This is a genomic window from Streptomyces sp. NPDC026246, assembly GCF_055567995.1.
Window position 1 is genome coordinate 113,563 of sequence record NZ_JBVHPJ010000005.1, and the last position, 57,671, is coordinate 171,233.

At 74.6% G+C, this 57,671-nt stretch carries 21 protein-coding genes (2 of these 21 only partly in view); 6 read left to right on the forward strand and 15 right to left on the reverse strand.

The window, feature by feature from the left end; genetic code table 11:
* From ACZ4M5_RS15155 to ACZ4M5_RS15175, 5 genes are all read right to left on the reverse strand, one after another.
* On the reverse strand, positions 1-239 hold the start of the coding sequence (locus ACZ4M5_RS15155; RefSeq protein ID WP_467736787.1) for an Ldh family oxidoreductase. It extends 880 nt beyond the left edge of the window; 239 of the gene's 1,119 nt are visible here — the first part of the coding sequence; the start codon lies at positions 237-239; its stop codon lies off the left edge, out of view.
* Positions 236-1,696, reverse strand: a complete 1,461-nt coding sequence (locus ACZ4M5_RS15160; RefSeq protein ID WP_467736789.1) for a dipeptide epimerase — start codon at positions 1,694-1,696, stop codon at positions 236-238. The genes ACZ4M5_RS15155 and ACZ4M5_RS15160 overlap by 4 nt, the downstream gene beginning before the upstream one ends.
* The gene (locus ACZ4M5_RS15165; RefSeq protein WP_467736791.1) at positions 1,693-2,976 is read right to left on the reverse strand and encodes a KamA family radical SAM protein; all 1,284 of its coding nucleotides are present in this window, start codon (positions 2,974-2,976) and stop codon (positions 1,693-1,695) included. The genes ACZ4M5_RS15160 and ACZ4M5_RS15165 overlap by 4 nt, the downstream gene beginning before the upstream one ends.
* Positions 2,977-2,995: 19 nt before the next feature.
* The gene (locus ACZ4M5_RS15170) at positions 2,996-4,033 is read right to left on the reverse strand and encodes an AurF N-oxygenase family protein (protein WP_467736793.1); all 1,038 of its coding nucleotides are present in this window, start codon (positions 4,031-4,033) and stop codon (positions 2,996-2,998) included.
* A 79-nt stretch (positions 4,034-4,112) separates the two neighbouring features.
* Entirely contained in the window at positions 4,113-4,841 is a 729-nt protein-coding gene (locus ACZ4M5_RS15175; RefSeq protein WP_467736795.1) for a TauD/TfdA family dioxygenase, read from the reverse strand.
* A 581-nt stretch (positions 4,842-5,422) separates the two neighbouring features.
* Here ACZ4M5_RS15175 and ACZ4M5_RS15180 point away from each other — a divergent pair.
* Entirely contained in the window at positions 5,423-6,088 is a 666-nt protein-coding gene (locus ACZ4M5_RS15180) for a hypothetical protein (protein ID WP_467737358.1), read from the forward strand.
* Positions 6,089-6,153: 65 nt separating this feature from the next.
* Here the strand turns inward: ACZ4M5_RS15180 and ACZ4M5_RS15185 are convergent, their stop codons facing one another.
* From ACZ4M5_RS15185 to ACZ4M5_RS15225, 9 genes are all read right to left on the reverse strand, one after another.
* Positions 6,154-6,666, reverse strand: coding sequence for a GNAT family N-acetyltransferase (locus ACZ4M5_RS15185; RefSeq protein ID WP_467736797.1), 513 nt, complete (start codon positions 6,664-6,666; stop codon positions 6,154-6,156).
* 92 nt (positions 6,667-6,758) lie between these two features.
* Entirely contained in the window at positions 6,759-6,962 is a 204-nt protein-coding gene (locus ACZ4M5_RS15190) for an MbtH family protein (protein ID WP_467736799.1), read from the reverse strand.
* Between the two features lie 104 nt (positions 6,963-7,066).
* Positions 7,067-26,983: a non-ribosomal peptide synthase/polyketide synthase gene (locus ACZ4M5_RS15195; protein WP_467736801.1), complete on the reverse strand. Its 19,917-nt coding sequence runs from the start codon at positions 26,981-26,983 to the stop codon at positions 7,067-7,069.
* Positions 26,984-26,996: 13 nt separating this feature from the next.
* Positions 26,997-45,605 carry a non-ribosomal peptide synthetase gene (locus tag ACZ4M5_RS15200; protein ID WP_467736803.1) on the reverse strand — a complete coding sequence of 6,203 codons (18,609 nt, stop codon included), beginning with the start codon at positions 45,603-45,605 and terminating at the stop codon, positions 26,997-26,999.
* 275 nt (positions 45,606-45,880) lie between these two features.
* Complete coding sequence (locus tag ACZ4M5_RS15205; RefSeq protein WP_467736805.1) at positions 45,881-47,236, reverse strand: serine hydrolase domain-containing protein; 1,356 nt, start codon at positions 47,234-47,236, stop codon at positions 45,881-45,883.
* A 93-nt stretch (positions 47,237-47,329) separates the two neighbouring features.
* Positions 47,330-48,454 carry a cytochrome P450 gene (locus ACZ4M5_RS15210; RefSeq protein ID WP_467736807.1) on the reverse strand — a complete coding sequence of 375 codons (1,125 nt, stop codon included), beginning with the start codon at positions 48,452-48,454 and terminating at the stop codon, positions 47,330-47,332.
* Between the two features lie 989 nt (positions 48,455-49,443).
* Positions 49,444-49,803: a DUF805 domain-containing protein gene (locus tag ACZ4M5_RS15215; protein WP_467736809.1), complete on the reverse strand. Its 360-nt coding sequence runs from the start codon at positions 49,801-49,803 to the stop codon at positions 49,444-49,446.
* 638 nt (positions 49,804-50,441) lie between these two features.
* Entirely contained in the window at positions 50,442-51,500 is a 1,059-nt protein-coding gene (locus ACZ4M5_RS15220; RefSeq protein ID WP_467737360.1) for a DUF6745 domain-containing protein, read from the reverse strand.
* 74 nt (positions 51,501-51,574) lie between these two features.
* Positions 51,575-51,901, reverse strand: coding sequence for a hypothetical protein (locus tag ACZ4M5_RS15225; protein ID WP_398111663.1), 327 nt, complete (start codon positions 51,899-51,901; stop codon positions 51,575-51,577).
* A gap of 168 nt (positions 51,902-52,069) precedes the next feature.
* Between ACZ4M5_RS15225 and ACZ4M5_RS15230 the strand changes: the two genes are divergently transcribed.
* From ACZ4M5_RS15230 to ACZ4M5_RS15250, 5 genes are all read left to right on the forward strand, one after another.
* Entirely contained in the window at positions 52,070-53,029 is a 960-nt protein-coding gene (locus ACZ4M5_RS15230; protein WP_467736812.1) for an STM4015 family protein, read from the forward strand.
* Positions 53,026-54,198, forward strand: coding sequence for an STM4014 family protein (locus ACZ4M5_RS15235; RefSeq protein WP_467736814.1), 1,173 nt, complete (start codon positions 53,026-53,028; stop codon positions 54,196-54,198). The genes ACZ4M5_RS15230 and ACZ4M5_RS15235 overlap by 4 nt, the downstream gene beginning before the upstream one ends.
* A 64-nt stretch (positions 54,199-54,262) precedes the next feature.
* A complete protein-coding gene (locus tag ACZ4M5_RS15240; RefSeq protein WP_467737362.1) occupies positions 54,263-55,078 on the forward strand; it encodes an STM4013/SEN3800 family hydrolase in 816 nt (271 codons plus the stop codon).
* Complete coding sequence (locus ACZ4M5_RS15245; protein WP_467736816.1) at positions 55,075-56,412, forward strand: STM4012 family radical SAM protein; 1,338 nt, start codon at positions 55,075-55,077, stop codon at positions 56,410-56,412. The genes ACZ4M5_RS15240 and ACZ4M5_RS15245 overlap by 4 nt, the downstream gene beginning before the upstream one ends.
* A 9-nt stretch (positions 56,413-56,421) precedes the next feature.
* Positions 56,422-57,291 (forward strand): STM4011 family radical SAM protein, encoded by an 870-nt coding sequence (locus ACZ4M5_RS15250; protein WP_467736818.1) that lies wholly within the window; start codon positions 56,422-56,424, stop codon positions 57,289-57,291.
* Here ACZ4M5_RS15250 and ACZ4M5_RS15255 read toward each other — a convergent pair.
* On the reverse strand, positions 57,288-57,671 hold the 3' end of the coding sequence (locus ACZ4M5_RS15255; RefSeq protein WP_467736820.1) for a SpoIIE family protein phosphatase. The gene runs 2,289 nt beyond the window's last position; 384 of the gene's 2,673 nt are visible here — the last part of the coding sequence; its start codon lies beyond the right edge, outside the window; its stop codon occupies positions 57,288-57,290. The genes ACZ4M5_RS15250 and ACZ4M5_RS15255 overlap by 4 nt on opposite strands.

The following is a 57,671-nucleotide window of genomic DNA, read 5'->3' on the forward strand; positions in this document are numbered from 1 at the left end:
AGTTCGTCCAGGTACTGCGGCAGCAGTCGCAGACCGTGGGTGTCGATGCCGCGCAGCGAGGTCGCCGTGAGGGCCTGTGCCACGCTCCGGGCGTCGTCGGAGGTGAGACCGGCGCGGGTCAGGGCCGTCTCGGCGAGGGCTTCGGCGGTGGCGGCCGGGAGCAAGGGGCCGTGCCCGGCCCCGGCGACGGCTGCGTGGGCCGGGGCCGTCGTGTCCGGCATGTCGTGCACATCGGTCATGCGGATCGGTTCGCCTTCCAGACCAGGAGGGACGACGGGTCGCCGTCGCCCGCGGGGGTGTCGTCGCCGGGGATGTCGCCGTGACCGTCCCGGCCCGGGGTGCCGTCGAGGGGACGGAACCCGGCCGTGCGGCAGGCTCGCCGCACACCGGCGTGAGCGGTGCGCAGCCAGACCGTGTCCGCTCCTTCGGCGACCGCGCGGGTGATCGCGCAGCGGATCAGCGCGACCAGTTCCTCCGGGCCGGCCGCGTCGGCGGCGGGGCCGTCGGGCCCGTCGAGCTGCCGGAAGGTGTCCGACGGCGTCCGCCCGGGCAGGGGACGACGCCTGATCCGCACCGAGGCGAGGGCCGTGCCGTCGCGGTGGACGGACAACTCCTCGCCGTCCCAGCCGGCTTCCCCGGCCGTGGTCGGGCGCACGGTGAACGCCGGCCCCTTGAACGCCGGTTCGAAACCCGTACCGGGTGCCTCGGGCAGGGTGATGCCGCCCTTGTCGTCGAGGACGACGCCGGTGCCCGTGTCGACCGCGAGGAGCGCGATGCTGTCGGCGTCCAAGTGGTCGACGAACGGCCCCAGATGGGCCGTGGCCGACACTCCGGCGCTGGACTCCGGCATGCAGCCGAGCATCGTGCCGAGCCCGGCCTCCCGCGCGGCGCGCAGCATCCGCAGGGCGGGCGTGATGCCACCGGCCTTCATGAGCTTCAGGTTCACACCGTGGAACGCCTCGGCGCAGGCTTCGAGGTCCTGCGGTCCCGTGATGCTCTCGTCCGCGTACACCGGGATCGGGGAGAGGTCCTTGAGCGCTCTGGCCTCCGCCCACATGTCACGGGGAAAGGGCTGCTCCAGCAACGTCACGCCGAGGTCCGCCATCGCGCCCAGGGCGGCCCGCGTCGCGGCGGGTTCCCATCCGCAGTTGCCGTCGACGAAGAACGGCGCGTCGGTGTGCTCGCGCAGCGCCTCGAGGATGTGCAGGTCGCCGGGAGCGGCCAGCTTGACCTTGTAGGCGGGCCAGCCGGGCCGCTCCAGCAGCTTGCGCACCATCACTGCGGGCTCGTCCAGGCCGATGCTGTAACTGGAGTGCAGGGCGGCCGGTTTCCGGGCGCCCAGCCTCCGCCACAGCGGTACGCCCGCCACCCGGGCCGCCAGATCGTGCGCGGCCACGTCCAGCGCGGCCAGCGCGAACGGTGACCCGGACAGCTCCGGCGCCAGCACCGAGAACGCGCCCTCCGGGTCGTCGGGCGGCAGTTCCCGCAGGGTCGGCGCGACGCGGCGCAGCGCCGCGTGCAGGGCGTCGAGCGAGGAGTCGTAGCGGTCGGTCATGAAGGCCGAGGCCTCGCCGAACCCCGACCGCCCACCCGCCGTCAGCTCGACGAGGATGCCGGGCTGCACCGGGATCGCCTCGCGCGCGCTGCGCCACACGTCGTGGTCGGTGAGGCGGATCTCGTGGACCTGGAGCCTCATCCCTGCTCGCCCTCGTACGTCGGCAGGGTGGTGCCGAAGGACACCGGCTTCAGCTCGTCGTACCACTGCGCGTGCTCGTCGTACGCGGCGAAGAACGGCCGCCCCACCCAGTCGGGACGGCGTGCCTGCAGGAAGCTGAGGACGAACGCCTTCTCCCCGGCCACCTCCGTCGTGCCGTGGAGCATCACCTTGCCCGGCGCGGCGGACATCACGGGCCCGCGAGCGGTCCGGGCCAGGCCGGACACCTGCTGCACGGCCTCGCGGTAGATGTCGAGGGCACGGACGAGGGGAATGCCGAAGTAGCTGCTCGCCCCGGTGTCCCGCTCCACGAACATGTAGTAGGGGACGACGCCCAGTTCGACCTGCAGTTGCCACATCCGCGACCAGGCGTCGGGGTCGTCGTTGACGTGCGCGACGAGCGGGGCCTGGGCCCGCACCTCGGCGCCGGTGGCGCGGATGCGGGCGATCGCCTCGCGCACCTGGTCGGTCTCCAGCTCCCGCGGGTGCGAGAAGTGCGCCATGACGGCGACGTGCCGGCCCCGCGCGACGCATTCCTCGAACAGCCGCAGCAGGTCGTCCGCGTCCGGGCCCTCGGTGAAGCGGGCCGGCCAGTACGACAGGGCTTTGGTGCCGAACCGCAGGGTGCGCACCGTGGGGACGGACGTCAGCAGCGGCTCGACCCAGCGGCGCACCACCTCGGTCCGCATGATCATGGGGTCGCCACCGGTGAACAGGACGTCGGTGACCTCCGGGTGCCGGGCCAGGTAGCCCGTCAGGTCCGCCGGGTCGCGCAGGGCCTGGCGCAGTTCCTCCTGGCTGACGAACTGGGCCCAGCGGAAGCAGTAGCCGCAGTAGGAGTGGCAGGTCTGCCCCTGCGAGGGGAAGACCAGCACCGTCTCGGCGTACTTGTGCTGGAGGCCGTCGAGCCGGCGCCCGTCGAGGGTCGGCACGTTCGACTCGAGCTGGCCGCCCGGGTGCGGGTTCAGTTCCAGTTGCGCGGCGACGGCGGCCGCGCGCAGTTCCGCGCGCGGCGCCCCCGCGTCCGACAGCGCCGCCATCCGGTCGAAGACCTCCGCGGGCAGCATGTCCCGGTGCGGGAAGGTGAGCCGGAAGATCGGGTCGTCCGGTGCCGCCGACCAGTCGATCAGCTCGTCGGCCACGTACTCGTTGACCTTGAACGGCAGGACGCTGGAGACCACGCGCAGGTCACGGACGTATTCGTCCGGCATGCCGCGGTCGCGCGCGAGTTGGGCGAGGCGCTCGTTCGCATAGTGCTTCACGGGTTCGTCTCGATTCCGCTCAGCGCGCCACGTAGGACTTGGACCAGTCGAACTCGACGAGTTCCTGGACACCCATCCGCTCGATCAGGGTGTGCAGTCCCGTGTAGTCGCGGACCAGCCGGCTGCGGCTCTGTTCGGCCTGGCAGTCGTGCAGCATCTCGTGACCGCCCTCGACGCCGACCAGGTCCATGATGCGGTGCCAGGTCGTGTAGTCGGTGGCCACGAAGGCCTCCAGCCCTTCGAAGAGCATGTCGCGGAAGTAGCGCTGCTTCTTCTCGTCGAGCCGGTCGTGGACGACCTCGGCGAGCACGGCGGAGATCGAGGCGTGGCAGTACTCGTCGCGGTTGTGCAGCTTGGCGGTGCTGCTGTTGATCGGCTGGATGTCCGGGTCGTCCGCGAGCAGGTCCAGATAGGCGTTGATGGAGATCTCCGACACCGTCGCGAACGCGAGGGTGGTCAGGGACTGCTGCCAGCGCTCGTCCGCGCTGTCGCGCAGGCGCTGGTGCTCGCGTGCCGTGTGGGAGATCGGCAGGTGGTGATCGGGCATGGCCCAGCCGCGCTGGCGCCGGGTGACGGCGCTGGCGTTGAGGTGCATCAGCGTGTGGTACTGCTCGTCGACCATCGCCTGGGCCAGCGAGATGTTGAGCGCCTCGTCCTGCAGCTCGGGGTACTCACCCTCCATGACCAGGGCGAAGGCGGGGTTGGCCACCTTCTGCTCGGCCATGATCGTGTGCCGGTTGTAGGCGATCCAGGCCCAGCTCAGCAGCTGGGTCCGCTTCTCGGGGTCGAGCGCCCGGTAGGTGGGGTGGTCGTGGAACGGCAGGATCCGCTCGGGGTAGTCGGGGCGGTCGAGCTCGAACAGGTCATCGAGGTTCGGCTCGTCGCGCTTGACGGTGGCACGCCGGTGCCAGTTCCCGACCAGGCGGCGGATGACGGCGCTCTCGATCTGGTCGTCGGGGTCGTGGCGGGGTACGCCTTCGGGCAGTCCCCGGAGCTCTTCCGGCAGCCCGGTGGGGAACTGCTCGTCCTGAACCGGCGCGATCCGGTCGTCAGTCATGCGTGGGCCTCACGTGATCGGTTTCTGTCCCGGTGCGGGTGCCACCGGTGACGGGGTGACTGGTGACGGGTGCGCGGTCTCAGCGCTGGGCGGCGATCCAGTAGCGGGTCAGGTGGCGCCGCTTGTCCGTGTAGGCCGAACGGGCGTGCACCATGCGCTGGTTGTCCCACACCAGGACGTGGTTCTCGGGGATGAGCACCGACACGCGGTGCTCCCGGAAGAAGGCTTCGGCCTGCTCCGCGAGGTGGATGCCGAAGCTGCCGAGCGGCAGTCGCTCCGGGTCGACGGAGGCGTCGACCGGCGGGTCGTACTGGCCGGTGGTCAGCAGGTTGTAGCTGAAGCGCAGAATCTCCTGGCCGCTGTCGGTGACGTCGACGACGGGGCGGCGGACACCCTCGGTGCCGACTCCCCCGGTGTTGTGTCCGACCCACTCGACGTGTCGCTCATAGAGGGCGGCTCGGTCGCGGTCGGGCAGCGAGGCGACGAACTGCCGCATGTCGGCGAGTTCGGTGTGACCGCTGCCGCAGGTGGCCTGGACCCGGCAGTGCAGGGCCAGGTAGGTGGGCGGCGGGTTCCAGCCCGGTGCTTCCGTGTGCACCAGGATGGTGTTGACGCTCTTCGAGTAGCGGCGCTCCTCGAAGCCCGGAGCGGCCTTCACCTGGTAGCGCAGCGAGCCGTCGTACTGCGGAATCAGGTCACCGAAGACGCCGACGGCGGCGGCCGCCTCCTCGTCCGTGCCGATTCCCTCGAGCAGCGTGTACCCCTGCTCTGCAAGTTCCCGGGTGTGCACATCAAGCGCCGTAGACATGTAGGACTCCCCCATCCTTGAGTGAAACGGGCCGGCCGACAACCGGTCGAGACCAATCGGTCGGCGTACCCGGAGTGATCCTCCGTGAGCGGTGGGTGGAGTCGCAATGGATCACATTGTGAGATGACTCACGGAACCAAGTGGCCACTACACGCTTCCCGGCGCTGAAGGTTCTCGCAGGTGAACCGGAGTCAAACAGGCGTGTACGGACCCAAGTTGATATCTCCCCACCGGGGGATTCCGTCCGGTTAGCATGCGCCGCACGACGAATATCGGTATCCGTCCCGCAGCACGCCGGATGACGCGCGCGCCGCCCGGTACCGCGCCGTCGGGGCGCAGGGCCGCGATGTCCGGGATGACCTGACGTCCTGCCGGTCCGCACATGAGCGTCTGCAAAGACACCGGAGCCTGTTGCCGGTCGCCGCCGTCGCGGACGGTGAGCCGGTGGTCCGGACAGGGTCACCGATCTGCAACAGATGCCGTCCGGCGGCGTCGAACGGAGTGAGGGTGGCTGAATATGAGTCCTCAAGCTGACGCGGCTACGCAGTAGTCGCCGCCACCGCATCGGGGGACACATCGTGATGACCGCAGGCCGCTCCAGACCGATCGCTTTCCGGACGCTCACGCTGGCCGCCTGCGTGGCCGGCGTCGTGACGCTCGCCGGCTGCTCTCCCGACGCGCCGACGGCGGGCGGCACGGCGACACCGGCCGTCACGTCCTCGCCGGCTCAGAGCAAGCAGGCCACCGCCGGGGCGTCGCCCTCGCAGGCGGTGCCCGCCGGGAAGGCCTCGCCGTCCGCGGGCGGCAAGTCCACTCCCCCGGCGCCTGCGGGTACACCCGCGGCGCCGTCGGCCCCCGGCTCGAAGGCTTCCTCCGGCGCCGGGGGTGAGGACGACGGCTGCGACCACAAGATGCCGATCTCGCCGGACGAGATCGCCGTGTACCGCTACACACCGGAGGGCGGGTCCCTGAGCCTGATCTTCCGGCACGGCAACTGGGGTTGCGGCACACCGGACTCGGACGGCGCACCGTTCGAGACGGTCGGCAAGGAGACCTACCTGCCCATGGACCAGGCCGCGTACGTCACCGTCACCGACCCCATCGTGGCGAGCACGGAGAACCAGCCCATCGGGGTGCAGGAGTTCCTCGACTGGCTGGAGGCGCACCCCGACAGCGGCCTGGTCTTCCGATACCACCTCGGCAAGGACGGGGCCATCGACCGGTTGGAGCAGGTCTTCACGCCCTGAGCAGGTTCCTCGGGGCGCCTCGGCCGGCGTCCGCCGGGGCGACGGGGGCGGTCGGCCGGCGCCGGTCAGTCCCGTTCCGTCGTCGGGATCACCACCATCCTGGTGACCTTCCCGTCGTCGCCGGTCACGTCGCGCACGTGCCGGAAGCCCAGGCGCCGGCACATCGCCAGACTGGCCGTGTTGTCGGCGCCGACCATGCCGTAGGCCTCCTTCAGGCCGAGGTTGTCGGCGGCGTGACGCAGCAGTCCGCGGACCACCTCGGTGCCCAGGCCCCGGCCCCAGTAGGGGGGCGCCAGGGCGGCGATCAGTTCGTGTCCGTCGACGTTGCCGGTCTTCTTCACCTCCGCGTGCCCGATGAACGTCTCCGACTCCCAGATGCCCCACACGTCGAACATCCGCTTGGGGTAGACGTCGGTGAGGATGGCGCGGAACAGCGTGCGGATGTCCGCCTCGGGCACACGGTCCTGGCCCATCCAGCGGCAGACCTCCTCGTCGCGCAGCAGCTCCACGAAGTGGTCCTCGTCCTGGGGTCGGTAGGGGCGGAAGGTGAGTCGTTCGGTGTGCAGGACCGGCGTCATGAGGGCTCCTCGAGCAGTGCGGGCCGGGCGGGCGGGCCGGGCCGGGGCGTGTCGTCGCTGGGCGCGCCCCGGCCCGGTCCCGCGCAGGTGCGTCAGGCTTCGGCGTTCTTCATGCGCTCCCGCAGGCTGCGCGGGCGCATGTCGGTCCAGACCTCGTCGACGTAGGCGGAGCACTCGGCCTCGGTGCCCTCCTTGCCGACGGGCTGCCAGCCGGAGGGCACCTCGATGTCGACGGGCCACAGCGAGTACTGGTCCTCGTCGTTGCGCAGCACCTGGTAGCGGGTGTTCTCGTCCATGTCTGTCGGTCTCGCTCTCTCGTTGCGGTACGGGTGGGTGGTGCGGTCCGGAACGGATCGGTCCCGGGGTGCCGGTGGTGGGGCGCGGCCCACGGGGCGGGGGTTCACCGGCGCTCGCGGGCGTGGCGGGCGATGTGGCGCAGCGCGCGGGCGAAGTCCTCGGCGACCCGGCGCACGGTGTCGGTGGCGTGCAGGGCGGGCCGGTGGTGCCAGGTGAAGGACAGCCGGCCGCGCTGGACGGCGCCGACGATCTCCAGCGGATGGGAGCCGCTGTCGCGCGGGTCGTGGTGGCGTCCGAACGAACCGTGTTCGGCGCGCACGAGGCCGTCCCCGGGGTTCTCCGGGCGGGCGTCCCACTGTCCGAGGTAGTTGAAGACGACTTGCCCGTGCCCGGCGCGTCCCAGGCGCTCGCGCACCTCGGGCGGGCCGAAGGTGCGCAGCGCGCCGAAGCCGAGGCCGTTGCCGGGCACGGCGCGCAGTTGGCGGCGTACGGACTTCACCAGGGCGCGCCAGTCGCGGTCGGGGCCCGGGTCGGCGGGTTCGGGGACCTGGAGGGCGACCGGGTGGACGGTGGTGAACCAGCCGACCGTGCGGGTCAGGTCGACGTCGTCGAGGACGTCCTCGCGGCCGTGTCCCTCCATGTCGAGGCGGACCTCCTCGCGGCCGGTCCAGCGGGCCAGGGCGAGGGCGAGGGCGGCGAGGAGCACGTCGTTGACGCGGGTGCGGTAGGCGGTCGGCGCGGCGCGCAGCAGAGCCTCGGTGTCCGCCTCGTCCAGTTCGACGGTGAGGGTGTCGACGGCGCCGGTGCCGGGGCCGTCCGGCGTTCCGGCCGGGACGGGCTCGGTGTCCACCGCGCGTTCCCAGTAGGGCAGTTCGTGGTCGAGGGCGCCCGAGGCGACGTGTGCGGCGAGACCGCGGGACCAGTCGCGGAAGGACGTGGTGCGTTCGCCGAGCGTGACCGTTTCGCCCTGGGCGGCCTGCCGGTAGGCGGCCTCCAGGTCGTCGCGCAGGATGCGCCAGGACACGGCGTCCACGACCAGGTGGTGGCCGACCAGGAGGAGGAAGTCGGGCCGGTCGGCGGCGCCGGTGAACAGCGCCGCCCGCAGCAGCGGACCGTGCGCGAGGTCGAATCCGGTGTGCAGGTCATCGGCGGCCTTCTCCATCGCCGCGTCGGCGTCGGTGGAGGTGAGCCCGCCGAGGTCGTGACGGATCAGGAGCCCGGCGCGGTCGGTGTCGGCCGGCGGCGGGTTGAACTGGCGCCAGCCGTCCTGGTCCGCGGTGAAGCGCATGCGCAGGGCGTCGTGGTGGTCGAGCAGGGCGTCCAGGGCCGTTTCCAGCGCGGTGACGTCCACGCCGGGGGCCAGCTCCACCAGCAGGGACTGGTTGAAGTGGGCGTGGCTGGCGCGCGGGCTGCCCAGGAACCATTCCTGGATGGGGGTGAGCGGCACCTCTCCGCTCACCGCTTCGTCACCCGCGTGCCGGGGCGCGGCGGTGACCACCCCGGCCAGTTCGGCGAGGGTCTGGTGGGTGAAGAGGTCACGGGTCGTCAGGTGCAGCCCGTCGCGCCGCAGCCGGGAGACGACCTGCATGCTGAGGATGGAGTCGCCGCCGAGGTGGAAGAAGTTGTCGTGCGCGCCGACGTCGGCCACGCCGAGGACGTCGGCCCAGATGCGGGCGATGCGGCGTTCGGTGTCGGTGCGCGGCGGCGTGTGCGGCCCACTGGCGGTGTGCGCGGGCCCGGGTTCGGGCAGCGCGCTGCGGTCGGTCTTGCCGTTCGGGGTGAGCGGCAGCCGGTCCAGCGGCACGAACGCCGAGGGGATCATGTACGCCGGGAGGAGCCCGGCGAGGTGGTCGCGCAGCTCGGGTACCGGCAGGGGGTCCGGGGTGCCGTCGGCGGGGACGACGTGGGCGACCAGGCGGGCACCGGAGCGGCCGTCCGGGTCGCTGCCGCCGGCGCGGACGGTGACCACCGCGTCGCGCACCAGCGGGCTGCCGCGCAGCGCGCTCTCGATCTCGCCGGGTTCGATGCGGAAGCCGCGCAGTTTGAGCTGGGCGTCGGCGCGCCCGGCGAAGCGCAGTCGGCCGCTCGCGTCCCAGCGGGCGCGGTCGCCCGTGCGGTACATGCGCTCGCCGGGGGCGCCGAACGGGTCGGCGAGGAAGCGGGACGCGGTCAGGCCGGGCCGGTGGAGGTAGCCGCGGGCCAGTCCGGGTCCGGACACGTAGAGGTCGCCGGTGACGCCGGGCGGGACGGGGCGCAGGGCGGCGTCGAGGACGTGGACGCGGGTGGCGCCGGCCGGGCGTCCGATGGGCGGGGCGCCCGCGCCCGGGGTGAGCGGGCCGGTCCAGGTGGCGACGACGGTGGCCTCGGTCGGGCCGTACGAGTTGATCATCCGTCGGCCGGGGGCCCACCGTTCGACCAGGTGGGCGGGGCATGCCTCGGCGCCGACGATCAGGGTGCGCAGGTGTGGCAGGGCGTCGGCGGCCCGCGGGTCGACCGTCGCGAGAGCGGCGGGCGGGATCAGGGTGTGGCTGACGCGCCGCCCGGCGAGGACCTCGGCGAGGCGCTCGCCGACGAGGGGGCCCTCGTCACCGGTGAGCAGGGTGGCGCCGCTGAGCAGGGACACGCACAGCTCCAGCACCGAGGCGTCGAAGCTGGGTGAGGCGAACTGCAGGACGCGGTCGCCGGGGCCCGCGTCGTAGCGGTCGGCGGCGGAGGCGGCGAAGGCGGCGAGGCCGCGGTGCGTCACCGTGACGCCCTTGGGGGTGCCGGTGGAGCCGGACGTGTAGATCACGTACGCCGGGTGGTCGACGGTCAGCGGGGCCGTGCGGTCGGCGTCCGTGGGCGCGGTGTCCGGGCCGTCGGCGTCCCGTACGGCGGCCGGGTCGTCCAGGACGATCCAGGCGCCGGCGTCGCGCAGCATGAACTCCCGGCGCTGCTGCGGGTAGTCGGGGTCGACGGGCAGGAAGGCGCCGCCGGCCTTGGTGACGGCGAGCTGCGCCACGACCGTCTCCGCGCTGCGGGGCAGGGCCAGGGCCACGATCCGCTCGGGTCCCACGCCCCGGGCGATGAGGTGGTGGGCCAGCCGGTTGGCGGCGCGTTCGACGTACGCGTACGTCAGCTCCCGGCCGTCGGCGTCGGCCAGGGCGACGGCGTCGGGGGTGTGGGCGGCCTGTCGCTCGAACAGCTCGGGCAGGGTGGCGGCCGGGATCGGCCGGGCGGTGGCGCGCCCCTGGTCGAGCACGGCCTTGAGCGTCTCGTCGGTGGCGAGGGGCAGGGCGCCCAGGGGCCGGTCGGGGTCGTCGGCGACGGCGGTCAGCAGGGTGCCGAGCTGGTCGGCCATGCGTTCGGCGGTGGCCGTGTCGAACAGGTCGGTGTTGTAGGTGAGGACGCCGTGCAGTTCGCCCGAGCCGGTCTCGGCGAACTCCAGGGTGAGGTCGAACGCGGCGTGCCGCAGCTCGCTGTCGACGTCGGTGACGTCGAGGCCGGGCAGGTCGAGGGCGGCTGCCGGGGCGTTCTGGAGGACGACCATGACCTGGAACAGCGGGGTGCGGCTGGTGTCGCGGACCGGCTGGACCTCGTCCACGACCTGCTCGAACTGCGCGTCCTGGTGGGCGAAGGCGTCCAGGACGGTGCCGCGGACCTCGTCGAGGAACTCGAGGAACGGGCGGTCGGGCGTGACGCGGGAGCGCAGCACGAGCGTGTTGACGAAGAACCCGACGAGGTGCTGGACCTCGGCGCGGTCGCGGCCGGAGGTGACCGTGCCGACGGTGATGTCCTCACCGCCGGTCAGCCGGGCCAGGTAGGCCTGGGCGGCGGCGACCAGCGTGGTGAACAGGGTGGCCTGCCGGTCCCGGCCCACCCGGGCGAGGCGGCGGGTCGTCTCGCGGGGCAGGGAGAGCCGTACGGAGGCGCCGTGGTGGGTGCGCACCGCGGGACGGGGCCGGTCGGTGGGCAGGTCCAGCGTCTCCAGACCGGCCAGGTGCTCCTTCCAGTACGTGAGGTGGTCGTCCGTGCCGCGCCCGCGCTGCCAGTGCGCGTAGTCGGCGTACTGCACCGGCAGCGGTGGCAACGCGCCGGTCCCGGCGCCGAGTTCGGCGCGGTAGAAGTGCGCGAGATCGCCGGTGAGCACGCCGGTGGACCAGCCGTCGGTGACGATGTGGTGCAGGGTCAGCGTCAGGACGTGCTCGCCGTCCGCGAGCCTGATCAAACCCGTGTGCAGGAGCGGGCCGCGTCGCAGGTCGAAGGTGCGGGCGCGTTCGGCGTCCAGCAGGTCCGCGAGCAGGGCGTCGCGTTCACCGCCCGTGAGCTGCGACAGGTCGTGCAGGGTCAGCGGCACGTCGCCGGCCGGGTGGACGATCTGCACGCCGTGGCCGTCGACCGCGTCGAAGGTGGTGCGCAGCGCCTCGTGCCGCTCGACCAGGGAGCGCAGCGCCGCGGTGAGGGCGGGCACGTCGAGCCGGCCGCGCAGCCTCAGGGCCAGCGCGGTGACGTACTCGCCGCTGCCGGGCGCGAACTCCTCCAGGAACCACAGCCGTTGCTGGGCGTACGACATCGGGGCGGGCGTGTCCCGGGTGACCGGGACGATCGCGGCAGGGGCGGTGCCGGCGGGCCGTTCCTCGGTGAGGAGGGCGGCGAGGGCCTCGGGGGTCGGGTGGGTGAACACCGCGCGCGGGGACAGCTCGGTGCCGAACGCCTCGGCCAGGCGGACGGCCAGCCGGATGCTGAGGATGGAGTCACCGCCCAGCTGGAAGAAGTCGTCCCGCACGCCGGGGCGCGGCACGGACAGGACGTCGGCGAAGATCTCCAGCGTGCGGCGCTCGGCGTCGGTGCGCGGCTCGACCGGCGCGTCCTGTGCGCCGCTCGCGGGTTCCGGCGCGGGCAGGGCCGCCCGGTCGACCTTGCCGTTGCGGCTGAGCGGCAGGGCGGGCAGGACGACGAACGCCGACGGCACGAGGTAGTCGGGCAGGGAGTGCCGGGCGAACTCCCGCAGGGCCGCGACGTCTTCGGTGCCGACGACGTAGGCCACCAGGCGGCGAACGCCGGGCCGGTCCTCGCGGGCCAGCACGGTCACGTCGGTGACGCCAGGGTGTCCCGCGAGGACGGCCTCGACCTCACCGGGCTCGACGCGGAAGCCGCGGATCTTCACCTGGTCGTCGGCGCGGCCGAGGAACTCGACGGTGCCGTCGGGGCGGCGGCGGACCAGGTCGCCGGTGCGGTACATGCGGCTGCCGGACGGGCCGGCCGGGTCGGCCAGGAAGCGGGCCGCGGTGTCCCCGGGGCGGCCCAGGTAGCCACGGGCGACGCCCTCGCCGGCGAGGTACAGCTCGCCCGGGCAGCCGGGCGGCACGGGCCGCAGCCGGCCGTCGAGGACGTGCACGCGCATGTCGTCGAGCGGGTGGCCGATGGGCACGGTGTCGGGGACGGTGGCCGCGTCGGTGAGCGGGAACGACGTGGCGAACGTCGTCGTCTCGGTGGGGCCGTAGCCGTCCACGACGGACAGGCCCGGGCAGGCGGCCAGGACGCGGCGTACGGCCGCGGCCGGTACGACGTCGCCGCCGGTCCACACCTGGCGCAGTCCGGTGAAGCAGTCCGGCGCGTCCTGCGCGAGCAGCCGGAACAGGCCGGCGGTCAGCCACAGCGCGCTCAGACCGGTGTCGCGGACGAGTCGGCGCAGCAGCGCGGCGTCCAGCGGCTGCGAGGGGGCCACGACGACGCAGCCGCCGGTGAGCAGCGGCGCCCACACCTCGAAGGTGGCGGCGTCGAAGGCCACCGGGGAGTGCAGCAGCACCTGGTCGCAGACCCCGCCGGTGAAGCGGCTGTCGGTGGCGAGGGCGGCCACGTCGCGGTGGCGTACGGCGACCGCCTTCGGCTCGCCGGTCGACCCGGAGGTGAACATCACGTAGGCGAGCCGGTCGGGGTCCGCGGGTGCGGCGGCGGGCGCGTCCGGCACGGGGGTGCGTGCGGCGGTGACGTCCTCGGCGGACAACTGGACTGTGGCGCCCGCGCGTTCGATCAGCGTGCGGCGTCGGTCCTCGGGGGCGCGGGCGTCCACGGGCACGTAGGCGCCGCCCGCCTTGAGCACGGCGAGCTGGGCGACGACGAGGGCGGCGCAGCGGTCCATCGACAGGGCCACCCGGTCCTCGGCACGCAGTCCGCCGGCGAGGAGCCGGGAGGCGACCGCGTCGGACCACTCGTCGAGTTGACGGTACGTCAGGCAGGTGTCGCCGTCGCGTAGCGCGGGTGCTTCCGGCGTGCGGCGGGTCCGGTCGGCGAACACGTCGACGGGGCTGCTCGGCTCGGTCCGGCGAACGGTGGTGTTCCACCGTTCCAGCAGGGCGCGGTCGTCCTCGGTCAGCGCCTCCAGGCCGGTGACGTCGGCGTCGGTCTCCAGCGCGTCGGCGAGGGCGCCCAGGACGACCGTGAGGCGGTCCGCGAGGCGTTCGGCCGTGTCCGTGTCGAACAGGCCGTCGTCGTAGGCGAGGTCGAGGCCGAGGCGGTCGCCGAGGTGGGCGCGCAGGCACAGCGGGAAGGTGGGCGCGTCCTCGGCGCGCACCTCCACGACCTGTACGCCCGTGCGGGCGGTGGCGGACTCGTCGACGGGGTAGTTCTCGAACACCACCATGCTGTCGAACAGCGCCTCTCCGGCGGGGATCTCGCTCAGCGCCTGGATGCGGGGCAGGGCGAGGTGGTCGAAGCGCCGGGTGTCGCTCTGGTGCTCCTGCACCGCGCGCAGCCAGGACGCCGCTCCCCCGCCCGCGACCCGGACCCGGGTGGGCACGGTGTTGATGAACATGCCGATCATCGACTCCACGCCGGGCAGTTCGGCCGGGCGTCCGGAGACGGTGGTGCCGAACACGACGTCGTCGCGGCCGCTGTGGCGGGCCAGGAGCAGCGCCCACGCGCCCTCGACGACGGTGTTCACCGTCAGCCCGGCCCGGGCGGCGCCCTGCCGCAGCCGCGCCGACAGGTTCTCGTCCAGTCGCCGGCTCGTGAGGGCGGCGGCGCGGGCGCGGTGCTCCTCGGCCGGCGTGCGGTCGTAGGGCAGCGGAGTGCGCGCGGGGAACCCGGCGAGGGTGTCGGTCCAGTGGGCCTCGGCGGCGGTCTCGTCCTGGTCGTGCAGCCAGCGCAGGAAGTCCGCGAAGGGGCGCCTGACCGGTGCGGGGGCCGCCCGGCCGCCGGTGAGGGCGGCGTAGCGCTCGCACACCTCGGTGAGGAGCTGTCCGGTGCTCCAGCCGTCCAAGATCAGGTGGTGGGAGGACCACAGCAGCAGGACCTCGTCGCCGGGCAGTACGGCCAGGGTGATGCGGGTGAGGGGCGCGGTGGTCAGGTCCATGCCCGCGGCACGGTCGGTGGCCAGCAGGTCCTCGGTGGCCGCCGCGCGTTCCTCGGATGTGAGGTGTCGCCAGTCCAGGTGGGTGACGGGCAGCTCCACGCGCCGGTGCACGACCTGCACGGGGTGCGGCAGGCCCTGCCAGTGGACGCTGGTGCGCAGGGCCTCGGTGCGGTCGGCGACCTGCTGCCAGGCGGCGGCGAAGCCGTGCGGGTCGCTCACCCCGGACAGGCGGACGGCCACACGGTCCGAGTAGGCGCCCGCCGTGTCGACCAGGCCGTGGAAGAGCATGCCGGCCTGGAGCGGGGTCAGCGGCAGGACGTCGGCCACGTGCCGGCCGTCGCCCACCAGGCGGTCCAGCTCACCCTGGCCGAGCCCGGCCAGCGGGAAGTCGGACGGGGTGCGGCCGCCCGCGTCCGGGGAGGCGCAGTGGGCCGCGATCTCGCGCAGCGCCGCGCACATCTCCTCGGCGAGGGTCCGGACGGTGGATTCGTCGTAGACGGCCGGCGGGTAGGTCCAGCCGAGTTCGAGCCGGCCTTCCTGCACCACGCCCGTGATGTCCAGCAGGTAGGGCCGGGGGGCGTCGGGGTCGGTGTCGGAGCCGGCCGGGGGCAGGGCGGCGGCGTACAGGCCGTTGCCGCCCGCGTCGGCGTCCCACTGGCCGTGGTAGTTGAAGCCGATCCGGGGTGCCGGAGCGTCGGCCAGCGGGCTGTCGGGCAGCAGGTGGCGCAGCGCGCCGTGGCTCAGGCCGTGCAGAGGCACCGCGCGCAGCTGCTCCTTGACCGAGCGGAGGGCGTCGTGCCAGCCGGCGTCGGGGGCGACGGTCAGCGCGAGCGGGAATTCGGCGGTGAACCAGCCGACCGTCCGGGACAGGTCCAGGTCGTCGAAGAGGTCCTCGCGGCCGTGGCCCTCGACGCCGACCAGCACGCTGTCGCGTCCGCACCAGCGGGCCAGGGTGCGGCCGAGGGCGCTGAGCAGGACGTCGTTGACCTGGGTGCGGTAGACCTCCGGGACCTGCCGCAGCAGGGCCTCGGTGGTCTCCGGTTCGAGTTCCACGGTGATCGTGGCGGCGGTGCCGTGGGTGTTGGGGCCTGAGCGGCCCGCGGGCAGGTCGGCGGGGGCCTCTATGGTGCGCCGCCAGTGGTCGAGGTCGCCGTCCAGGGCGCCGGAGCGGGTGTGGGCCTCCAGCCGGGCCGCCCAGTGGCCGTAGGCGGTGGTGGCCTGGGGCAGCTCGACGGGGTGTCCGGCGGCCGTCTGCCGGTGGGCGGTCTCCAGGTCGGCCAGCAGGATGCGCCAGGAGACGCCGTCGACGGCCAAGTGGTGCACGGTGAAGAGGAGTTGGGCGGGGGCGTGCGGGCCCCGGTCGAGGAGGAGAACGCGCGCCACCCGGCCCTCGGCGGGGTCGAGGGCGGCGCGGGCCTCGTCCGCGAGGCGGGCCGCCTCGGCCTCCAGGGCGGTGCCGTCGAGGCCGGTCATGTCGTGCAGGGTGACGGTGGTGTCCGGGACGCCGGGCAGGACCTCCTGGCGCCAGCCGTCCTCGGTGTGGCGGAAGCGGGTGCGCAGGGCGGGGTGATGCCGTACGAGGGCGTCGGCGGCGGTGCGCAGGGCGGACAGGTCGGTGCCGGGGGCGAGTTCGAGGCGCTGCGACATGGTGAAGCGCAGCGGGTCGCCGGGGCTGCGGCCGTCGAGGTACCAGCGCTGGATGGGGGTGAGCGGCGCCTCGGCGGGGGCGGTCGAGTCGGTGGCGACCGGCGTCGACTCGGTGACGCGCAGGGCGAGTTCGGCGACCGTCTGGTGGCGGAAGACGTCCTTGGTGGTCAGCGCGAGACCGGCCTGGCGGGCGCGGGAGACGATCTGGATGCTGAGGATCGAGTCGCCGCCGAGCGCGAAGAAGTTGTCGCGCGCGCCGACCCGTTCGACGCGCAGGACGTCCGCCCAGATCGTCGCGAGGGCCTGTTCGGTGCCGGGACGGGGTGCGACGTAGGTTTCCAGGGTGTCGGGTTGGGCGGGCGGAGCAGGCAGGGCGCGGCGGTCGGTCTTGCCGCTGGTGGTGCGCGGTATCCGGGTCAGCGGCACGAACGCCGCGGGCACCATGTGGTCCGGCAGGGTGCGGCGCAGCGCTAGGCGCAGTGCGTCGGCGGCCGGGGTCGTGTCTCCGGCGGGCACGAGGTAGGCCACGAGCATCAGCCGGCCGGCGTGGTCGCGTGCCGTGACGACGGCGTCGGTGACGTCCGGGTGGGCGAGCAACGCGGCCTCGATCTCGCCGGGTTCGACGCGGAAGCCGCGGATCTTGATCTGTTCGTCGGCGCGGCCCAGGAACTCCAGCACGCCCTGTTCGTCGCGGCGGGCGCGGTCGCCGGTGCGGTACATCCGCTCCCCCGGCGCGCCGAACGGGTCGGCGAGGAACCGCGCGGCGGTCAGGCCGGGGCGGTTCAGGTAGCCGCGGGCGACCTGGGCGCCGGCGAGGTACAGCTCGCCGGGCGTGCCGGGCGGCACCGGGCGCAGGGCGCCGTCGAGGACGTAGGCGCGCAGGTTGGCGCCGGGCCGTCCGATGACCGGCCGGTCGGGGCGGTCGGTGACGCGGCCGTAGGTGGCGTCGACGGTGCACTCGGTGGGGCCGTACATGTTGTAGACGGTGACGCCGAGTGCGGAGGCGGCGCACAGCTCGCGCCAGGTGTCGGGGCCGGTCGCCTCGCCACCGACGAGCAGGACGCGGGGGTGGTGACGGCCGGGTGCGAGGAGTCCCGCGGCGAGGAGTTCGCGCAGGAACGACGGCGTGACGTTGACCAGGTCCAGATTCCGTTCGGCGATCTGCGCGCAGAACGCCTCGGGGTCCAGGCGCACGTCCTCGTCGACGAGGTGCACCTCCTGGCCGAGGGCGAGCAGCAGCGGGCCCTCCCAGGACGTGTCGAAGGAGAACGAGGCGCTGAGCACGGCGCGCAGCCGCCGCCCGTCCGCGGTGTGCGGGGCGACGAGCCCGTCGCGGTGGTCGTGGCAGAGGTTGACCAGGTGGCGGTGTTCGACGACGACGCCCTTGGGCCGGCCGGTGGAGCCGGAGGTGTAGATGATGTAGACGGCGTGGTCCGGACGCAGCGGCGTCGGGCGGTCGCGGTCGGTGGGGTCGTGGGCGGGCAGCCGGTCCCACGGGGTGGCGCGCAGCGTGTCGGCGGTGAGAACGGTGTGCGGGGCGGCGTCCTCCAGGAGCCCGGCCGCGCGTTCGGCGGGCAGGTCGGGGTCGAGGTGGAGCAGGGTGGCGCCGGACTTGGCGACGGCGAGGACCGCGACCACCAGCTCGGAGGTGCGCGGCAGCCGGACGGCGACCACCCGCTCGGGTCCGGCGCCCAGGGCCAGCAGGTGGTGGGCGAGCCGGTTCGCCCGGTCGTTGAGGGCGGCGAAGTCGAGGGTGGCGTCGCGGGCGACCAGCGCGGTGGCGTGCGGGGTACGGGCGGCCTGCGCCTCGAACAGGGCGGGGAAGGTGGTGTCCGGGACGGCGAGGAGGTCTCCCTGCCCGTCCTGCAGCACCCGTTGCCGTTCGTCGGCGGTCATCAGCTCCAGCGCCCGTACGTCGCGGTCCGGTTCCCGTACGGCCGCCTCCAGCAGCAGGCGCAGGCGGGCGGCGAGGCCGCGGACCGTGTCCTCGTCGAACAGGGCGGTGTCGTACTCCAGGTGGCCGGTGACGCCGTCGTCGCCCTCGACGAAGTCGAAGGCCAGGTCGAAGGTGGCGTGCCGGACCGGCGGCAGCAGCGGCTCGGCGTCCAGGCCGGGCAGCGCGGGTGCCTCGGCGCCCAGGTTGTGCAGGGCGACCATGACCTGGAACAGGGGGGTGCGGCTGGTGTCGCGTTCGGGCTGGAGGACGTCCACCAGCCGCTCGAACGGCACGTCCTGGTGGGCGAAGGCGTCCAGGACCGTGCCGCGCACCTGCTCCAGCAGCGCACGGAACGAGGTGCCGGGCCGGACCTGGTTGCGCAGCACCAGCGTGTTGACGAACATGCCGACGACATCGTGCAGTTCGGGGCGCTCGCGGCCGGCGGTGACGGTGCCGAGGGCGAAGTCGTCCTGGTCGGCCCAGCGGGACAGCAGGACCGTGCAGCCGGCGAGCAGGGTCATGTAGAGGGTGGAGTCGGCCTCACGCCCCCGCTCGCGCAGCCGCTCGGTCAGCTCGGCGGGCAGCGTGAAGGTGACGAGCGCGCCGTCACGGGTGCGGACGGCGGGACGCGGCCGGTCGGTCGGCAGCTCCAGCGGCGGTACGCCGGCCAGCCGCTCGCGCCAGTGGGCGAGTTGCCGTTCGACCTGGTCGGTGCGGGAGCGCTGCCAGGCGGCGTGGTCGGCGTACCGAACGGGCAGCTCGGGGAGTTCGGGCCGGCGGTCCTCGTGGGCGGCCGCGTACAGCTCGCCGAGGTCCCGGCCGAGGACGCCGAGCGACCACCCGTCGGTGACGATGTGGTGGACGGCGAGGGCCAGCACGTGTTCGTCGTCCGCGGTGCGGGCGAGGCGGGCGCGCAGCAGCGGCCCGGTCGCCAGGTCGAAGGGCGTGGCGGCCTCGCGCTCGAGCAGCTCCTCCAGCGCGGCCCGCGGATCGGGGGCGGCGGTGAGGTCGTCCACGGTCAGGGCGGCCGGGTGCGGCGGGTGCACCACCTGCCGGGGCTGTCCGTCGTGTTCGGCGAAGGTGGTGCGCAGGGACTCGTGGCGGGCGACGAGGCCGTCCAGGGCGGTGCGCAGGGCTCGTTCGTCGAGTGAGCCGCGCAGGCGCAGCACGGACAGCGTCGTGTACTCGGTGCTGCCGGGCTCGAACCGGTCGAGGAACCACAGGCGTTGCTGGGCGTACGACAACGGCGCCGGGGTCTGCGGGGCGGTCGCGGGGATCGCGTCGGCGGGCGCTGCGGAGGTGTCGCCCACCGGGTCGCCCAGCTCGGCGGCGAGCGCGGCCAGCGTGCTGTGGGTGAACAGCAGGCGCGGGGACACGTCGGGGCCGAACGCGGCGCGCAGCCGGGCGGTGACGCGGACGGCGAGGATGGAGTCGCCGCCGAGCGCGAAGAAGTCGTCCCCGGCGTGCACCTCCTGGACCCCGAGGACGTCCGACCAGGCGGCGGCGACGGCCCGCTCGGCGGGGGTGCGCGGTGCGGTCCGGTCGGTGTCGGCGGCGTAGCCGTCCGCCGTCGGGGCGGGCAGCGCGCGCCGGTCGAGCTTGCCGTTGACGGTGAGCGGGAGGGCGTCCATCGGGACGTAGGCGGCGGGCACCATGTGGGCGGGCAGCAGCCGTTCCAGGTGGGCGCGCAGCTCGGCCGCCGGGGGTGTCGCGCCGCCGGTGCCGACGACGTGCGCCACGAGGCGGCGGGTGCCGGAGGCGTCCTCGAACACGCCGACGGCGGTGTCGGTGACCCCGGGGTGGGTGTGCAGGGCGGCCTCGATCTCGCCGGGCTCGATGCGGTAGCCGCGGATCTTCACCTGGGCGTCGGCGCGGCCCAGGTACTCCAGGGTGCCGTCGGGCCGCCACTTCGCCCGGTCGCCGGTGCGGTACATGCGGCTGCCGGCCGGGCCGAACGGGTCGGCGAGGAACCGGGTCGCGGTCAGGCCGGGGCGGCCCAGGTAGCCGCGGGCCAGGCCCTCCCCCGCCACGTACAGCTCACCGGTCGCGCCCGGCGGCAGAGGTGCCAGGTCCGCGTCGAGGACGTACACCCTGAGGTCGGGTATCGCGACGCCGATGGGGCTGGCGGGGCCGTGCGCGGCGGTGGCGGGGTCGAGGGGGGCGTGGGTGACGTGCACGGTGGTCTCGGTGATGCCGTACATGTTGACCAGGCGCGGGGTGTCGGCCGGGTGGCGGGCCCACCAGTCGGTGAGCCGGCCGACGTCGAGGGCCTCACCGCCGAAGATCACCGTGCGCAGGGCGAGGCGGGCACCCGTGTCGGGGTGTTCGGCGTCGGCGCGCACCAGCGGGTAGAACGCGGACGGCGTCTGGTTGAGGACGGTGACCCCTTCGTCGGCCAGCAGCCGCAGGAAGTCCTCCGGGGAACGGGCGGTCTCGTCGGGCACGACGACGAGCCGTCCGCCGTGCAGCAGCGGTCCCCACAACTCCCACACGGAGAAGTCGAACGCGTAGGAGTGGAACAGCGTCCACACGTCGTCCGGGCCGAACGCGAACCACGGGCGGGTGCGGGTGAACAGCCGCACCACGTTGGCGTGCGGGATCACCACGCCCTTGGGGCGGCCGGTGGAGCCGGAGGTGTAGATGGCGTAGGCGGGGCTCTCCGGCAGAGGGCGGCGGGCCGGTTCGGGGCCGGTCGCGGGGCGCCGGGCCAGGTCGGCTTCCTCGTCCGGGGCGTCGAGGAGGACGACGGGCACACCGGTGCCGTCGACGCGGGCCGCGGTGCCGGTGGTGGTCACCAGGGCGACGGGGGTGGCGTCGGTGAGGAGGTGGGCGATGCGTTCGGCGGGCGAGTTCGGGTCGATCGGCAGGTAGGCGGCGCCGGTCTTCAGCACGGCGAGGACCGCGACGACCTGGTCGGTGGAGCGGGGCAGGGCGAGGGCGACGAACCGTTCGGGCCCGGCGCCGAGTTCGGCGAGCCGGTGGGCGAGGCGGCCGGCGCGGGCGTCGAGGGCCGCGTAGTCCAGGTGCTCCGTCCCGCAGGTGACGGCGACGGCGCCGGGGGTGCGGGCGGCCTGCGCCTCGAACAGGTCCACCAGTGTCTCGGCGGGACGGCCGGACGCGGTGCCGTTCCAGTCGGTGAGGATCCGGTGCCGTTCCTCGGCCGTCGTCCAGACCAGGGTGCGCAGCGGCCGGTCGGTGCCGTCGGCGAGCCCGGTCAGGAGCAGGCAGAGCCGGCCGGCGAGGGCGCGGACGGTCGCCGCGTCGAACAGGTCCGGGTCGTAGGCGAGGTCGAAGCCGAGGCGTTCGCCGTGGTAGGCGCGCAGCACGAGCGGGTAGTTGGTGGCGTCGCGGGAGGTCACCTCGGCCAGGCGGATCCCGGCCGTGCGGGCCTCGTCGAAGGGGTAGTTCTCGAAGGCGACCATGCTGTGGAAGAGCGGGCTGCCGGACGGCACGTCGCTCAGCTGGGTGAGCTCGGCGAGCGAGGCGGCGGCGAAGCGTCTCGACTCGGCCTGGGCGTCCTGGAGTTCACGCAGCCAGTCCCCGGCGGGGAGGGCGGGGTCGACGCGGACGCGGGTGGGAACGGTGTTGATGAACATGCCGACCATCGACTCGACGCCGGGCAGGTCGTCGGGGCGTCCGGACACGGTGGTGCCGAACAGCACGTCGTCCTGGGCGGCGTAGCGGGACAGCAGCAGCGCCCAGGCGCCCTGGACGACGGTGTTGAGGGTGAGTCCGGCCTCGCGGGCGGTGCGTGCGAGGCGGGCCGACGCCTCCGCGTCCAGGCCGGTCGTGTGCAGGGCGGCGGAGCGGGCCTGGTGGGCCTCGCGCAGGGGGCGGTCCGCGGGCAGCGGGGTGGGTTCGGCGAACCCGGCGAGGACGTTCTGCCAGTGGGCTCGGGCCGCGTCGGGGTCCTGGTCGGCGAGCCAGCGCACGTAGTCGCCGAAGGGGCGCCGCAGCGGCGGCCGGGCCTCGGTGCCCGCGGTGAGCGCGGCGTACTCCTCGCACACCTCGCTCAGCACCTGGGCGAGGCTCCAGCCGTCCAGGACGATGTGGTGGGACGTCCACAGCAGGTGCAGCCGGGCGTCGGGCAGCCGGACCAGGGTCAGGCGCATCAGCGGCGCCGCGGCGAGGTCGATGCCCCGGGCCAGGTCGTCGGCGCGCAGCCGGCCCAGGCGCTCGGCGCGTTCCTCCTCGTCCAGGTCGCGCCAGTCGAGGTGGGTGACCGGCATCCGGACGTCGCGGCGCACGACCTGGAGGGGTACGGGCACGTCCTCCCAGACGACGCAGGTGCGCAGGGCGGGGGTGCGGTCGGTGACGCGCTGCCAGGCGACGGCGAAGGCGTGCGGGTCGGCGACGCCGTCGAGCAGCAGGGCGGCCTGGTCGACGTAGACGTCGTCGGGGCCGCCGACCAGCCGGTGGAAGAGCATGCCCTCCTGGAGGGGGGTGAGCGGCAGGACGTCCTCCACGTCGCGGCCGTCGCCGACGAGGCGGTCCAGGCGGTCCTGGTCGAGGCGGGCCAGCGGGAAGTCGGACGGGGTGCGGCCGCCCGCGCCGGGCCGGGCGCAGTGTTCGGTGATCGCGGCGAGCGCGCCGGTCATGCCGTCGGCGAGGGCGCGGACGGTGGCCTCGTCGTGCACCCGGTCGCTGTAGTGCCAGGTGAGGTGGAGTTCGCCGTCGGTGACCACGGCGGAGACGTCCAGCAGGTGGTCCAGGGGTGTGTCCGGGGCGATGTCGCGGCCGGGTGTCTCGCCCGCCGGGGCGAAGTCGCCGCCGTCGGGGGCCTCCCACTGGCCGTGGTAGTTGAAACTGATCTGCGGCAGCGGCACGTCCTTCAGGGCGCTCGCGGCCGGGTCGGGCGAGCCGAGGCGGGCCAGGGCCTCGTACGTCAGGCCGTGCCGGGGCACGGACCGCAGCCGCTCCTTCACCGCCTTGAGGGTGGCACCCCAGTCGGGTGCCCCGGACGGACCGGCGGGCGCGAGGGTGACGGGGTACTGGGCGGTGAACCAGCCCACGGTGCGCGACAGGTCGAGCGTCTCGTCCTCGCGGCCGTGGCCTTCGAGCAGGACGGTCACCCGCTCGGCGCCCGTCCAGTCGGCGAGGACCCGGCTGAGCGCGCCGAGCAGCACGTCGTTGACCTGGGTGCGGTAGACGGCGGGCACCCGGCGCAGCAGCGCCTCGGTGGTGGCGCGGTCCACGCGGGTGCCGAGGGTGCGGACCGAGCCGGCCGGCGGGGTGCCGGGGCGGTCCACGGGCAGCGGGGTGCGGGGCTCGGCGGCCTCGGCCGTCCAGTGCGGCAGGTCGGCGTCGAGGTCGCCGTCGCGGACCCGGCGCGCCAGGTGCGCGGCCCAGTCGGTGAACGACGTGGCGACGGGCTCCAGCCGGACGGCCTCTCCCCCGGCGGCCTGCCGGTAGGCCTCGGCGAGGTCGGCGAGCAGAATGCGCCAGGAGACGCTGTCCACTGCCAAGTGGTGAGCGGTGACGAAGAGTTGCGGCCGCTCACCGGACCGGGCGAACAGGGCGGCGCGCAGCAGGGCGCCGGTGGCGGGGTCGAGGGCGGCGCGGGCGGCCTCGGCGGCGCGTTCGCGCTCCCCCGCCGGGTCGGCGGTGCCGGTGAGGTCGTGGCGGGTGAGCAGCCCGGTGGCCGGGCCCTCGCCGGGGTGCTGCCGCCAGGTGTTCCCCGAGCGGGCGAACCGGGTGCGCAGCGCCGGGTGGTGGGCGGCCAGCGCCTCCAGGGCGCGCTCCAGGGCCGGCTCGTCGAGGTCGTGCGGCAGGTCAAGCAGCATCGACATGGCGAAGTGCCGCAGCGGCCCGTGGGTGGCGAGGAACCACTCCTGCACGGGCGACAGCGGCGCCGGGCCCTCCGCCGCGGGGCGCCGGGGCGCGGGCACCTGCGCGGTGCGCACGGACGCGGCGGCGGCGAGGTCGGCGACGGTCTGGTGGCGGAAGACGTCCCGCGAGGTCAGGTGCAGCCCGGCCGCGCGGGCGCGGGAGACGGCCTGGATGCTGAGGATGGAGTCGCCGCCCAGCTCGAAGAAGTTGTCCGTGACGCCGACCCGGCGCGCGCCCAGCACCTCGGCCCAGATACGCGCGAGGGTCTCCTCCTCGGTGGTACGCGGGGCGACGAACTCCCGCTCCTGCTCGACGCCTTCGAAGTCGGGCGCGGGCAGGGCACGCCGGTCGACCTTGCCGCTGACGGTCATCGGCAGGGCGTCGAGCACGGTGAAGGAGGACGGCACCATGTGGTCGGGCAGCACCTGCCGTACGGCGGCCCGCACCTCGCTCGCGGTGGGCCGGGCACCCGGGTCGGCAGGGACGAGGTGGGCGGCGAGCCGGACGTGGCCGTGCGGGTCGGTGACGGCGACGACCGCGGCGGCGGCGATCCCGGGCAGGTCGGTCAGGGCCGCCTCGACCTCGCCGGGCTCGATGCGGTGGCCGCGCACCTTGACCTGGTCGTCGGCGCGCCCCAGGTAGTCCAGGCGTCCGTCGGCGCTCCAGCGGGCCAGGTCTCCAGTGCGGTACATGCGGGTGCCGGGCGGGCCGAAGGGGTCGGGCAGGAACCGGGCGGCCGTCAGCCCCGGCCGCCCGCTGTAGCCGCGGGCCAGCTGGACACCGGCCAGGTACAGTTCGCCGCCGACACCGGGCGGGACGGGCCGCAACCGGTCGTCGAGGACGTAGGCGCGCACGTTGGGCAGCGGCCGGCCCACGGTGGGCCGGCCGTCGCCGGTTATGCGGCAGGCCAGCGCGTCGACGGTGCATTCGGTGGGCCCGTAGAAGTTGTACGCGGCGACGTCCCGCCGCGCCGCCAGCTCCCGCCACAGGGCGGGTCCGACGGCCTCGCCGCCGAGCATGAGGACGCGCGGGCGGTGGCGCGGGTCGGTGAGCAGCCCGGCGGGCAGCAGCTGGCGCAGATAGGTGGGGGTGAGGTCGAGGAAGTCGATGCGGTGCTCGACGACGTACCCGACCAGGGCGGCGGCGTCCAGCCGGGTCGTCTCGTCGACCAGGTGCAGCGGGTGGCCGTCGGCCATCAGCAGCACGCCCTCCAGGGAGGTGTCGAAGGAGAACGACGCCGTGAGGGCCACCCGCAGCGGGCCGCCGCCCGCCTCGGCCACGAAGCCCTCGCGGTGGCCCGCGAGAAGGTTCGCCGCGGACCGGTGTGTCACGGCCACACCCTTGGGGCGGCCGGTGGAGCCGGAGGTGTAGATGACGTAGGCGGTGGTGTCGGGGTGCGGGGGCGCCAACGGAGCGCCGGTGGCGCCGTCTTGAGCGTCGTACGCCTCCCGCAGCGCGGCCTCGTCGAGGACGAGCGCGGGGCGCGCGTCGTCCAGCAGGAACCGCACCCGGTCCTCGGGCAGTGCCGGGTCCAGCGGCAGATAACCTGCGCCGGCCTTCCAGACGGCGAGGATCGCCACGATCATGTCGGCGGTGCGCGGGAGTCGGAGGGCGACCAGACGCTCGGGGCCTGCTCCCCGCGATACGAGCTGACGGGCCAGGCGATCGGCACGCGCGTCGAGCGTCGCGTGGTCGAGGCGTACGTCACCGGCGACCAGGGCGGTGGCGTGCGGGCTGCGGGCCGCCTGCCGGGCGAACAGCTCGGGCAGGGTCTCCGCGGGGACCGGGCGGGCGGTGGCGTTCCAGTCCCGGGTCACCTGCCGCTCCTGCTCGGGCGAGAGCAGGGGCAGGGCGCCGAGCGGCCGGTCTGGGTCGGCGGCCGCGCCGTCGAGGGTGCGCAGCAACTGGTCCGCCATGCGCTCGGCCGTGGCGGCGTCGAAGAGGTCGGTGCGGTACTCCAGCAGGCCGGTCAGCCCGTCGCCGTCGGGCACGAACTCCACGCTCAGGTCGAAGGTGGCGGCGCGCCGGGGCACGGCGACCGGGGAGGCGGCCAGGCCGTGCGGGTCGGGTGCGGTGGGGGGCGCCGGGTGCAGCAGGACCATCACGTCGAACAGGGGGTTGCGGCCGGCCTCGCGGGTCGCGCCGACGGCCTCGACCAGCCGCTCGAACGGCGTGTCGCCGTGCGCGAAGGCGTCGTTGACGGTGTCCGCGGCTGCGGTGAGCAGCTCCCGGAAGGTGCCGCCGGTCTCGACGCGGGTGCGCAGCGCGACGGTGTTGACGAAGAACCCGACGGCCCGCTCCAGGTCGGTGCGGCCGCGCCCCGGGGTGAGCGAGCCGACGGTGATGTCGTCCTGCCCGGACCAGCGGGCCAGCAGGCTCTGGCAGGCGGCGACGAGGGCGGTGAACAGGGTGGTGTGCCGGTCGGCCGCGAGCTGCTTCAGCCGGGCGGTGGTGGCGGCGGGGACGGTGAAGGTGTGCACCGCGCCCGCGCCGGACTCCTCGCCGCGGCGGGGCCGGTCCAGCGGCAGTTCGGGGGCGACCGCCCCGGACAGATGCTCCTTCCAGTACGCCAGGTGGCGTTCCAGCCGGGCGCCGGACAGCTGCTCGCGCTGCCAGACGGCGAAGTCCGGGTACTGCGTGGCCACCGGCGCCAGGGCCGGGCCCGTGCCCTGGGCGAGGGCGTCGTAGGCGGTGCACAGCTCGTCCAGCAGGACGCCCATGGACCAGCCGTCGGTGACGATGTGGTGGGCGGTCAGCAGCAGCACGTGCGTGTCGGGGGCCTCCCGCAGGAGCAGGGCGCGCAGCAGGGGCCCGGCCTCCAGGTCGAAGGGCCGCTCGTAGGCGGCGAGCAGGGCCGCCTCCAGGTCGGCGCCGGCCCCGTCGGCGAGGTCGTGCACGGGCAGCGGCAGCGGCCCGGCGGGGTGCACGCGCTGCGCGGGGGTGCCGTCGTGCTCCTCGAACGTGGTGCGCAGCGCCTCGTGCCGCGCCACCACGTGCTCCAGCGCGGCCGCCAGGGCGGTGTGGTCGAGGGCGCCGGTCAGGCGCAGCGCCACGGCGCTGTTGTAGCGCGGGTCGCCGGGGCGCAGCCGGTCCAGGAACCACAGGCGCTGCTGGGCGAAGGACAGCGGCAGCGGGCGGGTGCGGTCGGCACGCGGGATGGCCTGCCGGGCGGTGCCGGGGGCGCCCGCGGCGGCCCGTCCGGCCAGCCGGCGGCGGAGTGCTTCCTGGAGGTCCTGCGGGAGGGCCTCGGCACGGTTTCGCTTCGAAGACGTCATGGTCGTCCGGTCCTCACCGTTCTTCGTGGTCGCTGTCGCCGCGTGCGGCGTCTTCGAGTTCGCTCAGCACCTGTTCCTCCACCAGGTCCGCCAGGGCGGCCACGGTGCGGTGGACCAGGACGTCGCGGGGCGTGAGGGTCACGCCGAAGGTGTCGTTGGCGCGGGAGGCGATGAGCAGGGCCCGCAGGGAGTCGCCGCCGAGGTCGAAGAAGTCGTCCTCGGCGCCCACGGTGGTGGTCTCCAGGGCCTCCTCCCACAGGGCGGCGACGGCCTCCTCGGTGGGCGTGCGGGGCGCCACGTGCCCGGCGTCCGCCTCCCGGGTCTCCGGGGCGGGGGCGGGCAGCGCGGCCCGGTCGGTCTTGCCGTTCTCCGTGAGCGGGAAGCGGTCCATCGTCACGAACGCCGAGGGCACCATGGGCCCGGGCAGGGTACGCGCGGCGAGGGCCCGCAGGTCGGCGCCGGTGGGCGGTTCGGCGCCGGGGGCGACGAGCACGTGGGCCACCAGGCGCGGCAGGCCCGGCTCGTCCTCCCGCACGCTCACCACCGCGTCCAGGACCGCCGGGTGGCGCACCAGGGTCGCCTCCACCTCGCCGGCCTCGATGCGGTGGCCGCGCAGTTTGAGCTGGTGGTCGGTGCGGCCCAGGTAGTGCAGTTCGCCGCGGGCGTCGCGGCGGACCAGGTCGCCGGTGCGGTACATACGGGCGCCGGGCGGTCCGAACGGGTCGGCGGTGAAGCGGGTCGCCGTCAGACCGGGGCGGTGCAGGTAGCCGCGGGCCAGGACCGGTCCCGCGAGCCACAGTTCGCCGGGCACGCCGTCCGGGACCGGGCGCAGCCGGGCGTCGAGGACGTAGGCCGTGGTGGCGGGCAGCGCGCGGCCGATGGGGGGCGCCTCGCCGTCCGGTGCCAGCGGGTCGGACCAGGTGGCGACGACGGTGGCCTCGGTGGGCCCGTAGGAGTTGACCATGCGGTGGTGCGGCGCCCAGCGGGCGACCAGTTCGGCCCGGCAGGCGTCCGCGCCGACGATCAGGGTGTGCAGGTCGGGCAGGGTGCCGGGAGTGTCCGGCGGGAGGGTGGCGAGCGCGGCGGGCGGCAGCAGGGTGTGCGTGATGCGCGCGTCGCGCAGCACGCCAGCCAGTTCGGCGCCGAGCAGCGGGCCCTGCTGCGGTACGACGAGGGCCGCGCCGTGCGGCAGGGACATGCACAGCTCCAGCACCGAGGCGTCGAAGCTGGGCGTGGCGAAGGCCAGGACGCGGTCCCCGGCGCCGACCTGGTAGTGCGCGGCCTCGGCGGCGGCGAACGCGGCGAGTCCCCGGTGGGTGACGACGACGCCCTTGGGGGTGCCGGTGGAGCCGGAGGTGTAGATGACGTACGCCGGGTCGTCGAGGTGCAGCGGGCGTACGCGGTCGGGGTCGGCGGGCCGGTGGTCCGGCGTGCCGTCCGGCGGTGCGGCGATAAGGCCGGCGACCTCCTCGGCGGTCAGGGTGACGGCGGGCCGCGCGTCGTGCAGCATCGTCTCCACCCGCTCGGCGGGGTAGCCGGGGTCCACCGGGAGGAACGCGGCGCCCGCCTTGGCCACGGCGAGCTGGGCGAGGACCATGTCCGCCGAGCGCGGCAGGACCAGCGCGACGATGTCGCCCGGCCCCGCACCGCGGGCGATCAGCCGGTGCGCCAGCCGGTTGGCGCGGGCCTCCACCTCGGCGAAGGTGAGCGTCGGCCCTCCCCCTTCCAGGGCGGGTTCACCGGGCCGGCGGTCGACGGCGGCCTCGATCAGTGCGGGCAGCGTCGCCGGGGGCGGCGGCGTCTGGTGCGGGCGGGCGGGTCCGTGCAGCAGCCGGTGGCGTTCGGCGGGCGGCAGCACGTCCACCGCGTGCAGTGGTGCCTCGTCGCCGGAGGCGGCCAGGGCGGTCAGGGTGTGCATCAGCCGGGCGGCCAGGGCGTCGGCGGTGGCCTCGTCGAAGTACCGCGGGTCGTAGCCGAGTTCCACGGTCAGCTCGTCCCCGGGCGAGATCACCACGGTGAGCGGGTAGTTGGTCGCCTCGCGGGCGTCCAGGCCGTGCAAGCGCACGCCGTGCGCGCCGGCGGTGGCGTCGCCGACCGGGTAGTTCTCGAACACCAGCAGGCTGTCGAACAGTGCTGTGCCCGCGGGCAGTTCGCTCCACTGGTGAAGGTCGGTCAGCGGCACGTGGTCGAAGCGCCGGTCCTCCGCGCGGGCGGCCTGCACCTCCCGCAGCCAGGCGGGGCACGGCATGGCGTCGTCCACGGTGACCCGCGCGGGCAGGGTGGTGATGAACAGGCCCGTGATGGTGTCCGCGCCCGGCAGGTCGGCGGGCCGCCCGGAGACCGTGGTGCCGAAGCACACGTCCCGCTCGCCGCCGGAGCGCGCGAGCAGCAGCGCCCAGGCGCCCTGGACCAGGGTGTTGAGGGTGAGCCGGTGGCGGCGCGCGAAGTCGGTCAGCCGGGCGGTGCCGGCCGCGTCGAGGCGCTGCGACAGCCAGGTGCCCGACCGGGCGGCGGCACCTGGGGCGGGCCTGCGGTCGTACGGCAGCGGGGTGGGCGCGGCGTACCCGGCGAGGGCGGCCTTCCAGTGCTCCTCGGCGGCGGCGCTGTCCCGGCCGGCCAGCCAGGCTGCGTAGTCCGCGAAGGGCCGCCGCGCCGGGAGACGGGGCTCGGTTCCGGCGGTGAGCGCGGCATGCGCCTCGAGGACGTCCGCCAGCACGTGGAAGACGCTCCAGCCGTCCAGCAGGACGTGGTGGAAGGTCCACACCACACGCACCTCGTCCGGGCCGAGCCGGATCAGGGTGACGCGCAGCAGCGGGGGACGGCCCAGGTCGATGCCGCGGGCCCGGTCCTCGTCGAGCAGCTGCCGCAGTGCGGTCTCACGCTCCGCCGTGCCGAGGTCGGTCCAGTCGAGCCGGGTGACGGGCAGCGGCGCGTGGCGGTGCACGGTCTGCAGCGGCACCGGAACCCCGGTCAGGGCGACGGCGGTGCGCAGCACGGGCGTGGCGTCCACGACGTGCTGCCAGGCGGCCGCGAGCAGTGCGGGGTCGCGCACGCCGTCGGCGACGAAGGTGATCTGCTCGACGTAGAGGCCCTCGCCGGGCTCGTCCATGCCGTGCACGACCATGCCGGTCTGGGTGGGGGTGAGCGGGTAGACGTCCGTCACGTCCCGGCCGTCGCCGACGAGCCGGTCGACGGCGGCCTGGTCCAGGGCGGCCAGCGGGTAGTCGGACGGGGTGCGGCCGCCCGCGCCGGGCTCGGCGCAGTGCGCGACGATCCGGCGCAGCTCCTGCGCCGTCTCCTCGGCGAGGCGGGTCACGGTCTCCGGCCGGTGCACCGCGCGGGAGTACGACCAGGTGAACTCCAGGCACTCGTCGGTGACCTGCCCGAGCACGTCGATGAGGTGCGGCCGCTCCGCCGAGCGGTCCATGCCGCCGGTCAGGCCCTCGTGGGGCGCCCGCAGCAGGCCGTCCCCGCCGGCGTTCCGGTCCTGCCGGCCGAGGTAGTTGAAGCCGATCTGCGGCAGGGCGGGCAGCCCGGCCCCCGCCGTCGGGTGCAGGTGGCGCAGCGCGCCGTAGCCCACTCCCCCGCGCGGTACGGCCCGCAGGTTCTCCTTGACGGTCTTGAGCGCGGCGCCGAGGTCGGCGTCGCGGGGCACGTCGAGGCCGACGGGGAACATGGTGGTGAACCAGCCGACGGTGCGGGAGAGGTCGGCGCCGTCGAAGAGGTCCTCGCGGCCGTGGCCCTCCAGCGCGACCACCACCCGGTCCTGTTCCGTCCAGCGGGCGAGGACCCGGCCCAGCGCGCACAGCAGGACGTCGTTGACCCGGGTGCGGTAGGCGTCGGGCACCTCCTTCAGCAGGCGCCGGGTCTCCTCGGCGCCGAGGGCCACCGTCACGGTCTCCTCGTCGGCGGCGCTGTTGCCTCCGGGCAGATCGGTCGGCAGGTCGGTGGGGTGCAGGGCGCTCCAGTGGGCGGCCTCGTAGTCGAAGCCGCCGTCGGCGGTGTGCGCGGCCAGGCGCCGGGACCAGTCGCGGAAGGACGTGGTCTTCGCGCCCAGGTCGGGGGTGCCGCCGGCGCGCAGTACGCGGTGGGCGGTCTCGAGGTCTTCGAGGATCACCCGCCAGGACACCGCGTCGACGACCAGGTGGTGGGCGGCCAGCAGCAGCACGGGCGGCCGGTCGCCGTCCCGGTGGCACAGGGCGGCCTTCAGCAGCGGCCCGCCCGCCAGGTCGAACGCGGAGCACAACTCGGTGGCCACGTCGGCCGGTTCGTCCGGGGCGTGGTGCACCTCCAGGTGCGGTGCGGCGCCGGGCGGGGTGCCCACCTGGCGCCACCGGCCGTCGCCCGAGGGCTCGTAGCGCATGCGCAGCGCGTCGTGCTGCTCCAGCACCGCCGCGAGGGCGGCGCGCAGCAGCGCCTCGTCCGTGTCGGGCGCCACCTCGAAGGAGACCGCCTGGGTGAAGCGGGCCGGGTCGCCGGTGAGGACGTCGAACAGCCAGTGCTGCACGGGAGTGAGGGGGACGTCGCCGACGACCGGGCCCTGGTCGGCCGTGGAGGTGGCGGGGCCGGCCGGTGCGGTGTCGACCGCGGCGGCCAGTTCGGCGATCGTCTGGTGGGCGAACAGGTGACGGGGCGTCAGGGTGAGACCGGCGCGGCGGGCCGCGGAGACGATCTGGATGCCGAGGATGGAGTCCCCGCCGAGCGCGAAGTAGTTGTCCGTGGCGCCCACTTCGGGCAGGCCGAGCACCTGCGCCCAGATCGCGGCGAGGGTCTGCTCGGTCGCGGTGCTCGGCGGGCGGGTGTCCCGCGCGGTGACGGCGGCGGACCACACCGGTTCGGGCAGGGCGCGGCGGTCCAGCTTGCCGGTGGCGCCCAGCGGCAGCCGCGCCAGCGGCACCACGGTCGCCGGGACCAGGTGGTCGGGCAGGGTGCGGGCGAGGAACTCCCGCAGCTCGGCCGGGGCGGGGAGGTCGCCGGCGCGGGGAACGGCGTAGCCGACCAGGCGCTTGTGACCGTCGTGCTCCACGACGCGGGCGGCGGCCGCGGCGACGTGCGGGTGCCGGGCCAACGCGGCCTCCAGCTCACCCAGTTCGATGCGGAAGCCGCGCACCTTCACCTGGTCGTCGGTGCGGCCGAGGTACAGCAGGTCGCCGACGGTGCTCCAGCGGACCAGGTCGCCGGTGCGGTACATGCGGCTGCCGGGCGGGCCGAAGGGGTCGGCGAGGAAGCGGCCGGCGGTCAGGCCGGGCCGGTTGAGGTAGCCGCGGGCCACCCCGGTGCCGGCGAGGTACAGCTCCCCGGGTGCGCCGATGGGCACGGGCCGCATGCGGGCGTCCAGGACGTAGGCGCGGGCGCCGCCGACGGGGCGGCCGATGGGCGGGACGCGGTCGGGGTCGGCCGGGTCGCAGGTGAAGGCGGTGGCGTAGACGGTGGCCTCGGTGGGGCCGTAGACGTTCATCACCCGGCAGCCGGGCACCGCCGCGCGCACCTGCCGCACGGCGCGGGCGGGCAGCGCCTCGCCGGCCAGGACGACGGTGTCGGCGCCGACGTGCACGGTGTCCTCGGCCAGGAGCCGGCCGAGGGCGGACGGGACGGCGCTGAGCAGCCCCGCCCGCCACGGCTCGGACCGCTCGGCGAGGGCCAGCAGGTCGCGGACGACCTCCACCCGGCCGCCGGCGAGCAGCGGCGAGAAGATCTCGAACACCGACACGTCGAAGTTGAGCGAGGTGGACGCCACCACGTGGGCGAGCCCGCGGCCGGTGAACTCGGCGGCAGCCCAGTCGGTCAGCGCCACCACGGAGGCGTGCGGGACCACGACGCCCTTGGGCCGGCCGGTGGAGCCGGAGGTGTGGATGACGTAGGCCGGGTGGTCCGGCAGCAGCCTGCCGCGCCGCTCGCCGTCGCCGACGGGCGCGGCGGACACGGCGGCCAGCCGGACGGCCAGGTCCGGGTCGTCCAGGGCGATCCGCATGTACGAGCCCTGCGGCAGTCGTGCGGCGGTCTCCGCGCTGGTGATCACCGCGTCGGGGCGTACGTCCTCGAAGAGGAACGCGATGCGCTCCGCCGGGTAGCCGGGGTCGACGGGCAGGTAGGCGGCGCCGCTCTTGAGGACCGCGAGGAGCGCCACGACCAGGTCGGCGGTGCGGGGCAGGGCCAGGGCGACGAACCGCTCCGGCCCGGCCCCGGCCTCGATCAGCAGGCGGGCGAGCCGGTTGGCGCGCTCGTCGAGCTGACGGTACATCAGTTCCTCGGCGCCGTGGAGGACGGCGGGCGCGCCGGGGGTGCGGGCGACCTGATTCGCGAAGGCGTCCGGGAGGGTGCGTCGCGGGAGCAGCGCCCCGGGCCCGGCGAGGCGGTCCAGTAGGCGGCGTCCGTCGGCCGGTTCGAGCGGGGCCAGGTCGGCCACAGTGCGGTCGGCGTCGGCGGCGAACTGCGTCAGGAGCGTGCGCAGGCTCGTGCCGATCCCCTCGACGGTGGCCGCGTCGAAGGCGGCCGGGTCGTAGTCGAGGCTCACGGTGACGTCGTCGCCGGGGGCGACGACCACGCTGAGCGCGTAGCTGGTCGGTTCGACGTCGCGTTCCTGCTCCACGGCCAGGCCGTGCCGGGCCAGGGCGCCCGCGTCGAACGGGTAGTTCTCGAAGACGACGATGCTGTCGAACAGGCCGGTTCCGCCCGGGACTTCGCTCCACGACTGGAGCTGGGCGAGGGACACGAAGTCGTGGCGGCGCGACTCGGACTGGGCGGCCTGCAGTTCGCGCAGCCACTCCAGCAGGGGGCGCCGCCGGTCGACGCGCAGCCGGGTGGGCAGGGTGTTGATGAACAAACCCACCATCGAGGTCACGCCGGGCAGTTCGGCCGGGCGGCCGGACACGGTCGTGCCGAAGACGACGTCGTCGCCGCCGCCGTAGTGGTGCAGCAGCAGGCCCCAGGCGCCTTGGAGCACCGTGTTGACGGTCAGCCCCGCGCGCTGGGCGGTGTCCCTGAGCCGTGCCGACACCTCCTTGCCGAGGGCCACCCGCACGGTGCCCGACGAGGACGCGCCGTGGGTGTCGGCGGGGCGCCGGTCCCGGGGCAGTTCGGTGGGCACGGCGAACCCGGCGAGGGTCTCGCGCCAGTGCTGTTCCGCCCGGGCGGTGTCCTGGGCGGCCAGCCACTCCAGGTAGCGGGCGAAGGGGGCCCGGTCGGTCACCTGCGGGGGGCGGCCGCCGGTCCGGGCCGCGTACCGCTCGCACACCTCGTCGAACACCTGGGCCGCGCTCCAGCCGTCGAGCAGCACGTGGTGGAACGTCCACACCATGCGCACCCGGTCGGGGCCAAGCCGGATCAGCGCGAGCCGCATCAGCGGGGCCGCGCCGAGATCGATGCCCGCCTCGCGGTCGGCGGCGAGCAGCATCTCCGTCTCGCGAGCGCACCACTCGGGGGGCCGTCCGGTCCAGTCGTGGTGGGTGACCGGCACGGCGGCCCGCTTCTCCACCACCTGGAGGGGTTCGGCGGTCTCCTGCCACACCAGGCGGGTGCGCAGGATCGCGTTGGCGTCCGCCGTGTCCTGCCACGCCGCGGCGAGGGCGTGCGGGTCGGTGACGCCGTGCAGGACGACCTGCACCTGGTTGACGTAGGTGCGGCCCTGCGGGTCCAGCAGGCTGTGGAACAGCATGCCCGCCTGCATCGGCGTCAGCGGGTACACGTCCTCCACGCCGCGGCCGTCGCCCGCGACCCGGTCCACGGCGGCCTGGTCGAGCCGGGCCAGCGGGAAGTCCGAGGGGGTGCGGCCGCCGGCCTGCGGGGCGGCGCAGTGGGCGACGATCTCCCCCAGGGAGCGCAGCATGTCCCCGGCGAGGGAGGTGACGGTCTCCTCGCGGTGGCGGCCGCCGCTGTAGTGCCAGATGATCTCCAACTGGTCGTCCTCGACGCGGGCCACCACGTCCAGCAGGTGCGGCCGGGGCGCCCCGGGGTCCTCCGCGCCGTCCAGGCCGCCGGGCACGGCCCGGACCAGCTCGGCGTCGGCGGCGGACCAGTCGAACCGGCCCAGGTAGTTGAAGCTGATGGCGGGCAGCGGCGCCCCGGCGAGGTGTTCGTCGCCCGCGAGGTGGCGCAGGGCGCCGTAGCCGATCCCCCGGTCGGGGACGGCCCGCAGCTGTTCCTTCACGGCCTTCAGCGCGGCGCCCCAGTCGCCGTCGGGCAGGTCGAGGGCGACGGGGAAGAGGCTGGTGAACCAGCCGACCGTGCGGGACAGGTCGAGGTCGTCGAAGTGCTGGTCCTCGCGCCCGTGGCCCTCCAGCCCGACGGCGACGGTGCTGCGGCCGGTCCAGTCGGCCAGAACGCGGCCGAGGGCGGTCAGCAGGACGTCGTCGACGCGGGTGCGGTACACGCCGGGGACCTTGCGCAGGAGGTCCTCGGTGCGCTGCCGGTCGAGGCGTACGGTCACGGCGCGCAGGTCGCCGGCGGTGTTGCCGCCGTCGAGGTCCACCGGCAGGGATGCGGCGCAGTGCCGGGAGACGTCGGCCCAGTGGGCGCGCTGCGCCACGAGGTCCGCCTCGCCGGTGCGGGCGGTGAGCCGCCGCACCCATTCCCGCACGGACGTGGTGCGCTGCGGCAGCCGGACCGGCTCGCCGGTCCGTGCCTGCCGGTAGGCGGTCTCCAGGTCCTCCAGGAGGACGCGCCAGGAGACGCCGTCGACGATCAGGTGATGGGCCGTCAGCAGCAGGCGCGGGGGCCGGCCGCCGCCGGTGAAGAGGCGCGCGGCGATCAGCGGCCCGGTGTCCAGGCGGAAGCCGGTGTGCGCCTCGTGGGTGAGGCGGGCCTCGGCCCGTGCGGCGGCCTCGGCGTCCTGGCCGCCCAGGTCGTGCGTGCGCAGCAGTTCCGGCACGTCGGCGTCCGCGGCGGTGTACTCCTGGTGCCAGGTGCCGTCGGCCCGGGTGAAGCGGGCGCGCAGGGCGTCGTGGTGGCTCCAGAGCGCGGCCAGGGCGGCGTGCAGTGCGGCCGGGTCCACGTCCTCGCCGGTCTCGACGACCACCGACTGGTTGAAGTACTCCGGGCGCGGCGGCTCGGCGTCGAGGAACCAGTGCTGGATCGGGGTGAGGGGGACCTCGCCCGTGACCGTGCCGGTGCCCGCGACGGTCGTGGCGGCGCCGGTCGAGGCGGCGGCCAGGGCGGCGAGCGTGGGGTGGCGGAACAGGTCCCTCGGGGTCAGCGCGAGCCCGGCGGTGCGGGCCCGGGAGACGACCTGGATGCTGACGATCGAGTCGCCGCCCAGCATGAAGAAGTGGTCGTCCAGGCCGACGCGTTCCACGCCCAGCAGGTCGGCCCAGATGCCGGCGAGCACCTGCTCGGCCTCGGTGCGCGGCGCGCGGTGGGCGGTGTCGGCCGCGGCCGACCACTCGGGTGCGGGCAGCCGCCGCCGGTCGACCTTGCCGTTCGTGGTCAGAGGCAGCTCGGCGAGGGGGACGAACGCGGCCGGGACCATGTAGTCGGGCAGTTCCGCGGCCACGTGGGCGCGCAGCTCGGCCGTCTGCGGCACGGCGGCGCCCAGGGCCGGCACCAGGTGCGCGACCAGGCGCTTGCGGCCCTCGTGCCGGGACACCGACACCACCGCCTCGGCGACCGCCGGGTGGGCGGTGAGCCGGGCCTCGATCTCGGCGGGTTCGACGCGGAAACCGCGGATCTTGATCTGGTCGTCGGCGCGTCCCACGAAGTGCAGGTCGCCGTCGGCGCTCCAGCGCACGATGTCGCCGGTGCGGTACATCCGTCCGCCGGGCGGCCCGTAGGGGTCGGCCAGGTAGCGGGCCGCGGTGGCGCCGGGGCGGCCGGTGTAGCCGCGGGCCAGTCCGGCGCCCGCGAGGTACAACTCGCCCGTAACCCCCGGTGGTTGCGGTTGCAGTGCGCCGTCCAGGACGTAGGCGCGGGTGTCGTCCAGGGGGCGGCCGATGGGGAGCGCCGCGGGCAGGGTGTCGCCGGCGTGGAAGGGGCGGCGGGTGGCGAAGGTGGTGGTCTCGGTCGGGCCGTAGACGTCGACGACGGTGAGGTCGGGGCAGGCGTCCAGCACGCGCCGTACGGCGGCGCCGGGCACGGCCTCGCCGCCGGTCCACACCTCGCGGGCGCCGCGCAGGCAGGCGGGGTCCTCCTGAGCGAACAGGCGGAACAGGCCGATCGTCAGGAACACGCACCGGACGCCCTGTTCGGTGATCGCGTGGCGTACGGCGGTGGCGTCCAGCTCTCCCGGCGGGGCGAGGACGGCCGTGCCGCCGCGCAGGAGGGGCACCCACAGCTCGTAGGTGGACGCGTCGAAGGCGTGCGGGGAGTGCACGAGGACGCGGTCGTGGCGCGCGAAGGCACGGTCGAGGGCGAGCGCGGCGACGTCCCGCTGCCGGACGGCCACGCCCTTGGGGTTGCCGGTGGAGCCGGAGGTGAACATGAGGTACTGGACGTTCTCCGGGTGCGCGCGCGGCAAGCCGGCGAGGTCCGCTGCGGGCCCGTCGGTGTCCAGGTCCGGGCGCAGGACGTGCCCTTCGGGGAGAAGGTCCGCGGCCGTCGCGTGCCACTCAGCGTCCGTGAGGAGCAGCTCGGCGCCGGCCTCGGCAAGCATGGTGCGCAGCCGGTCCCCGGGGGCCCGGCCGTCGAGCGGGACGTACACGCCGCCGAGGCGGGCGAGGGCGAGCTGGGCGACGACGAGGGCGGTCGAGCGGTCCATGAGCACGCCGACGGCGACCTCCGGGCGCACCCCGAGCGCGGCCAGCCGGCCGGCCAGTGCGCTCGCCCGGGCGTCGAGTTCGCCGTAGGTCAGCCGCTCCTCGCCGGCCAGCAGGGCCACGGCGTCGGGGGTGCGTTCCACCTGCGCCGCGAAGAGGTCCGCGGTGGTCGTGACGGGCGCGTCGGTGGCCGTGTCGTTCCAGGTGTGCAGCACCTGCTCGCGGCGGACGGCCGTCAGCAGGGACAGCCGGGCGGGGACGGACCCCGGGGCGGTGGCGAAGCCCTCCAGCAGGACGGTGAGGTATTCCGCCATCCGCTCGACGGTGGCGGCGTCGAACAGGTCCGGGTCGTAGCCGAGGCGCAGGGCGAGCTCCACGCCGGGGTAGGCGACCAGGCTGAGCGGGTAGTTGGTGGTCTCGATGCCCTCCAGGCCGCTCAGCCGGAGGCCGTGCGCGGCGGCGAGGTCGTCGTCCACCGGGTAGTTCTCGAACACGACGATGCTGTCGAACAGGGCGGCCCGCTCGGGCAGGTCGGTGTACGCCGTCATCCGGTGCAGCGGCACGTGGTCGTGGCGGCGGTCCTCGCTCTGCTCCTGCTGGAGCCGGGCCAGCCAGGTGAGCAGCGGCTCGTCGCGCGGCACCCGCACGCGGGTGGGCAGGGTGGCGATGAACAGGCCGGTGATGGCGTCGGAGCCGGGCAGCTCGGGCGGCCGTCCGGAGACGGTGGTGCCGAACACCACTTCCTCACACCCTGCCTGACGACTCATCAGCACCGCCCAGGCGCCCTGGACGAGCGTGTTGAGCGTCAGGCCCGCCGTCCTCGCCACGTCCAGCAGGGACTTGGTGACGGCCTCGGGCAGGGTGACGCGCACCGCCGCCGTGGACTCGGCGCGGTGGCTCTCGCGAGGCTCGCGGTCGAAGGGCAGCGCCGTCGTCTCGGTCAGGCCGTTCAGACGGGCCCGCCAGTGGCGTTCGCCCTCGATGCCGTCGGTGTGCTCCCGCAGCCAGGCGACGTAGTCGCGGAACGGGCGGCGCTCGGGCAGCGCCGGCTGTGCGGTGCCGGACAGGCCCGCGTGGCAGGCGAACACGTCGGACAGGACCTGGAACAGGCTCCAGCCGTCCAGGATCAGGTGGTCGAAGGACCACACGACGCGTACCGCGGTGTCGGAGACCCGGGCCAGCACCAGGCGCTGGAGCGGGGCGCGGGTCAGGTCGACACCCCGGGCACGGTCGCGGTCGAGAAGGTCGCGCAGCCGCTCGTCCTGCTCGGCCGCGGTCAGGCCGCGCCAGTCGGCGGACTCCACCGGTACGGCGGCCCGGCGCCGCACCACGAGCAGCGGCTCGGGCACGTCCTCCCACATCACCCGCGCACGCAGCACCGGGGTGCGGTCGGTGACGCGCTGCCAGGAGTCGGCCAGCACCGCCGGGTCGGGCACGCCGTCCAGGACGAACGTCAACTGCTGGAAGTACACGCCCCGGTCGGCCTGGGAGAGCCGGTGGAAGAGCATGCCGGCCTGCGTGGGTGTGAGCGGGTGGACGTCCTCCAGGCCCGCCGGGTCCTCCCCCGCCATCCGGTCGACGTGGCTCTGGTCGAGGCGGGCCAGCGGGAAGTCCGAGGGGGTGCGTCCGGCGGCGCCGGGACGGGCCGCGTGCCGGGCGAGCCCGGTCAGTGCGTCGGCGTAGCGCTCCGCGAGGTCGGCGACGGTCTCCGGGCGGTGCAGCGCGTCGGAGTAGAACCAGGTGAACTCCAGGCTGTCACCGTCGAGCCGCCCCACGACCTCCAGGGGATGCGGGCGGGTCGAGGCGGGGTCGGCGTCCAGCTCCAGCGGGCGCGCCAGCCGGCGGAACAGGCCCTCCTCGGAGGTCTCGGACAGGCCGAACCGGCCGAGATAGTTGAAGCTGATCTGCGCGCTGGTCGCCGGGAGCGGTGGGCCGTCGTGGCCCGGCAGGGTCAGGGCGCCGTGGCCGATGCCGTGGCGGGGCACGGCGCGCAGGTGTTCCTTGACCCGCTTGAGCACGCCGTCCCATCCGTCCTCGGGCGGGACGGCCAGGGCGACGGGGTGGCGGGTGGTGAACCAGCCGACGGTGCGGCTGGTGTCGACGTCGGCGAACAGGTCCTCGCGGCCGTGCCCCTCGACGTCGACCAGGACCCGCTCATGGCCGCTCCAGCCGCACAGCACCCGGCCGAGCGCGGCGAGCAGGACGTCGTTGGCCCGGGTGCGGTAGGTCTCGGGCAGGGTCCGCAGCAGCAGGTCGGTGTCCTCGGGGCCGATCCGCACCGTCACCGAGCGCTGGGAGGCGTAGGTGTTGGCGCCCTCCCGGTCGGTGGGCAGGGCCGCCAGGGCGCCCTCGGTCTCCCGGGTCCAGTAGGCCTTCTCCGCGGCGAAGGCGCCGCCGGCGGTGTGCGCGGCCAGGCGTTGCGCCCACTGCCGCAGCGGGGAGGACTTGCCGGGCAGCGCGGCCGTGCCGTCGCTGCCCTCGCGGCGTGCGCGGTAGGCGAGTTCGAGGTCTTCGAGGAGCAGCCGCCAGGAGACGCCGTCCACGACCAGATGGTGGACGGACAGGTGCAGGACGGGCGGCCGTCCCGCGCCCCGCTCGTGCAGGACGGCGCGCAGCAGCGGGCCGTGGTCCAGGTCGTACGGGCCGAGGTGCGGGGCGTCGGTGTCCGGGCCGGTGTGGCGGGTGAGGCGGCAGCGCGCGGCGGGGCCGTCGATCAGCCACCGGACGCCCGCCCCGTCGGCGCGGAACCGGGAGCGCAGCGCGTCGTGGTGGGCGACCACGTCGTCCAGGGCGGCCTGGAGCGCGTTCTCGTCGACGTCGGCGGGCAGTTCCAGCGACAGCGTCTGGGCGAAGTGCCCGGCCCGTTCGGCGGCGCTGTCGAACAGCCAGTGCTGGATGGGAGTCAGTGGCGCGGTGCCGGTGGCCTCGACGGGGGCGGCCGGGGCGGGCCTGCGCCGGCTGCCGGTCTCGTCGGCGCGGCGGGCCAGGGCGGCGAGCGTCTGGTGCTGGTAGACGTCTCGCGAGCTGATCGTCAGGCCCGCCTGCCGGGCCTGGGCGACGACCTGGATGCTGAGGATGGAGTCGCCGCCCAGCGCGAAGAAGTTGTCGTCCGCTCCGACGCGCTCCACGTGCAGGACGCCGGCCCAGATGGCGGCCAGGGTCCGTTCGGTGGGGGTCCGGGGCGCGACGTGGCGGGCGGCGGGTTCGGCGGGAGCCGGGTCGGGGAGCCGGCTCCGGTCCAGCTTGCCGTTGGGGTTGAGCGGCAGGGCGGGCAGCACCACGACGGCCGAGGGGACCATGTAGTCGGGCAGGGTGCGCCCGAGTTCGCGGCGTACGGCCTCGGGTTCCACGGTCGCGCCGGCGGCGGGGACGACGTATCCGGCCAGGCGGCGGTGACCGTCGCCCTCGCGGACGGTGGCAGCGGCCTCGGTGACGCCCGCGCAGCGGCGCAGAGCCTCCTCCACCTCGCCGAGTTCTATGCGGAAGCCGCGCACCTTCACCTGCTGGTCGACGCGGCCGAGGTACTCGAGCCGGCCGTCGGCGCTCCAGCGCACCAGGTCGCCCGTGCGGTACATGCGGTCCCCGGGTGCGCCGAACGGGTCGGCGACGAAGCGGGCGGCGGTCAGGCCGGGCCGGTGCAGGTAGCCGCGCGCGAGTCCGCCGCCGCCCAGGTAGAGCTCACCGGTGACGCCCGGCGGCTGGGGACGCAGCAGACGGTCCAGCACATAGGCGCGGGTGCGGGCGATGGGACGGCCGATGGGCGGGGCCTGCTCGGGGACGGTGCCGCCGGCGAACCAGGCCGTGGCGTAGACGGTGGCCTCGGTGGGGCCGTAGATGTTCACCACCTCGGCCGCGGGCATCGCGTCCTTGATGTCCCGGACGGTCCGGGCGGGCAGGGCCTCCCCGGCCAGGACGACGGTGTCCGCCTCCAGGGCGCCGTCGCCGCCGAACACCCGGGACAGCGCGGACGGCACGCCGCTGAGGAGTCCGGCCCGGCGCGGCCGGGAGCCGTCGGTGGAGTCGGCCAGCGCGGTGAGGTCGGCGATCACCTCGACGCAGCCGCCGGCCAGCAGGGGGCACAGCAGCTCGAAGACGGACACGTCGAAGTTGAGGGACGTGGAGGCGATGACGTGGGCGAAGCCGCGCGCACCGAACGTGTCCCCGGCCCAGGCGGCCAGCGTGGCCACACTGCCGTGGGTGACGACCACGCCCTTGGGCCGGCCGGTGGAGCCGGAGGTGTAGATGACGTACGCGGGATGGGACGGGAGCAGGGGTGCCGTCCGGTCGGCGTCGGTGAGGTCGGCGGCATCTCCGTGACCGGTGCCGTCCAGAGGACCGGCGTCGGCGGGTGCCACGTCCTCCAGGAGCAGTGGCACGCAGTCCGCGGGGAGCGCGTGCGCCGTTTCCCGGGTGGCCAGCACGAGCGCGGGGGCCGCGTCGGCGAGCATGAAGCGGATGCGCTCGGCCGGATAGCCGGGGTCGACGGGCAGGTACCCGGCGCCCGCCTTCAGGACGGCCCACAGCACCGGCAGCAGGTCGGCGGTGCGCGGCAGGCACAGCGCCACCAGGGACTCCGGGCCCGCGCCCCGCGCCGCCAGCAGCCGGGCGAGACGGTTGGCACGCCGGTTCAGCCCGGCGTAGTCCAGCCGGGTCGCGCCACAGGTCACCGCGGTCCGGTCGGGGGTCCGGGCCACCTGCTGCTCGAAGAGGGCGGGGAGGGTGGCGCCGCCGGCCCGGTCCGCTGCCGAGGCGGGCGGGTTCCAGGAGTCCAGGAGCACGCGCCGCTCGTCGTCGGACAGCAGCGGGAGCTCGGCGAGCGTCCGGTGCGGGCCGTCCGCCATCCCTTCGAGCAGGTGCCGCAGTTGCCGGCCCATCCGGGCCACGGTCGCCTCGTCGAACAGGTCGGTGTTGTACTCGACCGTCAGCTCGTGCCCGCCGTCGGCGCGGGGCGCGAACTCCAGCACGAGGTCGAAGCGTGCTGCCGGGCGGGGCAGCGGATGGTCGTCGATCCGTACGCCGGCGGCGACCGGCGGCCGGGCGGGGGCCGCCTGCTGCACCACCAGCGCCTGCACCAGCGGGGTGCGGCTGGGGTCTCGCGGCGGGGCCAGTTCCTCGACCACGCGGTCGAAGGGCACACCGTCGTGGGCGAACGCGTCCAGCACGGTCGCGCGCATGGTCTGCACGAACCGGTCCACCGTGGCGGCGTCGTCGACCTCGCCGCGCAGCACGACGGTGTTGGCGAAGAAGCCCGTCACATCCTCCAGTTCGCGGCGGTCCCGCCCGTTGGTGACGGTGCCGAACGCCACGTCCCGCTGCCCGGAGTAGCGGGCGAACAGCACGGCCGCCGCCGCGGCGAACACCGTGAAGACGGTGGTGTCGCGGCCCGCCGCCAGCAGCCGCAGCCGGTCCACCAGGTGGCGCGGAACGTCCAGGCGGTGTGCCGCGCCCGCAGTGGTGCGCACCGCGGGGCGCGGCCGGTCGGTGGGCAGGTCGAGTTGCTGGAGTCCGGCGAGGTGGCGTTTCCAGTAGGCGAGGTCGTCGGCGTGGGCGCCGGCGGTGTGCCGCCCGCGCTCCCACAGCGCGAAGTCCGGGTACTGCACCTCCTGTCGGGGCAGGCCGTCGGGTTCGCCCGCGGCCTCGGCGCGGTAGAGCGCCGCCAGGTCCCGGGTCAGGACCCCGACCGACCAGCCGTCGGTGACGATGTGGTGCTGGGCCAGCAGCAGCACGTGGTCCTCGGATGCCCGGCGGACGAGCAGCGCCCGTGTCAGGGGCCCGGTCGTCAGGTCGTGGGGGCGGCGCAGTTCCTCGGTGAGCAGGAGTTCGACGGCCTGGTCCCGCCGGTCGGCGGGCACCTGCCCCGCGTCGGCGGTGCGCAACGGCACGTCCGGCTCGGGGGCGACGAGTTGGACACCCTGTCCGTCGACCGTGGCGAAGGTGGTGCGCAGGGACGCGTGGCGGGCGGCGAGCCGGTGGAGGGCGCGTTGCAGGGCGGCCGTGTCGAGGGGGCCGTGCAGGCGCAGTGCGACGCCGGTGTTGTACTCGGTGCCGCCGTCGGCGAGGTCGTCGAGGAACCACAGGCGGCGCTGGGCGCTGGAGAGCGGGACGGGTCCCGGACGCGGGGCGGAGGGGATCTGCTCCGGCGGAGCGGCGGACGGCTCGCCGGTCAGCGGGGCGAGCGCGGCGACGGTCCGCGCGGTGAACACGTCGCGCAGGGACAGCCGGGCGCCGAACGCTTCCCGGACGCGGGTCAGGGTGCGGGCCGCGAGGATCGAGTCGCCGCCCAGGTCGAAGAAGTCGTCGGTGACGCCGACGGTGCCGACGCCGAGGACGTCGGCCCAGATCGCGGCCAGGGTCCGCTCGGCGTCGGTGCGCGGCGCGACGTGCTGTTCGGCAGCCGTACCGCCGGGCGCGGGCAGAGCCCGCAGGTCGATCTTGTGCTGCGGGGTCAGCGGCAGCGCGTCCAGCACCACGACGGCCGAGGGCACCATGTGGGCGGGCAGGGCCGCGGTGAGGGCGGCGCGCAGCCGGGCCGGCTCGGGTCTGCGGGCGGGGTCGGCGGGAGTGACGTAGCCGATGAGGCGGCCGCGGGCGGGTTCCTCGTCGCGGACCACGACGACGGCCTCACGGACATCCGGGTCCCGGAGCAGGGCGGCTTCGATCTCGCCGGGCTCGATGCGGAAGCCGCGGACCTTGACCTGCCGGTCGGCACGGCCGAGGAACTCCAGCTCGCCGTCGGCGCGTCGGCGCACCCGGTCGCCGGTGCGGTAGAGGCGGGCGCCGGGCGGCCCGGACGGGTGGGCGACGAACCGTGTGGCGGTGAGCCCGGGCCGGCCTAGGTAGCCGCGGGCCAGGCCGTCGCCGCCCACGTACAGTTCGCCCTCGGTGCCGGGCGGCACCGGGCGCAGCGCCGCGTCCAGGACGTGCGCCTCGGTGCCGGGCAGCGGGCCGCCGATGGCGGGTGTCCCGGTGCCGGCGGCGAGCGGTCCGGTCCAGGTGGCGACGATGGTGGCCTCGGTCGGCCCGTAGGAGTTGATCATGCGGCGGCCGGGGGCCCACCGGTCGACGAGTGCGGCCGGGCAGGCCTCGGCGCCGACGATCAGGGTGCGCAGTGAGGGCAGGCCGCCGAGGTCCGCCGGGTCGGGCAGCGTGGCGAGGGCCGCCGGCGGGATGAGGGCGTGGGTGATGCGGTGCTCGTCCAGGACGCCGGCGAGTTCGTCGCCGAGCCACGGCCCGTGCGGCGGTACGACCAGCACGGCCCCCGCCAGGACGGAGATGAACAGCTCCAGTACGGAGGCGTCGAAGCTGGGCGAGGAGAACTGCAGCACGCGGTCGCCCGGGCCGACGGCGTAGCGCTCGGCGGCCGCGGCGGCGAAACCGGCGATGCCCCGGTGGGGGACGGTGACGCCCTTGGGGGTGCCGGTGGAGCCGGAGGTGAAGATGACGTATGCGGCCTGGTCGGGGTGCACCCGGCCCGGGGGCGGGTCCGTCTCCCCGCCCTTGCCGTCCAGCAGCGCGCGGACCCGGGCCAGGTCGTCCAGGACGACGGCGGGCGCGGCGTCGGCGAGCATCAGCGCCCGCCGTTCGGCCGGGTAGCCGGGGTCGACCGGGAGGAACGCCGCGCCGGTGAGGGTGACCGCCAGCTCGGCGGCGATCAGTTCGATCGAGCGCGGCAGCACCAGCGCCACCGTCCGCTCCGGTCCGGCGCCGCGGGCGGCCAGGTGCGCGGCGAGCCGGCCGGCTCGCCGGGCGAGTTCTCCGTACGACCAGGTGCGCCGTCCGTCGGTGACCGCGGGCGCGTCCGGATCGCGCGTCACCCACCCGGTGAAGAGCTCACCGAGCGGGACGTGCCGGGTGGCGTCGCCGACGGGGGCGGGCGGCAGGGTGCCGGCCCCCGGGGGGACGGGTGTGGCGGGGCGCTGGGCGTGCAGGTCCGTCATCGGGGTGCAGTCCTTCGGGCGGGGGTGGCGCGCGGACACACCACGCCGCTCACGGGCGGCCCGGAGGCACGCCGGAGCGGAGCGGGGTCCTTGCGTACGGAGCGGGTGCGGGGCGTGGTCGGCCGTGCCGGTACCGCGTGCCGCCGGACCGTGGGGTCCGGCCGTCTACCGGTGCGGTCCGGTCCGGCACGCGGCCGGGCGGTGCCGACGGGACGCGAGGCCGCCCGGAGCCTGGGCGGCGGCGCGCGGCCGGACCGTGCCGGTGCGGCGCGCTGTCAGTCCGTGCCGGTGCGGCGCGCGGTGCGTCCGGAGATCTGCAGGCGGTCGATGACCCCGGTGGCGGGGTCGCGGTGGAATCGGCCGCCCGGCTCGATCCGGTCGGTGGCCGGGTCCACCAGGTCGCAGGACAGGTCCGGGTAGCACACCAGCGGAATGGGGCAGTCACCGTCGACGGAGAGGGTCGGCCTGCCGTCCCCGTCGAGCTTGACCGTGTACTCCGTGCCCCCGTTGCGATACCTTCCGGCGCACTCCGGGAGCGCTACGGCGGGCCCGCGGTGGGTGTCGGCGGCCCGGGCGGCGGGCACGCGGATGCCGGTCAGCCGGGCGAGTTCCGCGGTGATGTCACGCCACAGGGCGGTGGCGGCGCCGGCGTTGCCGGTGAAGGCGACGACGACCCCGCTGTCGGGGTCCGCCCGCAGGTGGCAGGAGGTGCCCTGGGCGTTGCCGTCGTGGCCGCACCACACCTGGCCGTCCTGCGTGAAGAGGGCGAGGCCGAGGCCCCAGGCGTCGGCCAGTGCGCCGGGGTCGGCGGCCGGCTCGGGGCGCCGCATCAGGTCGGCGACGCCGGCCGGCAGCGCGGCGTCCCTGCCGATCACGGCTCTGCCCAGGGCGACCAGGTCCTCGGCGCTCGCCAGCAGCGCTCCGGCCGGGGCCTCCACCGGGGCGAGGTTCTGGTGGGCCGGACGGACCAGGCCCGTGGCCGTGTTGAGGGCGTGACCGCTGGCGATCGGCCGCGCGGGGGCGGCGTCGCCGAGGAACGCGGGGACGATGCCCAGGGGTTCCAGGACGAGCGCCGCCACCGCCTCCTGCCACGTCATGCCCGTCACTTCGGACAGGATGCGGCCGGCGGCGACGTAGCCGGCGTTGGAGTAGGAAAAGGCGGTGCCCGGCGGGAACAGCGAACTCCGGGCGGTGCAGACCGCCGAGAGGTACCGGGAGGCGGTGGTGCCGACGGCGCTGTCCGAGTCGGGACCGGTGGGCAGACCGGCGGTGTGACTCAGCAGGTGACGTACCGTCACTTCGGGTATCGCGCCTGATAAGTCGGGCAGCAGTTCGCCGACGCTCTCGTCGAGGTCCAGGTCCCCGTCGTCCGCGAGGAGCAGGACGGCCGCGGCCGTGGCCGCCTTGGTGACGGAACCGAGGGGCACGGCCGTCCCGGCGGTGAACGGGGTGTTGGCCACGGCGTCGGCCGTGCCGGTGGACACGCTGAGGACGTGGGTGCCCGTGTGGACGGCCAACTGGGCACCGGGCACGCGGTGGATGCGTGCGAGGGCGTCCAGGTGGCCGCGCAACTCGTGGTGCGAGGGGGACGATGGCCTGGCTGTGGCCGGGGCGGCGGTCGGATAGGGCATGGGGAGACGACTCCTGGTGTGAGCGGGTGCGAGGAGGGGGGACGCGGCCGGCCCGTCGGGGTGAGCGGTGCGGGGCGTGCGCGTCGACGTGCTCTACGGCCTGGTGACGGCGATCGGCAGATGGCGCACGCCGACGATGACGGCCGGGTTCTGGTACGCGACGTCGTCGTACGAGGGCACCGCGAGGGAGGAGAAACGTTCCATCATCATCTGGAGCGCGATACGGGCTTCCAGGCGGGCCAGCGGGGCGCCGAAACAGAAGTGGATGCCGTGACCGAAGGTCAGATGGGGATTGGGGTCACGGGCCGGGTCGAAGACGTCCGGCGCGGTGAAGCGCGCGGGGTCGCGGTTGGCGGCCCCCAGGTGCACCATCAGCAGGGTGTCGGCCGGGATCTCGTGGCCGCCGAGCGTCACGGGGCGGGTGGTGCGCCGGCCCAGCTCGGGGAAGGGCGGCAGCCAGCGCAGAACCTCCTCCACGGCGTCCGGCACCCGGTCCGGGTCCTTGCGCAGAGCGGCGAGCGTGCCGGGGTGCCGGTCGAAGGCGACCAGGGCGTTGCCGAGCAGAGCGGTGGTGGTGATGTGGCCCGCCACCAGCAGCAGGGCGACGAACCCGACGATCTCCTGGTCCTGCAGCCGTGTTCCGTCGACCTCGGCGCCGAGGAGTCTGCTGGTCAGGTCGTCCCCGGGATGGGCGCGGCGGTGCCGGATGTGGTCCAGGACGTAGCCGTTCATCTCGCGCACGGTCGGGGCGATGGCCTCCAGCGCCCGTTCCAGGTCGGCCATGTCGAGGCTGTCGCCGAGCTGTTCGCCTCCGAAGAGGGTCGCGGCCCACTCCTGGAACAGCTTGTGGTCCTCGGCGGGGATACCGAGGAGTTCGGCGATCACGATGATCGGCAGGGGGTAGGCGAGCGTGTCGACCAGGTCGAAGCGGTCGCGGTCGGCGACTCCGTCGAACAGCCGCGCGCAGATGGCCTCGATGCGCGGTGCGAGTCCGTGGACCACGCGCGGGGTGAAGGCCTGGCTCACCAGGGTGCGCAGCTTGCGGTGCTCCGGCGGGTCCATGCCGACGAAATTGCCCTGGGTGAAGGCCTCGAAGTCCTCCTGGGTGGGGGCGATCGGCGTCATGTCGGAGGAGTACGTCGCCGGGTCGGACAGGATCGACGAGACGCCCTGGTGGTCCACGACGTGCCACTGCCGCCGTTCCTCGTCGAACGTCACGGGGCCGGCGTCGCGTAAGGACCGCCATCGCTCGGGTAACTCGTCAAGTGGCGATCCGGCACCGGTCAGTTGTGTGCTTGTCACCGTTTCTCCTTGGATGGGGACGCGCGGGCCCGTGCGGTGGGCAACCGTCGTCGCGCCGTGGCCGGCCGCGGGCAGCGGTGGCCGTGCGGGCGCGGGCCATCGATGTGGCACCGCGGGCAGATGTTCGCTCGACGTCGGGCGGCCGGTGCGCGGCTCGGCCGGGCGGGCCGGAGCAGCCGGTGCGACCAGCTCGGCGGATGCGACCCGGCCGGTCAACTCGGTCGGGGCGACCGGCTGGAGGCGGCCGGCGATCCGCCGCTCAGGGCAGGTCGAGCCGGGGCGTCAGCGGACCTGAGGGCGGAACGGGGACGGTGGGGCGGCGGTTCCGAGCGGGCCGGACGCCCGCCGAGCAGCGGACAGGCCCGTACGTGCGCAGCCTGGCAACACGCGCCCAGGGCACCTAGCAGACACCACCACGTCCCCCCAGTGACTTCCCCCGCGCAGTGGCCTGCACGGGACTCCTCTGTCCCTTGACTCACGTGCCAAGAACGCGCTTCGACACGATCCTCCCGGGCCGAGTGCGCTCACAGTTTTCACGTTGGGTCACTGGATGGCAACCCCCCGAAATCGAAGGGGAGATGGCCGTTCAGCACCCACCAATGAGGGCGTGTATCCCGGGGGTTCACCCTCAAACCGGGGTCACGGAGAAAAAGTCGGGCCGAGCCGGAACGCCCCGAGGCCACCTCCGACCACCCTGGCCGTTCCGGCCACACAGCCACCACTCCGCCGGTTCGGCCGAATCAGGTGTTGACTGCCGCCCGGACGGCTGCGGCGCCACCCGCTCCGGCACGGTGGGAGCAGTCCCAGGCCGGCAAGAGGACGTCGGCCCCACCTGCGGCGCCGGCGGCGAAAACGAGCCGAGGCCGCCCGGAAGACGGGCGGCCTCGGCGTGTTGCCTGGACGGATCAGGCGGGGGAACCGGCGAACTTGGGGTTGGGGCCGTACTCGTTGTGGCCGGCCTCGCCCTCGATGCAGAGGAAGACCAGCAGGACGATCCCGCCGACGAGCGGAACGAGGCCGATCAGGATCCACCAGCCGCTGCGGTTGGTGTCGTGCAGCCGTCGGACGCTGACGCCCAGGCTCGGCAGCAGCAGGCCGAGTGCCAGCACGAGGCTCAGGATCTGCGACCCGAAGACCACCGCGTCGATGATCGAGGCCACGATCGCGAAGATGACGTAGAAGAGCGCGTACATCCAGTACTCCTTGCGACGCGCACGCCCGCTGAATACCGCGTACTTCTTCACGACTTCGATGAACCAGTTCATTGCGTCCCCCCAGGGATCGATTGCGAAGGCCGCACCGCTCGGATTCGGCCAGACGCAGACCGTACGGAGGTGACGGGGCCGCGTCAAAGCAGTTAGCGTCCACCGGCGGCGTCGCCCACCTGCGCCCCTCAAGGCTCGTCAGGGGAGGCCGAGAGGCCGGCGTTTCCGGACACATCCCACCAAGATCACCGGTATCACGGAGGACGAGTCACTCAACAACGGCTCACAGAGCCCTCTCCGACACCTCGTGGCGTCCGAAACGTATGCGATCTGTGTGCGATCCGTTGCCTCTTCTCCACAGTCCCGAAGCCGAAACGATCTCCGAACGTTGCCCTCCGCGCCTCCTGAGCCTCACGCGCACCGCCCTCGGCTGGTGCGCCGTCAGGGCCGGCCGCTCGCGCACGGGGGCACGGCGGGTTCACTCGCCCCGGGCGTCGAGGCCCTCGCCACCGTTTCGGCCTCGCTTCCCCAGGACGCGGTCGCGCAGAAGCTCGTACTCATGGTGGAGCCGGCGCCCTTCGATCATGGGAGGTCGAGTGATCACGGTGGCTGCGACGGCTACTCCTTCTCGCTGGGCGCCACCCGCACCGGCCCCAAACCCGGCCGTGTTCCGGCTCCGTTCACGGGCGGCCAAGCCCTCAGGTCTCCCGCAACGGCGCGTATACCTCCGCTCCCAAGCCGAACGTCCAGGCGACGCCCTCCCTCGCGGTCCTGGTCGCCGGCGGGACGCGAAGCCAGTAGGTGCGCCGGGTGCCGTCCGGTTCCGGCGTCGAGTTGAGCACCTCCACCATCACCACCGGCTCGTCGTCGGGCAGATCGATCCGCCACAGCGTGCCCGTCTCGTCGCGGTGCACGGGACGCGCACCGGAGTCCGCGAGGTAGCGCTCGTACCCGTAGTACTCCAGCATCACGCGGCGCAGTTCGGCGTTCTCCTCGTCCCGGATGCGGCTCGGCGTCAGCGAGGGCAGCTCCGTGAGGAAGGCGGCGGGCACCGGCATGCCGCGCCAGGCATGCAGGGCGAACCCGTCCGGGTACGCCAGTGCGGGGCCGTCACCGCGGTCGAGGCGGCCGGCCTCGTCCCGGTGCAGTGCCACCGGGCGTTCCGACACCACCGCGACCCGGGCGAAGGGCCACCACCAGCCCGCGCTGCGGCAGACCTCGGCCAGCGCGCCCAGCGGACCGTCATGGGTGGGGAAGGCGGCCAGCCACGGCGCGTCGTGCTGCCCCAGCACCGCGTCCAGGAGGAGCAGCCGCACCTGGGCGGCCTCCGCGTCCGTGTCCCGGCCGACCAGGTCCTCCAGCACACCGGCCCGGATCCGATCCACCAGCGCCTGGGTGGACTCCCACAGCCGCCCGCCGGTCGCCGTCCAGTGGGCGGACCAGCCCGCGGCCCCCAACTCGGCCTGCCGCCGCAGCCTTTCCCGCGCCCACGGCGCACTGCGGACCGCCTCGCGCACACTGGGGCCCCGGTCGGTGAGCTGCCGGATCACCGTCACGGCCGCGCGCGGGGAGTCCACCCACACCACCACCTCCGGTTCGGCCAGGCCCGCCAGCCGGTAGGCGCGCCGGACCCCCGCCTCGGCGGCGGGGCGGTCGGCGCGGGCGATCGCCGTGGCCCGGGCGCGCCACGCGCCCAGCCCGTCCGCCCCGGCCTCCGGCCGCCTCTCGTCACCGGTCCGGCCGGCCGCTCCGCTCATCTCGTGGACGCCCGTCCGGCCGTCCGTCCTGGTCGTCGGCATGTCTTCCTCCCCCAATTCCTTCGGCACAGTGGTCAGTCGGCGACGATCCGGACGGACCCCGGCACGTACTCCCGCTGTCTGACCACCCGGTACCAGCCCTTGGGCAGTGCGATCGCCGCATGCTCCTCGTGGACGACCCGGCCCCCTTGCGGCAGGTGCAGCAGCAGCGGACCGTACGGCCCGGGCTCGCGCACCAACTCCCCCGGCCCCACCACCGCGTGGGCGTGCCCGGTCACCTCGCCGAGCGCCAGCACCAGCCGGCCGCGCCCGTCCCGCCGCTCCCTCGGCGCGTGCGTCACGTGCTCCGGTACCGCCTCCCGCGCCACGGGCACGATCAGCACGTCTCCCTGCCGGTACATACCTCGCCCCTCACCGCCGGGTGCACCACGCACCGGCCTCATGACCACGACCGTAGGGGCCGCCACTGACAACGCCCCGAAAGCCGCCCCACCGTCCTTCGCTGTCAGTGGCGGTTGGTAGAACTGCGGCATCACGCATCGCACACCCTTTCTCCCAGGAGCAGCCGCATGACCATCGGTGACCACCTGCACCAGCTGTACCGGCTGCCCGCGCACGCCTTCCCCGGCCCCGACGATCCGGCCGGCCGCCTGCCCGAGCCGGACTCCGTCGCCTGGCGGGTCTCCGCGGACGTGTACGACACGGAGGAGAGCTGGACGGCGGCCTTCACCCGCTTCTGCGCAGCCGTCGACACCACCCGGGTGCGCGCCCTGGTCGTCGGCGCCTGGGAGGAGGCCTACGAGACCGATCCCTCCGACGTCATCGAGGCCCTGCTCGCCGCCCGCGACCGGCTGCCCGCGCTGCGCGCGCTGTTCCTCGGCGACATGGTGATGGAGGAGTGCGAGATCTCGTGGATCAACCAGACCGACGTCTCGCCCCTGCTGGCCGGCTTCCCCGCCCTGGAGGAGTTCGGCGTGCGCGGCGGCTCCGGCCTCGCCTTCACAGCCGTGCAGCACTCCTCGCTGCGCCGCCTCGTCGTGGAGACCGGTGGCCTGCCCGCCGCGGTCGTGCGGGGCATCGGCGCCAGCGACCTGCCCGCGCTGGAGCACCTCGACCTGTGGCTGGGCACGCCCGACTACGGCGGCGACAGCGAGGCCGCCGACCTGGAGCCCATCCTGTCCGGCGCCCGTCTGCCGCGCCTGCGCCACCTGGCCCTGCGCAACAGCGAGATGCAGGACGCGGTGGCCGCCGCCGTGGCCGCCGCGCCGGTCGTCGCCCGCCTCGAGGTGCTGGACCTGTCCATGGGGGTGCTGACCGACGAGGGCGCGGAGGCGTTGCTGGGCGGGCAGCCGCTGACCCACCTGAAGAAGCTCGACCTGCACCACCACTACCTCGGCAAGGCCTTCGAGGAGCGGGTGCGTCAGGTGCTGGAACCGGCCGGTGTGGAGGTCGACCTCGACCGCGGCGACGCGGAGGAGGAGACCGAGGACGACGGCACGGTCTGGCGCTACGTCTCCGTCGGCGAGTGAGCACGGACGGCGTGGCGACCGCGGCCGGCGTGCGCTTCGCGGTGGTCGGCAACCCCGGCAACCGCCGGGTGACGCTCTTCGCCGACGCGGTGCGGGCGGCGGGTCTGCCCGGCCCGCGTGTGGTGCCGTGGGCGGACGTCCTGCGGCAGGGCGCAGCGGACTTCGCGCCCGAGGAGATCGTCCGCGTCGACTCCCCCGGCGAGCATCCCGAGGTGGACCGCATGCTGCGGGGTGATCTGGAGCCCACCCGGGTGGAGGGCTCGGCGCGCTGGTACGCCGGCTTCACCGCCGCGCTGCACGGCCTGCGCGGCGGTGTCCGGCTGGACGACCCGGACGAGCTGTCCGTGCTGTTCGACAAACGCCGCTGCCACGCCGTCCTGGACGCGGCCGGCGTACCCGTTCCCTTCTCGCCCACCTCCGGAACGGACGGCGCGCCGGTGCGCGACTGGGACGACGTGCGGACGCTGATGCGCGCGCACCGTATGTCGCGGCTGTTCGTCAAGCCGGCCCACGGGTCGTCGGCGTCCGGAGTCCTCGCCGTGGAGGCAGGCGGCGGCCGGATCAGGGCGACCACCTCCGTCGAGGTGACAGCGGGCGGCCACCTGCACAACTCGCTGAAGCTGCGCCGCTACGAGAACGAGCGGGACGTCGCCGCCGTCGTCGACGCCCTCGCCCCGGACGGTCTGCATCTCGAACGGTGGGTGCCCAAGGCATCCCAGCAGGGCCGCGCGAGCGACTTCCGGATCGTCGTGGTGGCCGGACGGGCCACGCACGCCGTGGTGCGCATCGGCCGCTCCCCCCTGACCAACCTCCACCTGGGCGGCCACCGCGGCGACCTCGACGCCGCCCGCGCGGCCGTGGCGGCGGCGGACGCCCGCTGGACCGACGTGCTGGAGGTGTGCGAACGGGCGGCCGCGTGCTTCCCCCGCACCCTGTGCGTCGGCGTGGACCTGCTGCCGGCCGTCGGCTGGCGCCGGATGTTCGTCGGCGAGGTCAACGCCTTTGGTGATCTGCTGCCCGGCGTCACCGGCCTGCCCGGCAGCGGCGCGGAGGGCCTGGACACCTACGGCGCGCAGGTCGCGGCGGTCCTGCGCGACCCCGGCCGCCCCGGCGCCCGGTGGCCGGGGCGGCGGTCCGGCGCACCGCGCGCGCCCGCCCCAGCGGCGTGACCCACCCGGCCCGGCCGGCCGCCGCACCCGTACAGAACAGGAACACCGCATGACCGAGCCCGACATGAACGCCATCGTCGGCGAGCACGACATCCTCCTCGTCACTCTCGACACCCTGCGTCACGACGTGGCCGAGGAGTTGGCGGCCGCGGGCCGCATCCCCCACCTGGCGCGCCATCTGCCCGGCGGCCGCTGGGAGAAGCGGCACGCGCCGGGCAGTTTCACCTACGCCTCGCACCAGGCGATCTTCGCCGGCTTCCTGCCCACCCCGGCCGCCCCGGGACCCCACCGCCGGTTGTTCGCGGCGAGCTTCGCCGGCAGCGAGACCACGGCCGACGGCACCTTCGTCTACGACACACCCGATCTCGTCACCGGGTTGGCGAAGGCCGGCTACCACACGGCGTGCGTCGGCGGCGTGGGCTTCTTCAACAAGCAGGGCCCGCTCGGCTCGGTACTGCCGGGCCTGTTCCAGGAATCCCACTGGGAGCCGGAGTTCGGCGTCACCTCGCCCCGCTCGTTCGAGAACCAGGTCGAGCGAGCCGAGGAGATCGTCGCCCGACTCCCCGCGGACCGGCGGCTGTTCCTCTTCGTCAACGTCTCCGCCCTGCACCAGCCGAACTGGTTCCACCTGCCGGGCGCCACGCGCGCGGCAGGTGACACCCGCGCCTCGCACGCCGCCGCCCTGGAGTACGTCGACCGTCACATCGGGCGGCTGTTCGCCGCCGCGAGTTCGCGGCGCCGCTGCTTCGCGATCGTGTGCTCCGACCACGGCACGGCCTACGGCGACGACGGCTACACCGGGCACCGCCTGGGCCACGAGTGCGTATGGACCGTGCCGTACGCCCACTTCTTCCTGGACCCCGCCGAGGCCGCCCGATGACCACCGCCCAGCCGACCGGCCCCTACCAGCACTACGTCTACGCCTATCCCCACAAGACCGCCTACCGGCCGCTGCCCGACCGGCCGGCGCTGAGGTCCCTGTGGGAGGCTCAGGACAAGAGCGCCCTCTCGCTCTACCTGCACATACCGTTCTGCGAGGTGCGCTGCGGGTTCTGCAACCTCTTCACCCGCATCGGCGCCCCCGACGGCCTGACCGGTGCCTACCTGGACGCCCTGGAGCGACAGGCGACGGCCGTCCGTGACGCACTCGGCGACGGCGACGGCGTACGGTTCGCCACGGCCGCCTTCGGCGGCGGCACCCCCACCTTCCTCACCGCGCGGGAGCTCGAGCGGCTCTGCGACATCGCCGAGCACCGCATGGGTGCCGATCTGCGCGCGGTGCCGCTGTCGGTGGAGGCATCGCCCGCCACGGCCACCGCCGACCGCCTGGCCGTCCTGGCCGAGCGCGGCGCCACCCGGCTGAGTCTGGGCGTGCAGAGCTTCGTCGACTCCGAGGCGCGGGCAGCCGTCCGTCCGCAGCGCCGCGGCGACGTGGACGCAGCCCTCGGCCGCATCCGCGACGCCGCCCTGCCGGTCCTCAACATCGACCTCATCTACGGCATCGACGGACAGACCGAGCAGAGCTGGCTGCGCTCCCTGGACGCGGCGCTCGCCTGGCGGCCGGAGGAGCTCTACCTGTACCCGCTCTACGTCCGCCCCCTCACCGGCCTCGACCGCCACCGTCCGGACGCCGCCGCCGACCCGGCCTGGGACGAGCAGCGGCTGCGGCTGTACCGCGCGGGCCGGGACCATCTGCTGTCCCAGGGCTATGTGCAGCAGTCGATGCGGATGTTCCGCCGGGCCGACGCCCCACCGCAGGGCGCCGACGACTACGCCTGCCAGACCGACGGCATGATCGGCCTCGGCTGCGGAGCCCGCTCCTACACCTCCGCCCTGCACTACTCGTTCGACTACGCCGTCGGCATGCACGAGATCCGCGGGATCATCGACGACTACGTCGCCACCACCGACTTCTCCCGGGCGGCGGTGGGTTACCGGATCGACGCCCACGAGGCCCGCCGCCGTCATCTGCTGCAGTCGCTCCTCCAGGCCGACGGCCTGGACACCGCCGACTACCGCGCCCGCTTCGGCTCGGCACCCGCCGACGACTTCGGGGCCGAACTCGACACCCTTGCCGCACTGGGGTGGCTGGCCGGCCCCACGCCCACCCGTCTGCGGCTGACGCCCGAAGGTCTCGCGCACTCGGACGCCATCGGCCCGCGGCTGTTCTCCCCGGCGGTGCGCGCCGCCATGGCCGCCTACGAGAGGAAGTGACGCCCGGCCATGGATCTCACCGTCCTCTACCGCGGGCCGCTCGCGTCCTGCGACTACGACTGCCCCTACTGCCCGTTCGCCAAGCGGCGCGACTCCCCGGCGCGGCTCCGCGCGGACCGGGCCGCCCTGGACCGCTTCGCCGCGTGGGCCGCCGCGCAGACCGGCGACCGCCTCTCCCTGCTGTTCACCCCCTGGGGCGAGGGCCTCGTGCGCTCCTGGTACCGGCGCACCCTCGCGGAGCTGTCCCACCTGCCGCACATCCGCCGCGTCGCCATCCAGACCAACCTCAGCTGCCGCACCGACTGGCTGGACACCGCCGACCTCGACGCCCTCGCCCTGTGGTGCACCTACCACCCGGGCCAGACCCCCTACGACCGGTTCCTCACCAAGTGCCGCGACCTCGCCCGGCGTGGCGTCCGCTACAGCGTCGGCGTGGTCGGCCTGCCCGAACACCTCGCGGACGCCCGCCGGTTGCGCGCCGACCTGCCGGAACACGTCTATCTGTGGATCAACGCGGCCGAGGGGCACATCTACCAGGACGCCGAGGCCGAGGACTGGACGGCGCTGGACGCGTTGTTCCCCTACAGCCGCACCCCGCACGCCAGCGCCGGGCTGCCCTGCCGCACCGGCGAGTCCGTGATCTCGGTCGACGGGGACGGTACGGTGCGCCGCTGCCACTTCGTGCGCACCGAACTGGGCAACCTCTACGACGGCTCCTACCGAGCCGCACTGGGCCCCCGCGCTTGCCCGTTGAGCGTCTGCGACTGCCACATCGGCTACGTCCACCTGGAGACCCTGCCGCTGTACGACGTCTTCGCCGGCGGAGTACTGGAGCGCATCCCGGCCACCACCCGGCCGGTCCGCGGACAGCAGGTCTAGGGCAGAGCCTGTTCGGCCCAGATGACCTTGCCCTGCGGCGTGTACCGGGTGCCCCAGCGCTCGGCCAACTGCGACACGAGGAACAAGCCCCGGCCCCCCTCGTCCGTCGTCGCGGCGTAGCGCAGATGCGGTGAGGTGCTGCTGCCGTCCGCCACCTCGCAGATCAGCGCGCGGTCGCGGATCAGGCGCACGTGGATCGGCTCGGAGCCGTGGCGGATGGCGTTGGTGATCAGCTCGCTCAGGATGAGTTCCATGCTGAAGCAGAGGTCGGACAGGCCCCATTCGTCGAGCTGCCGGGACACGGCGTCGCGCATTCCCGCGACGGCGGCGGGGTCCGCCGGTACGTCCCAGTCGGCGATCCGGTCGGGATGCAGTCGACG

Excerpts from the sequence above, each read along its gene's own strand:
- ACZ4M5_RS15220 (WP_467737360.1), bottom strand. The coding sequence starts at position 51,500 with ATGAGCGGAGCGGCCGGCCGGACCGGTGACGAGAGGCGGCCGGAGGCC.
- ACZ4M5_RS15240 (WP_467737362.1), top strand. The coding sequence starts at position 54,263 with ATGAACGCCATCGTCGGCGAGCACGACATCCTCCTCGTCACTCTCGAC.
- ACZ4M5_RS15250 (WP_467736818.1), top strand. The coding sequence starts at position 56,422 with ATGGATCTCACCGTCCTCTACCGCGGGCCGCTCGCGTCCTGCGACTAC.
- ACZ4M5_RS15185 (WP_467736797.1), bottom strand. The coding sequence starts at position 6,666 with ATGACGCCGGTCCTGCACACCGAACGACTCACCTTCCGCCCCTACCGA.
- ACZ4M5_RS15175 (WP_467736795.1), bottom strand. The coding sequence starts at position 4,841 with ATGTCTACGGCGCTTGATGTGCACACCCGGGAACTTGCAGAGCAGGGG.
- ACZ4M5_RS15195 (WP_467736801.1), bottom strand. The coding sequence starts at position 26,983 with ATGACGTCTTCGAAGCGAAACCGTGCCGAGGCCCTCCCGCAGGACCTC.
- ACZ4M5_RS15180 (WP_467737358.1), top strand. The coding sequence starts at position 5,423 with ATGACCGCAGGCCGCTCCAGACCGATCGCTTTCCGGACGCTCACGCTG.
- ACZ4M5_RS15245 (WP_467736816.1), top strand. The coding sequence starts at position 55,075 with ATGACCACCGCCCAGCCGACCGGCCCCTACCAGCACTACGTCTACGCC.
- ACZ4M5_RS15190 (WP_467736799.1), bottom strand. The coding sequence starts at position 6,962 with ATGGACGAGAACACCCGCTACCAGGTGCTGCGCAACGACGAGGACCAG.
- ACZ4M5_RS15215 (WP_467736809.1), bottom strand. The coding sequence starts at position 49,803 with ATGAACTGGTTCATCGAAGTCGTGAAGAAGTACGCGGTATTCAGCGGG.
- ACZ4M5_RS15160 (WP_467736789.1), bottom strand. The coding sequence starts at position 1,696 with ATGAGGCTCCAGGTCCACGAGATCCGCCTCACCGACCACGACGTGTGG.
- ACZ4M5_RS15170 (WP_467736793.1), bottom strand. The coding sequence starts at position 4,033 with ATGACTGACGACCGGATCGCGCCGGTTCAGGACGAGCAGTTCCCCACC.
- ACZ4M5_RS15200 (WP_467736803.1), bottom strand. The coding sequence starts at position 45,605 with ATGACGGACCTGCACGCCCAGCGCCCCGCCACACCCGTCCCCCCGGGG.
- ACZ4M5_RS15230 (WP_467736812.1), top strand. The coding sequence starts at position 52,070 with ATGACCATCGGTGACCACCTGCACCAGCTGTACCGGCTGCCCGCGCAC.
- ACZ4M5_RS15225 (WP_398111663.1), bottom strand. The coding sequence starts at position 51,901 with ATGTACCGGCAGGGAGACGTGCTGATCGTGCCCGTGGCGCGGGAGGCG.
- ACZ4M5_RS15205 (WP_467736805.1), bottom strand. The coding sequence starts at position 47,236 with ATGCCCTATCCGACCGCCGCCCCGGCCACAGCCAGGCCATCGTCCCCC.